The organism is Streptomyces sp. NPDC056169, from assembly GCF_042268445.1.
GTDB lineage: Bacteria > Actinomycetota > Actinomycetes > Streptomycetales > Streptomycetaceae > Streptomyces.
In genome coordinates this window covers 1-47,745 of record NZ_JBHJUO010000035.1, presented here as the reverse complement: position 1 = coordinate 47,745, position 47,745 = coordinate 1, and the positions used below count along the sequence as shown (strand labels likewise).

At 69.4% G+C, this 47,745-nt stretch carries 43 protein-coding genes and 5 pseudogenes; 21 read left to right on the top strand and 27 right to left on the bottom strand.

The features are described from left to right. Positions 1 to 178: 178 nt before the first annotated feature. Positions 179 to 805: a hypothetical protein gene (locus ACFC0G_RS38045; protein ID WP_376413174.1), complete on the top strand. Its 627-nt coding sequence runs from the start codon at positions 179 to 181 to the stop codon at positions 803 to 805. A 64-nt stretch (positions 806 to 869) separates the two neighbouring features. On the opposite strand, the gene ACFC0G_RS38040 is transcribed toward ACFC0G_RS38045, so the two are convergent. Beyond that, positions 870 to 1,277, bottom strand: a complete 408-nt coding sequence (locus ACFC0G_RS38040) for a hypothetical protein (RefSeq protein ID WP_376413171.1) — start codon at positions 1,275 to 1,277, stop codon at positions 870 to 872. A gap of 262 nt (positions 1,278 to 1,539) precedes the next feature. Between ACFC0G_RS38040 and ACFC0G_RS38035 the strand changes: the two are divergent. The 3 genes and pseudogenes from ACFC0G_RS38035 to ACFC0G_RS38025 form a co-directional block, all read left to right on the top strand. Then, positions 1,540 to 1,941, top strand: a pseudogene (locus ACFC0G_RS38035) (transposase); the annotation flags it as partial. Between the two features lie 481 nt (positions 1,942 to 2,422). Further along, on the top strand, positions 2,423 to 2,605 hold the full coding sequence (locus ACFC0G_RS38030; RefSeq protein WP_376413168.1) for a hypothetical protein: 183 nt from the start codon (positions 2,423 to 2,425) through the stop codon (positions 2,603 to 2,605). Between the two features lie 111 nt (positions 2,606 to 2,716). Continuing rightward, on the top strand, positions 2,717 to 3,262 hold the full coding sequence (locus ACFC0G_RS38025; protein WP_376413165.1) for an MOSC domain-containing protein: 546 nt from the start codon (positions 2,717 to 2,719) through the stop codon (positions 3,260 to 3,262). 229 nt (positions 3,263 to 3,491) lie between these two features. Here ACFC0G_RS38025 and ACFC0G_RS38020 read toward each other — a convergent pair whose 3' ends face one another. Together ACFC0G_RS38020 and ACFC0G_RS38015 are read right to left on the bottom strand one after the other, a co-directional pair. After that, the gene (locus tag ACFC0G_RS38020; RefSeq protein ID WP_376413162.1) at positions 3,492 to 3,740 is read right to left on the bottom strand and encodes a hypothetical protein; all 249 of its coding nucleotides are present in this window, start codon (positions 3,738 to 3,740) and stop codon (positions 3,492 to 3,494) included. Between the two features lie 477 nt (positions 3,741 to 4,217). Next, complete coding sequence (locus ACFC0G_RS38015; RefSeq protein WP_376413159.1) at positions 4,218 to 4,565, bottom strand: hypothetical protein; 348 nt, start codon at positions 4,563 to 4,565, stop codon at positions 4,218 to 4,220. 229 nt (positions 4,566 to 4,794) lie between these two features. On the opposite strand from ACFC0G_RS38015, the pseudogene ACFC0G_RS38010 reads away from it, so the two are divergent. Further along, a pseudogene (locus ACFC0G_RS38010) lies at positions 4,795 to 4,926 on the top strand (hypothetical protein); the annotation flags it as partial. Between the two features lie 74 nt (positions 4,927 to 5,000). Continuing rightward, positions 5,001 to 5,465 (top strand): hypothetical protein, encoded by a 465-nt coding sequence (locus ACFC0G_RS38005; RefSeq protein WP_376413155.1) that lies wholly within the window; start codon positions 5,001 to 5,003, stop codon positions 5,463 to 5,465. 231 nt (positions 5,466 to 5,696) lie between these two features. Here the strand turns inward: ACFC0G_RS38005 and ACFC0G_RS38000 are convergent, their stop codons facing one another. The 4 genes from ACFC0G_RS38000 to ACFC0G_RS37985 all read right to left on the bottom strand — a co-directional run bounded on the left by ACFC0G_RS38000 (position 5,697) and on the right by ACFC0G_RS37985 (position 7,689). Next, complete coding sequence (locus ACFC0G_RS38000) at positions 5,697 to 6,485, bottom strand: HEAT repeat domain-containing protein (RefSeq protein ID WP_376413152.1); 789 nt, start codon at positions 6,483 to 6,485, stop codon at positions 5,697 to 5,699. A gap of 69 nt (positions 6,486 to 6,554) precedes the next feature. After that, positions 6,555 to 6,896 (bottom strand): hypothetical protein, encoded by a 342-nt coding sequence (locus tag ACFC0G_RS37995; protein ID WP_376413150.1) that lies wholly within the window; start codon positions 6,894 to 6,896, stop codon positions 6,555 to 6,557. Positions 6,897 to 6,953: 57 nt separating this feature from the next. Beyond that, the gene (locus ACFC0G_RS37990) at positions 6,954 to 7,343 is read right to left on the bottom strand and encodes a hypothetical protein (protein ID WP_376413148.1); all 390 of its coding nucleotides are present in this window, start codon (positions 7,341 to 7,343) and stop codon (positions 6,954 to 6,956) included. A 94-nt stretch (positions 7,344 to 7,437) separates the two neighbouring features. Then, positions 7,438 to 7,689, bottom strand: coding sequence for a hypothetical protein (locus tag ACFC0G_RS37985; protein WP_376413145.1), 252 nt, complete (start codon positions 7,687 to 7,689; stop codon positions 7,438 to 7,440). A 326-nt stretch (positions 7,690 to 8,015) separates the two neighbouring features. Between ACFC0G_RS37985 and ACFC0G_RS37980 the strand changes: the two genes are divergently transcribed. Both ACFC0G_RS37980 and ACFC0G_RS37975 read left to right on the top strand, forming a co-directional pair. Further along, positions 8,016 to 8,564 (top strand): hypothetical protein, encoded by a 549-nt coding sequence (locus ACFC0G_RS37980; RefSeq protein WP_376413142.1) that lies wholly within the window; start codon positions 8,016 to 8,018, stop codon positions 8,562 to 8,564. A gap of 96 nt (positions 8,565 to 8,660) precedes the next feature. Continuing rightward, the gene (locus ACFC0G_RS37975) at positions 8,661 to 11,516 is read left to right on the top strand and encodes a M48 family metallopeptidase (protein WP_376413139.1); all 2,856 of its coding nucleotides are present in this window, start codon (positions 8,661 to 8,663) and stop codon (positions 11,514 to 11,516) included. On the opposite strand, the pseudogene ACFC0G_RS37970 reads toward ACFC0G_RS37975, so the two are convergent. Next, a pseudogene (locus ACFC0G_RS37970) lies at positions 11,497 to 11,841 on the bottom strand (ATP-binding protein); the annotation flags it as partial. The gene ACFC0G_RS37975 and the pseudogene ACFC0G_RS37970 overlap by 20 nt on opposite strands. 225 nt (positions 11,842 to 12,066) lie before the next feature. Here ACFC0G_RS37970 and ACFC0G_RS37965 point away from each other — a divergent pair. Continuing rightward, complete coding sequence (locus ACFC0G_RS37965; protein ID WP_376413136.1) at positions 12,067 to 12,546, top strand: HIT family protein; 480 nt, start codon at positions 12,067 to 12,069, stop codon at positions 12,544 to 12,546. 27 nt (positions 12,547 to 12,573) lie between these two features. On the opposite strand, the gene ACFC0G_RS37960 is transcribed toward ACFC0G_RS37965, so the two are convergent. Further along, the gene (locus tag ACFC0G_RS37960) at positions 12,574 to 12,792 is read right to left on the bottom strand and encodes a hypothetical protein (RefSeq protein WP_376413133.1); all 219 of its coding nucleotides are present in this window, start codon (positions 12,790 to 12,792) and stop codon (positions 12,574 to 12,576) included. 147 nt (positions 12,793 to 12,939) lie between these two features. Here ACFC0G_RS37960 and ACFC0G_RS37955 point away from each other — a divergent pair. The 3 genes and pseudogenes from ACFC0G_RS37955 to ACFC0G_RS37945 all read left to right on the top strand — a co-directional run. After that, a pseudogene (locus ACFC0G_RS37955) lies at positions 12,940 to 13,419 on the top strand (RNA polymerase sigma factor); the annotation flags it as partial. A 175-nt stretch (positions 13,420 to 13,594) separates the two neighbouring features. Beyond that, positions 13,595 to 14,575, top strand: coding sequence for a CU044_5270 family protein (locus ACFC0G_RS37950; protein WP_376413130.1), 981 nt, complete (start codon positions 13,595 to 13,597; stop codon positions 14,573 to 14,575). 129 nt (positions 14,576 to 14,704) lie between these two features. Beyond that, positions 14,705 to 15,415, top strand: a complete 711-nt coding sequence (locus ACFC0G_RS37945) for a peptidase inhibitor family I36 protein (RefSeq protein WP_376413128.1) — start codon at positions 14,705 to 14,707, stop codon at positions 15,413 to 15,415. Between the two features lie 517 nt (positions 15,416 to 15,932). Here ACFC0G_RS37945 and ACFC0G_RS37940 read toward each other — a convergent pair. Beyond that, positions 15,933 to 17,219 carry an alpha/beta hydrolase family protein gene (locus tag ACFC0G_RS37940; RefSeq protein WP_376413125.1) on the bottom strand — a complete coding sequence of 429 codons (1,287 nt, stop codon included), beginning with the start codon at positions 17,217 to 17,219 and terminating at the stop codon, positions 15,933 to 15,935. A gap of 262 nt (positions 17,220 to 17,481) precedes the next feature. Between ACFC0G_RS37940 and ACFC0G_RS37935 the strand changes: the two genes are divergently transcribed. After that, positions 17,482 to 18,672 carry a sensor histidine kinase gene (locus ACFC0G_RS37935; protein WP_376413123.1) on the top strand — a complete coding sequence of 397 codons (1,191 nt, stop codon included), beginning with the start codon at positions 17,482 to 17,484 and terminating at the stop codon, positions 18,670 to 18,672. Then, positions 18,669 to 19,340, top strand: coding sequence for a response regulator (locus ACFC0G_RS37930; protein ID WP_376413120.1), 672 nt, complete (start codon positions 18,669 to 18,671; stop codon positions 19,338 to 19,340). The genes ACFC0G_RS37935 and ACFC0G_RS37930 overlap by 4 nt, the downstream gene beginning before the upstream one ends. Before the next feature lie 193 nt (positions 19,341 to 19,533). Here the strand turns inward: ACFC0G_RS37930 and ACFC0G_RS37925 are convergent, their stop codons facing one another. Genes ACFC0G_RS37925 through ACFC0G_RS37915 form a run of 3 tightly spaced genes read right to left on the bottom strand, consistent with a single transcriptional unit; the run spans position 19,534 to position 24,854 of the window. After that, a complete protein-coding gene (locus ACFC0G_RS37925; protein WP_376413117.1) occupies positions 19,534 to 19,899 on the bottom strand; it encodes a hypothetical protein in 366 nt (121 codons plus the stop codon). 54 nt (positions 19,900 to 19,953) lie between these two features. After that, positions 19,954 to 23,301, bottom strand: a complete 3,348-nt coding sequence (locus ACFC0G_RS37920; protein WP_376413114.1) for a S8 family serine peptidase — start codon at positions 23,299 to 23,301, stop codon at positions 19,954 to 19,956. Beyond that, positions 23,286 to 24,854, bottom strand: a complete 1,569-nt coding sequence (locus ACFC0G_RS37915; protein WP_376413111.1) for an IS4 family transposase — start codon at positions 24,852 to 24,854, stop codon at positions 23,286 to 23,288. The genes ACFC0G_RS37920 and ACFC0G_RS37915 overlap by 16 nt, the downstream gene beginning before the upstream one ends. A gap of 274 nt (positions 24,855 to 25,128) precedes the next feature. Here ACFC0G_RS37915 and ACFC0G_RS37910 point away from each other — a divergent pair, with 274 nt between their 5' ends. Further along, complete coding sequence (locus ACFC0G_RS37910; protein ID WP_376413108.1) at positions 25,129 to 26,280, top strand: ISAs1 family transposase; 1,152 nt, start codon at positions 25,129 to 25,131, stop codon at positions 26,278 to 26,280. 149 nt (positions 26,281 to 26,429) lie between these two features. Further along, entirely contained in the window at positions 26,430 to 28,190 is a 1,761-nt protein-coding gene (locus ACFC0G_RS37905) for a DUF4157 domain-containing protein (protein ID WP_376413106.1), read from the top strand. A 121-nt stretch (positions 28,191 to 28,311) separates the two neighbouring features. Here ACFC0G_RS37905 and ACFC0G_RS37900 read toward each other — a convergent pair whose 3' ends face one another. Next, a complete protein-coding gene (locus ACFC0G_RS37900) occupies positions 28,312 to 28,770 on the bottom strand; it encodes an RICIN domain-containing protein (protein ID WP_376413103.1) in 459 nt (152 codons plus the stop codon). A 1,832-nt stretch (positions 28,771 to 30,602) separates the two neighbouring features. On the opposite strand from ACFC0G_RS37900, the gene ACFC0G_RS37895 reads away from it, so the two are divergent. Continuing rightward, positions 30,603 to 30,860, top strand: a complete 258-nt coding sequence (locus ACFC0G_RS37895) for a hypothetical protein (protein ID WP_376413100.1) — start codon at positions 30,603 to 30,605, stop codon at positions 30,858 to 30,860. Positions 30,861 to 31,050: 190 nt separating this feature from the next. On the opposite strand, the gene ACFC0G_RS37890 is transcribed toward ACFC0G_RS37895, so the two are convergent. Continuing rightward, positions 31,051 to 32,139: a pentapeptide repeat-containing protein gene (locus ACFC0G_RS37890; protein ID WP_376413177.1), complete on the bottom strand. Its 1,089-nt coding sequence runs from the start codon at positions 32,137 to 32,139 to the stop codon at positions 31,051 to 31,053. Positions 32,140 to 32,935: 796 nt separating this feature from the next. Between ACFC0G_RS37890 and ACFC0G_RS37885 the strand changes: the two genes are divergently transcribed. Continuing rightward, positions 32,936 to 33,256: a hypothetical protein gene (locus ACFC0G_RS37885; protein ID WP_376413097.1), complete on the top strand. Its 321-nt coding sequence runs from the start codon at positions 32,936 to 32,938 to the stop codon at positions 33,254 to 33,256. Between the two features lie 135 nt (positions 33,257 to 33,391). On the opposite strand, the gene ACFC0G_RS37880 is transcribed toward ACFC0G_RS37885, so the two are convergent. Beyond that, on the bottom strand, positions 33,392 to 33,832 hold the full coding sequence (locus tag ACFC0G_RS37880) for a MarR family winged helix-turn-helix transcriptional regulator (RefSeq protein ID WP_376413094.1): 441 nt from the start codon (positions 33,830 to 33,832) through the stop codon (positions 33,392 to 33,394). Between the two features lie 134 nt (positions 33,833 to 33,966). Between ACFC0G_RS37880 and ACFC0G_RS37875 the strand changes: the two genes are divergently transcribed. Beyond that, entirely contained in the window at positions 33,967 to 35,460 is a 1,494-nt protein-coding gene (locus ACFC0G_RS37875) for an MFS transporter (protein ID WP_376413091.1), read from the top strand. A 223-nt stretch (positions 35,461 to 35,683) separates the two neighbouring features. On the opposite strand, the gene ACFC0G_RS37870 is transcribed toward ACFC0G_RS37875, so the two are convergent. The 6 genes from ACFC0G_RS37870 to ACFC0G_RS37845 all read right to left on the bottom strand — a co-directional run bounded on the left by ACFC0G_RS37870 (position 35,684) and on the right by ACFC0G_RS37845 (position 40,413). After that, positions 35,684 to 36,247 (bottom strand): SDR family NAD(P)-dependent oxidoreductase, encoded by a 564-nt coding sequence (locus ACFC0G_RS37870; RefSeq protein WP_376413089.1) that lies wholly within the window; start codon positions 36,245 to 36,247, stop codon positions 35,684 to 35,686. A gap of 48 nt (positions 36,248 to 36,295) precedes the next feature. Then, positions 36,296 to 36,733 carry a hypothetical protein gene (locus tag ACFC0G_RS37865; protein ID WP_376413085.1) on the bottom strand — a complete coding sequence of 146 codons (438 nt, stop codon included), beginning with the start codon at positions 36,731 to 36,733 and terminating at the stop codon, positions 36,296 to 36,298. Beyond that, a complete protein-coding gene (locus tag ACFC0G_RS37860; protein WP_376413082.1) occupies positions 36,730 to 37,254 on the bottom strand; it encodes an RNA polymerase sigma factor in 525 nt (174 codons plus the stop codon). Before ACFC0G_RS37860 ends, ACFC0G_RS37865 begins: the two co-directional genes overlap by 4 nt. Continuing rightward, entirely contained in the window at positions 37,241 to 37,678 is a 438-nt protein-coding gene (locus tag ACFC0G_RS37855) for a DUF3995 domain-containing protein (RefSeq protein ID WP_376413079.1), read from the bottom strand. The genes ACFC0G_RS37860 and ACFC0G_RS37855 overlap by 14 nt, the downstream gene beginning before the upstream one ends. Before the next feature lie 399 nt (positions 37,679 to 38,077). Beyond that, positions 38,078 to 38,722: a GAP family protein gene (locus ACFC0G_RS37850; RefSeq protein WP_376413076.1), complete on the bottom strand. Its 645-nt coding sequence runs from the start codon at positions 38,720 to 38,722 to the stop codon at positions 38,078 to 38,080. 170 nt (positions 38,723 to 38,892) lie between these two features. After that, positions 38,893 to 40,413 carry an MFS transporter gene (locus tag ACFC0G_RS37845; protein WP_376413073.1) on the bottom strand — a complete coding sequence of 507 codons (1,521 nt, stop codon included), beginning with the start codon at positions 40,411 to 40,413 and terminating at the stop codon, positions 38,893 to 38,895. A gap of 125 nt (positions 40,414 to 40,538) precedes the next feature. On the opposite strand from ACFC0G_RS37845, the gene ACFC0G_RS37840 reads away from it, so the two are divergent. Continuing rightward, positions 40,539 to 41,060, top strand: coding sequence for a MarR family winged helix-turn-helix transcriptional regulator (locus ACFC0G_RS37840; protein ID WP_376413070.1), 522 nt, complete (start codon positions 40,539 to 40,541; stop codon positions 41,058 to 41,060). A 752-nt stretch (positions 41,061 to 41,812) separates the two neighbouring features. On the opposite strand, the gene ACFC0G_RS37835 is transcribed toward ACFC0G_RS37840, so the two are convergent. Together ACFC0G_RS37835 and ACFC0G_RS37830 are read right to left on the bottom strand one after the other, a co-directional pair. After that, positions 41,813 to 42,181: a hypothetical protein gene (locus ACFC0G_RS37835; protein ID WP_376413068.1), complete on the bottom strand. Its 369-nt coding sequence runs from the start codon at positions 42,179 to 42,181 to the stop codon at positions 41,813 to 41,815. 282 nt (positions 42,182 to 42,463) lie between these two features. Then, entirely contained in the window at positions 42,464 to 42,826 is a 363-nt protein-coding gene (locus ACFC0G_RS37830; RefSeq protein WP_376413065.1) for a winged helix-turn-helix transcriptional regulator, read from the bottom strand. Between the two features lie 55 nt (positions 42,827 to 42,881). Between ACFC0G_RS37830 and ACFC0G_RS37825 the strand changes: the two genes are divergently transcribed. Further along, positions 42,882 to 44,111, top strand: coding sequence for an MFS transporter (locus ACFC0G_RS37825; protein ID WP_376413062.1), 1,230 nt, complete (start codon positions 42,882 to 42,884; stop codon positions 44,109 to 44,111). Positions 44,112 to 44,256: 145 nt separating this feature from the next. On the opposite strand, the gene ACFC0G_RS37820 is transcribed toward ACFC0G_RS37825, so the two are convergent. The 3 genes and pseudogenes from ACFC0G_RS37820 to ACFC0G_RS37810 form a co-directional block, all read right to left on the bottom strand. Further along, positions 44,257 to 45,516 (bottom strand): hypothetical protein, encoded by a 1,260-nt coding sequence (locus ACFC0G_RS37820; RefSeq protein ID WP_376413059.1) that lies wholly within the window; start codon positions 45,514 to 45,516, stop codon positions 44,257 to 44,259. 100 nt (positions 45,517 to 45,616) lie between these two features. Further along, positions 45,617 to 45,829, bottom strand: a pseudogene (locus ACFC0G_RS37815) (transposase); the annotation flags it as partial. A gap of 845 nt (positions 45,830 to 46,674) precedes the next feature. After that, positions 46,675 to 47,508, bottom strand: a complete 834-nt coding sequence (locus ACFC0G_RS37810; protein WP_376413056.1) for a tat (twin-arginine translocation) pathway signal sequence — start codon at positions 47,506 to 47,508, stop codon at positions 46,675 to 46,677. Between the last annotated feature and the right edge of the window lie 237 nt (positions 47,509 to 47,745).

Sequence of the window (47,745 nt, the reverse complement as noted above, 5' to 3'; positions counted from 1 at the left end):
TACGCTCGCGCGGGTTCGACGACCAAGACCCACCCCGGCCGCAGTCGGCGGGGCAGCACCGCTATGAACAGGAGAGCGCGGTGCAGGACGACTTAGTGGCGGCCACGGCCCGGAGACCGTCTGGCACATCACGACCACACTGGCGGCCTGGGCACGGACGAGACCCGGGGTCGCCCGAGTGCGGCAGGAACAATGGACCGAGGACCGCAACCGCCGGGCCGACGCCGAAGTATTACTGGAGAACGGAACGAACATCCCACTGGAGGCACAGCGCAAGCTGATGACCGACGACGGCTGGCGGCAGCGCCACCTCGACTACGTCCGCCAGGGCGTGGTGGACGTCTGGTTCTGGCGGCCGCGGGTGCACTTCCCGCACATTATGCTCAGCGAGGGCCTGCCGGTGTGGTTCCACTCCCTCTCCAAGCGGGAGGCGGCAACGTCGCTCGGACACCCGCACCGGCAGGTGGGCAAGTGGTGGAAGGCGCCGGACCTGTCGGTGTACGCCCACTGGCACTACGTCCTTGGCCAACCCAACCCCGCCCTACTCGCCTGGGGCCAGCTCGTCGCCTGTACCGAAAGCCGCACACGGCCCAGAGACGAGATCCACGCCACCACAGGGCTGCAGTACGACGCCCTCGTACTGCACCGCCTGCTCCACCAGAGCATCGACGCGATCGCCCAGGTCCTCGGCCACGACGCCGGCAAGATCCGCTACCTCGTCGCACCGCGTCCGCTCGACTCCGGTCACCTTCTCGCTGGGTCCACCGGAGCCGGCGACCTCGGCGGTGAGCGTTCTCCGCGGTGATGCGGCGACGCAGGGTCGCGTCCGCGGCGTTCCTGAGGAGCGGCGAAGTTGCCCGTCGGGGCGCTCACACCGGGCGGGCGATGGCGCTGTCGATGATCGCGCACAGGGCTGAGAGGTCCCCGCGCTGGACGACTGTCCATGGGTCGTTGGCGAGGGTCTGCGGGATGCCCCGGACACAGTGGACCACGGCGAACAGTGCTACCCGCTGCTCCGCCCTGAGGGTAGAGGTCTCGGCCACGTCGTAGACGAGGCCGTCCAGCCGCGTGCGCGCCGACTCCGAGACACCGCCGTGCCCGTATCGGTCGGGATCGTCGCGGTCCTCCGGGTCCAGGCCGGCCAGGGCCTCCTCCACGGCATCGGCCAGCGGACCGCAGATCCAGGCCCCGTCCGGGAGAGGCAGCGCCCGCATCCACTCCCCCGCGCGCAGCCCGACGGCCGCGGCCTCCGTGAGGACCCTCAACCGGAAGTTCAAGCCGATGCTCTACGCCGAGGCCGCCATCCCGTACTTCTGGCGTCTTGAGTTCGCCCCCGCGCCCCGGCTCATCATCAGCGAGCTCGACAACGGCCGGTACGTCTAGATGACCACCGCGCTCGCCGGAGCGACCACCGGCTCGGTACCCCGTTCCCCTTCGACATCGACCCCGCCGGGCCCCGCCGAGCTCGCCCCGCCCGAGACCGCCCTCACCGACGACGAGGTGGACGCTGCGCTCGCGTTGCTGGACACGATGAGCGTCGACTCGATCGACGGTCTCCTGCGGCGCCTGGTCCGGGAAGCCGAAGGCCGCGACGCCGAGCCGAGCGCTTGCGCCCTCGACGCGCAGAGCGTCAAGACCTCAGCCAACGTGCCCGCGGCTGGCCAGGGCATCGACGCAGGCATGAAGATCGCAGGCCGCAAACGTCACATCGGCGTCGACACAGTCGGCCTCCTCGTGTTGGTCACCGCCGCCAGCGTTTCCGACAACGCCGGCGGCATCCATGTGCTGCGGACCTTCGGTTGGCTCATGCACCACCGCCGCCTCGCCTGCGACTACGAGACCCACCCCCACCGCTCCGAAGCCATGATCAAGGTGGCGATGGTCGACCTCATAAGCAGCCGGCTCACTCACGAATCGACCCCGAACTGGCGCGACGCATGACCGCTGGGCACGGCATCATCGCGAGCTCGCCAACACCTGCCGCAACACCACGAATCGCTGATCCACCAGGTCTACACACTCATGCAGAGCCGGAGCCGGTAGACCGGCACGCTCACGCATCACGGCAATCGCCTGCACATTCCGCCCAGCCGAAACGAGGCTGTCCACCTCCGCCTGCTCCTCAACCGAGAGCCGGTCCCACAGCGCATTCCCCATACCCGCATTGAACCTCACGGACCGCACTCAAGAGCGACCGCGATCCGCTTGAACCACCGCCTTGCCAAGCAGCCCTCGCAGGACGAAACGCCCTTAAGGCCTCGTCACCCGTACCTGCAGCGGCGGGGAGACCTGGTGGCAGATCTCGGTTCGAACCACCCCCGAGTCCCGACCCATCGCCCCTGATCTCATACCGTCCCCCGCCCTGCCGGCCTCCGGCCCAGTCCGCGTCGGCGACATCGAGCTGCTCCTCGCCCACGCCGCCATGACGGCCGGCGCCGTCACCGCCACGCGCTACAGCACCCGCAAGCACCCTCCGGCGCTCAAGTACGGGGTGCACGCCGAGTTCAAGGACGAGACGGCCGCGTTCCTCAGGCTGCAGTGGGTGCTCCGGCCCGGTGAGGAGCGCCAGGACCATACCCGGGGCCTGCACCGCGACGAGGTGTAGGGCCGCATCGACCCGAACGAGAGAGCAGCGCGGTCCGCCCGGAGGGTACGCACTAGGATCGGCCTGGCTGCAGACCTGGAGCAGGTGGAGCGAGAGCACGTGGGGTGAGCGATGGCCGGCCGGGTCACGGCGGTGAGCCGCAACGAGACGTACGCGTTCAGCAAGCCCAATCGGGAGTCGATCACGCTGCTCGCCGGGCTCGGGGTCGAGGGGGACGTCCACGCGGGCGAGACGATCCGCCACCAGTTCCGCATGACGTACGAGCCGGACCTTCCCAACCTGCGTCAGGTCCATCTGATGCACGAGGAGCTCTTCGACGAGCTGGCTCTCAAGGGCTTCGACGTCTCCGCGGGCCAGCTCGGCGAGAACATCACCACCCGTGGCGTGGACCTGCTGGGCCTCCCCACTGGGGCGCTGCTCCATCTCGGGGAGCAGGCGGTGATCGAGGTGACGGGGCTGCGCAACCCCTGCGCGAAGATCAACGACTTCCGCGCGGGACTGCTCGGCCAGGTCTTCTCCCTCGACCCGGACACGGGCGAGTTCACCTTCAAGTCCGGCGTCATGGCGGTGGTCCGCCGCGGCGGGCCGGTCCGCCCGCACGATCCCGTACGGGGCGAGCTCCCGCCGCCCCCTCACCACCCCCTGGAGCGCGTCTAGACGGCGTTACCGATGACGACGTGCACAGTCGCGACGCCCCGGCTGACCAGGAGCCCTCGTGCCGTACGTCGTCGCCCCCCCCAATGCGCCCCCAGCGGCCCCCGCGTCACCGGCACCTGGGACAACGAGAACCCGGCCGATCGACGGTTCCGGACATGGTTAGGGCTCAACGACGTGCCAGGCACCACCACGGTGATCAAACGGGATGAAGCCTGCACGGACGTCGGACCTACGACTCCGCGAGGTGCAAGTTCCCGTCGGCGGTGAACCAGGCACGCTCCCCGCCCAACACGTCTTTCATCATCCAGGCGAACCACTCTCGGCCGCCGACGGAGAGATCGAACGAGTCGGCGAGCTCTTCCCCGACCGTTGCAGAGATAGTGCACACCCTTGCCGCCGGTTGACCACTGACCAGCAAGACGGCAGGCGGATCGAACTGGCGTGTTACGCGATGCAACGGCGTGAGCGGCTCACTCATGGGAGCGATTCATCAGCCGACCTTCGACGTCCTTATCCGTCGGAGTACGCATCTCTAGGATGATCAAGCTGTAGGTCTCGGCGATTTTCCGAGAGCCTCGTTGGAAGCCAGTCACATGGACCATGACTCCAGTCCTCGGCAAACAGCCTCGATCCGCACCCGGTCGAACGCACAATGCGTTCGGCCGTGACGATTTCGTGGCTCCTCACCTGACAGGGGCATCTCGCCTACGCTCGCAAGTGCGCGGAGCCACCTCATGGCAGCTCGCGTGCCGGCACCGCCGCCTTCCTTCCACGGCTGCGGCAGGTGCCGACCCACCCCCGCACCGGCCTCTCCGGCCGGCACGGGAGACTTCCTCACTCCTCCCTCAAGAGGCATCTCCCGGCTCGGGGGCGCCCTCGGCGGGGTGACCGGAGGTGACGATGACGAACACGCCCGCCGGATCCTCCATGAGCACCCCTTACGTCACCAGCGTCTTCAAGCGGCCCCGGGTGGTCTCCACCCGGGAGCCGTCGACACGTCCTCCCCGATCACCTCGGCGATGGCCCGGGCACGCATCTTCCTGCCGGACGTCGCCAGCAGGGTGACTGCCCTGCGCCGGGCCTCCTCCATGTCAACGGGCCCCGGCGTGCTGCGGTCCCAGCCCGTGACGACGGCTTCGACATCCTCTTCTTCGACTCCGGCGGCGCCGCCGTCCAGCCCCGCCCCATCAGCCCCGGGATCGACAGGCTCTTCCTCCGGCTCTGGGCAGGGGGCGGGATCCTCCGCGAAGAGCTGTTGCAAGATCGCACGAGCGTCAGCGACGCGCTGCAGGTTCGCCTCCACCGTATCCTGGCGCCGACTGATCTCGGCGGACTCCTTGTCCAGGACCTCCGCCTCGGCGCGCAGAGCGCGCTCCTTCCGGTCGAGGATGCGCGCGACCGTGGTCGGGTGCCGCCCGAGAACGCCGAGGCCACGACCTCACTGCATGGATGACCCGCGCCCTCGGCCAGGTCCGCAACCGGTCCAGGGCTTCGCCACCCTTCTCCAGAACGACTAGGACGCCGTCGTCAACCTCACACTGAACTGGAGCTCCGGCGCCGTCGAAGGTCAGGTCACACGCATCAAGTTGATCAAACGCCGGTCGTATGGCCGAGCGTCCTTCGCGCTCCTGCGAACCCTCGTCCTCGCCCAGCCGCCGCCATGACGCGGGACAGTGCCGTGACCTGGGGGTTACCGGGCTGGATATGACATCCTGCTGTAGTGCTTCTGAGCGATCGAATGAGCAGCGTCGAGCTCTGTCCGTTGCGCTACCAATTCCCCGCCGCCCCCGGAAATCCATACGACGACAACTGGCTGGTCGTCGGCGGAAAGGTGACGACCCCCGAGGGCAGTTGGTCGTTTGATGACCCATGTCTGCTGACCGATGAAGCCCGTGAAGTGACCACCTGGCTGCGCGCGGTGGCGGCGGGGACAGTAGCCGTGGCCGGCCGGGATGCCGAAGGGGAACTGTCCCCGGACACCTGGTTCGTCGAGCCGGTGCTGGCCTTCAGTCTCGCCGATCGAAGCGAGGGCGGGGCTGTGATTCGCGTCCACCTGTCTTTGGAGGCTGAACCCCCATGGCAGCGGGGTGACGAGAGCACGGGCATTTACCAGTACGCCGTGGAGGTACGGGTGGACACGGACGCCCTGCTCCACGCGGCCGACCAATGGGATCTTGCTCTCGCGTCCTTCCCGCCCCGCTGATCGGCAGCGACAGCGGGCATCACGAAATATCCGCCACAGCCTTGAAATCGGCCAGGGCTGCTCGTCGCCTCACGCGCTCTGTCTTTCCACTGAGTGAGGAATTGGAGCCAGCGCTTCACAGGTGGGGAGCAGGGCCGCCCGTTTGTCGAGCGTGCGTATCGCGCCGAACAGCCCTGGCCGCCTTTCACGTTCCTGAGTACCACTCCGCTCGCGGCGCAGTGCTGCGGGGCTTCAGGCTGTGCGGTGCACGCCGACGAAGGACTTCAGGGCTTCCTGCGAGCACGGAAGGCCGAGTTCACGCAACCGGTCGGCGGACGAGCGGATGACCCAGGCATGCTGATGGCCGGCGAGATCGTCCAGCAGTTGCTGCTGCGCCACTGTCAGGTCGGTGTAGCGGGGTGCGGGGTGCGGAGCGGGGAAGAGTTGCTCGATGGCTTTGCGGGTGCGGGATCCGGAGCGGTCCCGGGCGATGCGGGGCAGGCATGCGTCGAGCGCCTCGCGCGCGGCGGCCGGCTCTGAGGTGGGCGGGAGCGCGTGGAGGGTGCGCTCGATGTGGCCGTGAAGGTCGCCTTCGAAGTAGTCGGTCACGTGCTCGAACGTGTTGTGGGCTGCGGCGGTGAGTTCCGTGACGGCCCTGCCGAGCAGGTCGGGGCCGACGGGCGCTTCGTCGAGGCCGGCGAGGCGGACGAGGGCGGTGGCCGCGGCCCACCGCATCAGCGGGTCTGCGGCATCCAGGTACGAGGTGATGTCCTCGACCGTGGAAGGGGGGCCGACGAGGCCGGCGGCGAGCAGCGCGGTGGCTGCGGTGACCGGGTCCTTCTCGTGTGCGGCAAGGGTCATGAGGCGGGGCAGGGAGGTGGCGGAGATTTCGGGAAACCAGGCCAGGAGGTAGGCGATCTGGGTCCGCAGACGGGCGTCATCGTCGTCGAGCAGGACAAGAAGGCCGGGGAGTTCGGCGAGGACCGCGTCGTATGACTGAAGCGCCGACCACCGGGAGTCGGGCGAGTTGCCGGCCGCCACCCAGTCCCGCACCTCCTGCAGTTGCGCGCGCTTGTCGGCATCGGTCTCGACGGCCAGCTGGTCCTCGTACTACGGCAAAAGTTCCGCCGGCCCGCACTCCGCTGCGGCCGCACGCCATTCGGCCACGTTGATACCGGTGGTCACGTCGTACTCGTCGTGCCAATCCACAGCCAGGCGGGTGAGCAGCAGCATCGTGTCCTGGCGGGCGGCCGCCGGCCCCGCAACGGCGATCCTCGCGAGAAACGGCACGGCGACCGGAGAGGCCGAATACCGCGAGCCCTGATGAAAAATGCTGCCGAACAGGCTGATGAACGCCTGCTCCCGCGCCTCATCGTCACTCCCGCACAGGGCGCGTATATGCCCTGGAACGTCATCAGCGGAGGGTGTGGGGTGGGCGGTGGCCGAAGCCACCGCGAGACGGTCAGGCGGCGGGCTGCCAGCCGTGGTTGTCGAGGTGGCAGCGGGCGGTCAGGCGTCAGGGCCGATTTCGGGGTGCGTGAACCGCACGGGCTTGCCCAGCGACCGGGCGTAGGCGATTTCGGCTCGGGTGCTGTCTCCGATGTAGTCGCCGACTACGAGCACCTCATCAGCGAGCCGGATCTTCGCCCGGTGCAGATCGTCGAGTCGAACCTTCAGAGCCTCGGCCTCGGCAGGATCGGACCAAAAGTCGTGCGGCGACTTCATGTCACAGCCCGGTTTGACGACAATCTTTCCGGCTTTGGTCTCCCGCAGATCGGCCTCGTTCATCTCGGTCATGAAGCGGGTGGAGCCGCAGATCACGACGATACGCGGGAGGCTCAACAGCTTCTTCGCGTCGGCGAGCTTCTCCTCGGGGGTGAGCAGATGCGGGTATGACACTGGTTCCTCCAGGTGGTGTGGTCCAAGGGGTGCCTGCGGGGACGAGAACGAGGGTGCCCAAGATCGTTTTGTGACATCTAGGCCACTGTGCGGTTCAGCGGCTGCCCTGAAATCCGGGTCCGAGACCACGCCGCCTGGACCGAGGACGGCGCGCAGGGCGCGGCTCCGACCCCCGCTCTGTCCCGGCCGGCGCCGGATCGGGTTCGACGGGCAGGCCGAAGCGGCGGCGGGCCGTGGACGTCGCGGCCGTCACCGCGGCCAGCACCTCGGCGACCTCCGGGTCGACCTGGGCGAGCGCGGCGGCCAAGGTGTCGATGGCGACCAGGGCGTCATCGATGGCCGCCATGCTTCAGCCGGAACCGGCTGCAGCGTCCGCGAGCTCGCACGCCGCCTCCGCCAGTTGATCCGCCTGCTTCTCGACACCAGGCCCGCCCGGTCCACCAGCCCCATGTCGACCACAACACCACGAACGGCCTCGGGGACACTCCCTTCTGGCCTGGCTGAGGTCCCAGGGGCCCCGGCACCGGCCCTGTCCAAGCCCCAGGCGCGGCGTCCTGATTGCAACGCTTCTCGTTCCTGAAAGTTCTGTGGCGCCGTCACTTCCCGTGCCACAGTGAATCGTGTGAGACCGGTCCCGTGCGGGCCGGGAAGCGCTGGACGTCTGGGGGACGAGTGGAATCTGGAACCGACAGGCCCGGCGACGGTCAGTTGTACCTGGTGCGGGATCTGGTGCGCTCGGTAGTGGCGTCCGTCGCGCCGGAGGAACTGCCGCTTGTGGAGGGGCTTCGCCGCTTCGACGACGCCACGGTGACACGGCGACTAGGCCGCAAGGGCGGGCGTCGCGAGCCGCTGGGGTTCGGAATCGGAGAGGTCGCCGCGCTGGTAACACCCGTCGTATGGCTGGTGCTCGACGGAGTGGCGCAGCACATGGTGGCCACGACGGTGACCCATACCTCCCAACGGGTGACGGGTGTGATGCGGCGGCTGTTGCGACGCCCGGCCTCGGTAGCAGCGGTCTCGGCACTGACGCGGGATCAGCTGGTCCAGGTTCGGGCACTCATCCTGGCCGCGGCCCAGCAGCGTGGGCTCCCGGCTGAGCGGGCGGACGAGATCGCCGATGCGGTGGTGGCTCGGCTGGCCCTGTCCGACGAGTCGGATGCGCCCGCTCCGCCGGCGCCAGAGCCTCCGGCCGATCCGGGCTCGGCCACCGGGCAGGACTAGGTGTCTGCCGGGCTTGGACCCGAAGAGCGGCTTCGGATCAACGAGAAGGTCCTGGGCGCGGGAACGGGCCCCCGGTTCGTCGCTCTGTTGCTTCTGATGCTGACCGCCAGCGGGGCCATGATCCTGGAAGTATTCAGAGTCCTGGCCGACGGGGACGTGACCGGATGCACCCTCGCTGCAGGTGTGGACCCCGCTGACGGCAGTTTCTGGAACACGTCACTCAGCATCACTGGTCAGGGCATAGCGTTTCGGTCCTGCATGTCCACCTGGGCACCCGCGCCGCCGTGGTGGCAGCTGGCCTGCTGGCCCCTGCTGTTGATGGTCATGGCCTGGCTGCTTTTCGCCGTGCTGCCGCGGTGGAAGGCCCGCCGCAGCCGTGTCGTCCCGCTGGATTCAGTCGACCCAGGCGGTGCACTCCTCGCCCAACTCCGCGAGCTGTGCGCCGCGACGGATGTGGCTTCACCGCCCCGGGTGGTGATCGACCCCACGGCCACCTCCGTCAGCGCAGTGGTGTTCGGCCGCACCCGCCGTCCCGTCGTCTGTCTTCACGGCGGCCTGCTCGCCGTCCGCCGCAGCGATCCAAAACGGTTCCAGGCTGTGCTGCTGCACGAGCTCGCCCACATCGCCAACCGTGACATCACCTTGACCTACCTCACGGTAGCCCTGTGGCGGGTCTTCCTCGCGCTGGTACTGCTGCCGTATGTGCTCTGCTTAGGCTATGTGATGTATGGGGTCGTTGCGAACGGCGACATGCCGCGACTGGACCGGTCGGCGGCGTTGGCCGTCGTCATGGTCGTGCTGCTGTATCTCACCCGCTCCGACACCCTGCGCAGCCGGGAGATCTACGCCGACCTGACGGCAGCGCGCTGGGGCGCGGACCCGCACGGCTGGTCCGTCACCGCCACGCCGCACCGGAGTGCGGCGCGCGGCACTCTCGACTCGTTCCTCGAACTGTGGCGCACACACCCGCGTTGGGGCCTGCGTCAGGGAGCACTCGCTGACCCCGCGCCGCTGTTCCGTATCGCCGTCCTGCCTCTCTTCCTCCTCGGCACCGTGCCAGTCATGGCCGTACCCCAGGTGATCCGGCAGATCGCGCTGTATCACGTCAATTTCACCAACAACCTGATGGTGATCCTGGTCGTCATTCCTGGTGCGCTGGTAGCCGGTGTGATCGTGGTCGCCCTGTGGCGGGCGGTTGCGTATGCCCTGCTGACCGGTTCCCGAGTGCCTTCCGGGGGGTGGGCCGGGGGGTGGCTGGGGGCCGGGATGTCGGTCGGCCTGATCCTGAGCGGCTGGGGCGCGGGCTGGTCCTGGCTGCCGGAGCGACCGCTGGTCCTGCTCGTACCTGTGGCGGCGGGAGCAGCCTTCGGTTGGTGGGTCACGGAGTGCGCACGTCTGTGGATCGGAACCTCGCGCGGCCGGACTCTGCGCCCCGCGCTCGGCCTGTGTGCGGCTGTCTCCTCCCTCGCCATGATGGCGTGGCTCACGTGGTGGATGCTCGTCGGGGTCACAAGCCTGAACAGAGACAGTCCGAACGCCCGTATGGTTGCCCGCGACATCTTGCAATGGCTTCCCTCCGCAGATCCGACCGGGGACCTGAGCAGAGTTCCCGGCATCGCCGTGGTGTTCCCTCAGTTGAGCAGCATTGCGGAAACACCGATGTGCGCCCTCGTCATCACCTTCCTGTGGGTCCTGCCACTGCTCGCCTGGGCGAAGGGACCAGTAGCGGACAGTCCCGGTTGGGAGCCGACCCGGGCAGCTCTGAGGGAAGATCCTGTGGCCTCTTTGCGTAAAGTCCTACGACCCGGGTTGACGGGTGGGGCACTGGCGTGCCTGGCCGTCGTGGCCATCCAGACGTACGTCCACACCGGACAACCAGTACCGGAGGCGCGGGGCGGCCTCTACGCCCTGCGGTACACAGCACTCCTGCTGCTGGCACTATGCCTGCCGGCAACCATGGCCGCCGCCGTGGCGAGCACCGCAGACCGACGCCACCGCCTGCTAGGTGGCCTGATAGCCGGTCAGGTAGCAGCTCTGATGGGGCTCACCGCCATGGCCCTGCTCGTGTCCATTGACGGCTGCGTCACCCCCCTCAACGTCCTGTCGGACAGCTGCGCCTGGCGGCCGGCCTGGTGGCGGCCGTTGTTCCCGTTCACGTTCATTCTGAACAACGCTCTGGTCCTCTGCGCACTCACCGCCGTCATCACGGGTCTGGCCGCCGGCCTTCTCCGCCCTCGACGGCCACCGAACGCGCGCGTCACCAGTCATGTGGATGCGCGGACCCGAGGAACGCGCACTCAATTCCTCGCGGTGAGTCTGCTGTGCGCCGCGGCAGTCGCGGCCACCGCGACGGACGGAGCTGTCCGGAGGTACCAGCTCGGCCTCAGGACCAACGACGTCACATACCAACGCAGCCTGGTGCAGAACTGGGGGCTCCCGGGTCCGCCGCTGGCAGAAGCCACCCGCCTCAGGCAGATCCGGGCCTGGTATCGCCTCCGCGGCGACAAGCTCATCGACGCAGCGATCTGGTACGACCAGCAACTCACCGCCGCCCTCCGTGCGGCGAAGGACGACGAGGACCGGTGGGGCACGTTGTACCAGCTACTTCCGTCGGTCTGTAGCGACTGGGGGACGGCCGCCTGGTTCGAGACACTATGGTTCCGCGTGCCCGCCGAACCGCACGTACGAGCCGACTGGCATCAGATGGCCACCTGGGCGGACACCGGAAGCCGCCGCTGCACCCAAGCACTGGACGCACGCGACCCCAAGGCCCTGCTGAACGCGCTGAGTAACCTGCGCGCGGCCGCCTTCTGCGCCGAATCCGTCAACGCCGCGATCGACGGAATCCTGCGTGAAGGCAACTATCGGGGCACCTCCCGCCCGGCCGCTACGGGCCCCACGGCCGTCTGCAACCACACCGGCCAGGAGCGGGCTCCTGGAAGCTCGTATTGAAGGTGAGGCGGTCGACGATGGCCGCGCAGAGTCGCGGGTCGGTGAAGGTCTTGGTCCGACCGCCGAAGGACTCGTTGGAGGCGATGGCGCCGCTGTTCTTCTCCTCGCGTTCGGTCAGAACCTGGAAGAGGAGTTCGGCGCCGCGGCGGTCGAGTTCCATGTAGCCGAGCTCATCGATGTGGAGAAGATCAACGCGGCCATAGCGGGCGATGGTCTTGTTGAGCTGCTTCTCGTCGGCGGCCTCGACCAGCTCGTTGACGAGCTTCGTGGCGAGGGTGTAGCGGACCCGGTGGTCCTTCATCGCGGCCTCGGTTCCCAAGGCGACGGCCGCACCATCCCCAGCGACCTGTGGCAGTACCTGTGATTCCTTGAGGCCTGGTGGGTCAGTCAGGCTCGCTGAACTCCACCAGACGCACAGTGGCGTCACGAGGTATCCGCCACACTTGAAGACAGCCTGGGCCGCTCCTCGCCCCATGCTTGGTCTTTGAACTGTGTGAGGGGGATGGGGAGTGAGGAGCGGTCCTTGATCACCAGAATGTAGGTTTTGGCCATGCCTAATGACTGGCGGATGGATCGGATCGGGGCTGCGCTGAGAGGCGAGAACCCAACCGTGTTGCGACGGTTGACGTCGGGGTTCGCGGTGATCGGGGATGTTCAGTTCCTGCCGGGCTACTCGGTTCTACTCGTGGACGAACCGGATGTGCAGCGGCTGTCGGACCTGCCGAGGGCGAAGCGGCTGTCGTTCCTGTCTGACATGGACCAGCTTGGTGAAGCGGTCGAGCGTGCCTGCCGGCGGCTGGACCCGGCATTCCGCCGGGTCAACCTGGAGATCCTGGGGAACACGGACCCGTTCTTGCATGCGCATGTCTGGCCGCGGTTCGAGTGGGAGCCGGCCGAGGTGGCGGGGAAGCCTGTGTGGCTCTATCCGCGTGAACGGTGGAGTGACGAGCAGTTCAGGCTCGGTCCGCGGCACGGCGTACTGCGGGAAGCGATCTGCAGTGAGCTGGACCGACTGCGATCGGGGACCTGACTGCCGCGGGCCCGGTGATGGTGAGGGTCAGCCGCTGCTCGCTGGAGGCATCTGAGCGGCGCGGCGCTCGCGTGCGGCGGCGCCGTCGCGGAACTCGGCGAACTCGCCGGCCTGGTTGTTGTCGTAGGCGGCGAACACCTTGTACGCGCCCAGGCGGCGTACGTCGGCGGCGGGGACCCAGGTGGCGTAGGCTCCGCGGCCACCGCACCAGCCGGAGCAACTCTGCGGCCCCGACCAACAACCCATCGGCGTCGAGCTACAGCTGACGCACCGCTCGTGATCACCTGACGTCGGATAGCCCTCTGCGGATATCCGACGTGATCACCCGTCCGGCTACCGTTCCGCCCATGCCTTCCTTGTCTCTGGCGGAGGAGAAGTGGAACCGACGGAGATGTGCGGACACTTCTTGCTGTGGAGCTCCCCTTGAATGAACGTGTCCGGTCCGGTGATCGGGCGGCGTTCGCAGAGATCTTTGACAAGCATGCGCGCGTCGTCTATGCCCATGCCGTCCGGACGACGGGCGACTGGGCCCTCGCCGAAGACGTCATGTCACTCACTTTCTTGGAGGCCTGGCGGTTACGCGACAAGCTGCGCGAGGACGTCAGAAGCGTCCGGGCATGGCTGTTGGGCATCGCGACCAACGTCATGCGCAACACCGCCCGATCGGCCCGCCGGCATCGTGAAGCGATGTCCCGTCTGTCTCTCTCGGAGACGTCGCCCGACTTCTCGGACGAGGTGGTCAGGCAGATGGCCGACGCTCAGCGGTTGGCCGCCGCAGCCCGTGCGCTGCAACGGCTGAAGCGGACCGAGCGCGAGGTCTTCGCCTTGGTCGTCTGGTCCGATCTGGGATACGCGGCGGCCGCTGAGGCGCTGGGAATTCCGGTGGGCACCGTGCGCTCCCGCCTCTCACGCGCGAGAGAGAAGCTGCGCCGGCTTGTTGACGAGGAGTTGGCGGAGATCCGCGTGTTGTGGAACCGCAGACCGGCAGCGGACACATACCGGATAGCGAGGTGGCAGAAGGCCGCGCTTCCCACAGGAGGGGTACACGATGAATTCGGAGCAGCGCGAACAGGCAGAGCGCGAGCAGGCGAGCCATGTGCTGCCGCCGGCTGCCTACTCGGACCCGGCGCCTGGACGGACGGAAGCCCGCCGTCGGCATCTCATGAGCGAGATCGACCGACAGACGCGAGCCCGTTCCTCTCGGCGGCCGAGGCGACGCATGGTTCTGGTGTTGAGCGCGGCGATGGCCGCCGGCGCGACCGTCGTCGTTCTCAGCCTCGGCTCCGGAACCACTCCGCACAACGCGCCGCCGGCCTCGGCAGCATCGGTCCAGGTGCTGGAGAGGGCCGCCCTGGCTGCCCATGCGACGTCGCAGACGAAGGTGCTCGACGGGCAGTATGTGTACGTCAAGACGGTCGGCCACACGTCGGTACTGTCCGAGACCAAGGCCGGGCAGATGGAACTCCTGCGCCAGGACGAGGGCATGGAGCAGTGGACGTCGGTGGACGGCAGCGAGCCCACTCTGCAGCGCAAGGCCGGCAAGGACAGCCTGCTGCCAGATGCTCCTGCCAACCTGAACTCGCCGACGTACAACTTCCTGGCTGCCCTGCCGACCGATCCCCACGCCCTGTTGAAGCTCATCCGTGACGACGCCGAGAGAAACCATGGAGCCGGTTCGGACTCCACGACCGGCCCGGACCAGGAGGCCTTCGTCACGATCGGCGATCTGCTGCGCAACGGGGTGACTCCCCCCGCAACCGCTGCTGCGCTCTACCGCGCTGCCGCCCTCATCCCCGGAGTCGATGTCGCCCCCGCGGCCGTGGACGCCGCCGGGCGCAGCGGGGTTGCCGTCGCCCGAGTGCACGACGGCGAACGCACTGAGTGGATCTTCGACACGAGCACGGCCCGTCTTCTCGGCGAGCGCACGGTCCTCGTCAAGGACAGCGCCTGGGGCAAGACCGGCACCGTCGTCACCTCCGTCGCCCTCGTCAGCAGCGGCATCGTCACCGAGGTCGGACAGGTTCCGTAAGGACCTTCGCGTAGGGATACAGGGTTGGCAGAGACCGGACAAGATCGAACATTAGGACGATCGCGATCGAGAACTCGCCATCCCCGATCACGGTCACCTCCTTTACCCAGAGTTTGCTGTGGGATTCCTGTGAATCAGTCGCACAACCCACCACAGGAGACACAGCATGCGCCTTGGACGCATCCTCGTCCCGGGTGCCACCGCCTTCTGCGCCTTGATGCCAAGCGCGGCAACCGCAACCGCGGCACCGGAGCCCTCCACCTCGCCCGAGGTCGGATTTGCCACGCAGGCCAAGGAGACCCAGCTGCAGGAGCAGTTAGCCAAGACAAACCGGTTATCGCCACCTACAAGGGAAAGAAGATCGACCTGGCCAACGGCTGGCAGGGGGCCCAGGCCTGTTCCGAGACACCTAGCGGTGAGGTCTTCTGCTACGACACGGCCGAGGAGGCGGACCGGGCACTCGCCGCCATCGCCCCGACCGTCGCGAAGGGCGGCAGAAGCGCTGGAGCGTCGGCGAAGGAGAGCGGACAGCTCGGTCCCACCGCGTCCGGCGACTGCAGCTACGGGTGGGTGTGCCCGTGGGAGAACTCCGACTACACCGGGCGCCGGCTTCAGTGGTCTGCCAAGGGCACCAAGCAGCTCGCGGACTGGAGCTTCCGGGACCAGGCCAGTGCCGGCTGCGTCAAACGCGACATGGGCGGTGCGCTCGTCTACGACGCCCGCACGGGGATGACCGACCCGTACATGTCCATGGGCAACCTCGCCTGCTACAACTTCACCAAAGCCGACTACTGGACCGGCGGGACCTGGAACGACAAAGCCGACTACATAGAGATGTGACCGACGGGAAGAACCTCGCGCTGGCGTCGTCCTATCCGCCGGCGTCCTGAGCAGGCACATGCAGGACACCGGCGACAGCGTGCGGTCGAGCCCGAGACGCAAGCGCGTGATACTCGGCGGTGAGCACCATGAGGCGGCCCGCTCGACAGGTACCCGTATGTCGACCGTGTCGGCACCCGGCGCCCGTAGCCGGGCGCTGGGTGCCGACCCCGGGCAACTGACCCTCGATCATCGCCCGGCCCTGGGCCCCGGTTCAGCAGGTGGGTCCTGGACCACCACGTAGGTGTGGGCGTCACTGTGCTCGGTCTCATCACTACGGGTACAGGGCTCCTGTTGAGGTTCCAGCTGGAGCTGGTGATCGAGCTCGCGGAGCAGTGCGCGCCGACGTTCACCATCCGGTCCACGCCATCGACCTGGACCGCAGCAGACTCTCGTGGGCACTCAGGTTCGTGGCCGTGTACGGTTTTCCGTCTGTGTCAGCAGGCCGAGCACGGCGCGGGCCGCCGGGCGAGCCGGTTCAGCGCAGCACCTCCAGCTCCGGCCAGTCGTCGCCGGGCCGGTCGAGGAAGCCGGTGGGCCGCCCCGTCAGGTACCGCCCGAAGAAGGCGGCGACGGCGGTGCGCTGGGCGGCCAGGGAGCGCCGGGGGTCGACGGTGCCGATGAGTCCGGCCGCGTCGGGGACCGGGATGCGGCGGACGAGCTGGGGCAGGAGGACCTGAAGGTCGGTGTACGAGCCGTGGGCGGCGTTCCGCAGCCGCAGGGCGTGCCGGGGGCCGGTGGACGCCGCCCAGCAGGAGGCCCAGCTCGGTTCGGTGCGCAGGGTCTTCGTACCGGAGGCCATCAGCAGGAAGGGCTTGGCGAGGCCGCTGTCGGCGACGGGTCCGAGGAGGGCGCCGTCGAGGTTGGCCGCCGCGCGGACGCGGGGCTCGTCGTGGGCGAGCTGGGCGGCGACGGAGCCGCCGAGGGACTGCCCGAGCACGCCGGTCCTGGCGGGGTCGGCGGCTTCGGCGAGCCCGTCCGGGAGCGGGTCGGTGCCGGTGTCGGGGCGGTGCCCGCGGGCGAGCCGGTCGAGTGCGCCGAGGACGAAGCGGGCGTCGGCGAGGCGGGCCCGGGAGTGCCCGGCGAGGAGGGCGGCGATGACCTCCGCGGTGAGGTCGTCGGGGAGCGGGAGGGCGCGTTCGACCCGGCCGCCGGGGAACTCGACCTGTTCGGCCTCGTACGTGGAGTCGAGGGCGACGACGAGGTTGCCGCGGCTTGCCAGCTCCTCAACGAGGGTGGTGCCGAGGGCGCGCGAGCCGCCGTCGCCGGAGGAGAACAGCACCACGGGCAGCCGGCCGGCGCGGCGGGCGACGGGCGCGCCGGTGCGGGCGTGGGTCCTGATCCCCCGCCAGTCGGCGACGCCGGCGGGGACGCCGAGGGCTGGTGCGGATTGCGCGTCCCAGTCGGCCGCCGCGGCCTGGGGCAGCCAGGGGGCCGTCGGGTGCCCGGCGCCGGGTTCCGCCGGGTACCAGAGGCCGGCCATGAGCTCCCGGTAGGGCTTGGCGGGGAGGAGGGGGTCGGGGCGACTGTCGTCGACCAGGTGCAGCGCGACGGTGCCGACGGGCCAGGGCCCGGTGGGCGCGGGCAGGCGCAGCGGGACGGGGGTGCCGGGGGCGGGCGTGGGGCCGTGTCCCCCGGCCGGGGCGGCGGGGCGGCTTCCCGGGGCGGGGGCCGCCGTGCGGTGTCCGGGGGCGGGGGCGGCGGCCACGGTGGCGAGCGCGGCGGCGCCGAGCGTGCCGAGCAGGGCGCGGCGGGTCGGGGGCATGGGCGGGCTCCTCGGGCGGTACGGCTGCGGGGTCGTTACCAGGGTTCCGCCGCCGGGGGGTGCGGAGCGCCCTGCCGGGGGACGATCCCGCGGGTGGGCGCGGGTCGCCCCAGGGAGCGTCGGCTCCTCCGCGCGGAGGAGCCCCCGGTGTTCCGGGGTCTCCCCCGGTGTCCGCCGGTGGGCGGACGCCTCAGCGGGCGCGGGGCCCTACCGTGGGGCTCCGGCGAGGACGCCGGACGACGCGGACGCGAGGACGGACACGATGGCCGAGACCGGCGCTGTACGGACGGGCCCGCCGGGCGCCCTCGCCTGGCTGCCGGGGCGGGTGCCGCCCTTGGTGGCGGACGCGGCGCTCGCGGCGGCCCTGTTCCTGGTGACGCTCGGGCCGGGGCGGGTGGCGGACGGTACGGGCTTCGCGCTGCAGACCGCTCTGGTGCTGCCCTTGGTGTGGCGGCGGCGGGCGCCCCGGGCCGCGTTCGCGGTGATCGCCGCCGCGGCGTTCGCGCAGTGGCTGCTGGGTGTCCAGCTGCCGGCCGACGCGGCGTTGCTGGTCGCCCTTGGGACGGTGACCGCGCGGGCGCCGTACCGGTCGGTGTGGGCGGCGGCACTGGTGGCGGTGGCCGGGGCGGTGCTGGCGGCGGCGCGCTGGGCGCCCGAGGGCCGGTTCCTCGCCTCGGCCGCCGCGATGACGGCGGCGGTCGCCGCGAGCGCGCTGCTCGGGGCGAACGCCCGGATCCGGCGGGCCGCGCGGGCGGAGCGGCTGGCGCGGCTGGAACGGGACCGCGACGAGCTGGAGCGTCGGGCGGTGGAGGAGGAACGCGCCTGGATCGCGCGGGAGTTGCACGACAGCGTGACGCACGGCCTGTCGGTGGTGGTGGCACTGGCGGACGCTCTCGGGCACGCCCGGCCAGCCGACGCCTCCGCCGTGACGGCCCGGATCGCGGAGACCGGGCGGCAGGCGCTGACCGACATGCGGCGGGCGCTGGGCCTGCTCCAGGACGCCGGTCCCGTCACCGGTCCCGACGCGAGGCCCGGGGCCGACCGGCGGTCGCCGCCGGGGATCGGGCAGCTCGGGGCGCTGTGCGAGCGGATGGAGGCGGCGGGCCTCGTGACCCGGCTGCGGGTGGACGGCGAGGCCACCGGCGTGCCGGCCGCGGCGCAGCTGACGGTGCACCGGCTCGTCCAGGAGTCGCTGACCAACGCGCTGCGCCACGCGCCGGAGGGGTCGCGCGCCGAGGTGCGGGTGTCCTGCGCGCCGGGGGCGGTCACGGTCGAGGTGACCGACGACGGGCGGGCCGGAGGGACCGGGCGGCCGGGAACCGCCGGGTCGGGGCGGGGTCTCGCGGGGATGAGGGAGCGCGCCGCGGCCTTCGGCGGGGTGCTGGAGGCGGGCCCTCGGCCGGACGGCGGCTGGCGGGTCTTCGTACGGCTGGATCCCGGGAGCTCGCCGTGAGCGTCCGGGTGCTGCTGGTGGACGACGAGGAGCTGCTGCGGCTGGCGTTCGGCATGATCCTGCGCGCCGAGCCGGACATGGAGCCGGTCGGGGAGGTGGCCGACGGGGCGGCGGCGGTGGAGCTGGCGCGGCGGCTGCGGCCGGACGTGGTGCTGATGGACGTGCGGATGCCGGGCACCGACGGCATCGAGGCGACCCGGCGGCTGCTGCGCGAGGTGCCCGGGACGCGGGTGCTGGTGCTCACGACCTTCGACCTGGACACGTACGCCTTCGAGGCGCTGCGTGCCGGGGCCTCCGGCTTCCTGCTGAAGAACAGCCGGCCGGAGGAGCTGCTGGGGGCGATCCGCGACGTGGCTCGGGGGGACGCCGTGGTCTCCCCCCGGGTGACCCGGCGGCTGCTGGACCGCTTCGCGCACCGGCTCCCCGCCGCCGGGGACGACAGCGGCGGGGGCGACGCGGAGCGGCTGCGCGTGCTGACCGCGCGCGAGCGGGAGGTCCTGCTGGGGGCCGCCCGCGGCCTGACCAACACGGAACTCGCCGCCGCCCTCGGTCTCGCGGAGCCCACGGTGAAGAAGCATCTCGGCCGGGTCATGGCCAAGCTGGGGCTGCGGGACCGGGTGCAGGCGGTGATCTTCGCGTACGAGTGCGGGCTGGTCGGGCCGGGGTAGGCGTGGGCGGCCGTCGGGCGGGGGCCGGCGGCTCAGGCGAACCTGACGGCGGTCCAGGCGGTGGCGACCGTGGCGTACTCGGCGCTGGTGGTGCCGTAGAGGTCCTTGACCGCTTTCAGGGTCGCGGTGCGGGTCAATACAGCTGGGCCGTTTCTCTCGGATCATCGTCCTGACCATCGGACAGAGCGCGGACTCACGCCGGGGCTACCAGCAGGTCGCCGACGGCGACGGTCGGCTGGCCCAGGCCGCACGCCTGGCCGGGGACTTCCCCACCACCCTCGCCGCCGCGCGGACCCTGGGCTGGGAAGGGCGTCACCAGCGGGCCCTCGGAGACGTGTGGTGGCTCCAGGGAGAGCTGGCACGCGCGGCCGACGCCCACCTGGCCGGGCGCCTCGAAGCCGAACAGCACGCAAAATCCGGCGAGGCCGCCCACAACCAAGCCCTGCGCACCCTCGCCGTCGCCTTCCTCGACCCCCACCAGGCCGACGACGAACTCGACCTCGCCGAACAGCTCCTCGCGCACGGCGCGGGCGCGGGACGCGCGAAGGCCCGGCGCCACCAGGGGAATGGGTGACGCCGGGCCGGCTCGGTGGTGTTGCTTATGTGCCGAGATTCACTTGCCGAGGAAGGCGTTGTGGACGGTGACCGTCGACCGGTTGTCCTGCTTGTCGGTGACTACGGCCTTCAGGGAGAGCGCCTTGCCCTTCTCAGGCGCGCGCACGGTGACCTTGCCCGCGACGACCGGGACGGACCGCCAGTTCTGGCCGTCGCGCGAGACCTGGACCCTCAGGGTCTTGAGGTTGGCTCCGGCTGCCGCGCCCTGTACGACGACGGGGAAGGTCTGGAGGACGCCCGCTGGAGCGGTGGAGTCCAGCGCGAGCTTCGGCTGGAAGCGGACCGTGGAGACGGGCAGTTCCGCCGGGGCGCCAGCGCTGCGGGCTGAGGTGAACGTCCACGAGGCGTCGATGCGCGTGCCGGTGTGGTTGTACTTCGGGTCGCGGTTGACCGTGGTCGCCACCGTGTACGTCGCGGACTCCGCCGGCAGCGTGAAGCTCTCCCGGTCGACGGCGCCGTCCTTCTGCGCATACAGCACACCGTTGCGGTGGACTGTGGTGGTCGCGCTGGTGTAGCGGGCGTTCCCGTAGTGGCCCGCTCCGTCGCTGACCATCGTGAACGCGCCGAAGATGTCGTCGTCGGAGCGGACGATCCCCTCGCCGGGCTCCATCCGGGGTCCGACCACACCGACGTTGACGTTCCTGGTGTACGTGTTCCCCGGCTTCAGTTGGGGCTCGGTGCCGAGGGAGTACGCCACGTCGATGGGCCGGCCGCCGTCGGCGTCCGCCTCGCCCAGAACGAGCGCGGTGACGCTCCAGCCGATCCCGTCGTCGGTGCTGAGGTACAGCTTCTGGGTGCCCGGTGCCGGGTGGGCGGGGTAGAAGTCGACGAAGCCGCCCGCGTCCGGCAGTGAGCCCTCTGCCGAGAGAGCTCCGGCGACGCCGGGTGCGGACGCCCCGAAACCTACCTTGATCAGGGCGAGATCCTTGGCCGTGTAGACCTTCTCGTATCCGTTGGGCAGTTCCTTGACCGCGCCGCCCGCGAGGGTCTGGTAGACGCTCGTGCCCCGCTCCCAGCGGGCCGACCACTGCTGGGTGAGGGTGACGTCCGCTCCCACCGAGCCCTGCCGTGACATACGGACGTTGTCGAAGCTCCGCGCGTCGAAGCCCTGGGAGTACCCGGCCTCGGCCGTCGAGACCGTGTAGAACATCCCCACGCGCGTCTGCCGGGCGGCCTCGTCCGGCACCTTGACCGTCACCGGCCTGGTGGTCCGGGCGTCGAGGGTGACGGTGGTGGGTCCGGTCACCGTGAGCCGGGGGTTGTGGATCAGGTCGAGGCCCTTGCGCGGGTCGGCGGGGTCGACCTGCATGTCGGCCTGGAGGTTGTAGGTGCCGCGGGGCAGGCGGACCGTCGCGGAACCCGCGGACAGGTCCGGGAGGAACTGCTGTTCCGAGGCGAGGCCCTGGTAGCCGTACAGGTCTGCGCCCCAGACGGCGCCGGGCGCGTCGGGCCGTCCCACCGTCTCGAAGGTGACGTCGTAGGACTCGACCTCACGGTCCACCGTGGCCGGGGTGCGCACGCTCTGGCCCGCCCCGGACGCGACGACCGTGGCCGCGTACGAGCCGTCGATCGCACCGCCGATACGGGTGTCGGCCGTCAGGTCCACCGAGGCGGCGCCGCCCGCCGGGACCGTGATCCGCTGTGCCCCGAGGGTGAAGAACCCGGCGGGCGCAGGCTGCCCGTCGCCGCCGGTGGGCGCCTCGAGCGACAGGTCGAGCGTCACATCGGCGGTGCCGCCGTTGCGGTAGGTGACCTGTTTGGTGACCGGCGCGTCGTCGTCGTGGGGCCACTGCGGGCGGCCCAGGTGGAGCGGTCCGCCTTCGGAGAGGACCGTCTGGTCGATCGCCCGGTCGACGGAGAGGCGGCCCGCGCCCTGCTCGAAGACCGATTGCGCGCCACCCTTGGCAGAGCCGGTCAGGGCCGCCTTGAGCTGCGCCCCCGTCCAGGTGGGGTTCTTCTGCTTGAGGATCGCCGCGGCGCCCGCGACGTGCGGGGTCGCCATCGACGTACCGTCCAGGCCGACGTAGCCCGGGGGGTTCTGGTCCGGGGTGCCGGTCGCGGCGGCGGCCGTGATCCCCACGCCGGGAGCGCTGATGTCGGGCTTGACCGCGTGGTCTTCCTTGCGGGGACCGTGCGCGGAGAAGGGGGCGAGCCGGTCGTCGTCGTCGACGGCACCGACGGTCAGGGCCGCTTCGGCGGTGCCCGGCGAGTTGACCGTGCCGGGGCGGGGATCCCAGAGGTTGCCCGCGGCGACGGCGAACAGGACGCCCTTCTCCGCCGAGACCTTGTTGATGTGGGCTTCCAGTGGGTCGATCCCGGGCCGGTCGGCGCTGCCGAGGCTCATGTTGATGATGTCGGCGCCCTGGGCCACGGCCCAGTCGATCCCGGCGATGGACTCGGAGTCGCTGCCGTAGCCGTGGTCGTCGAGGACCTTGGCGCTGAGCAGCCGCGCCCCGGGAGCCACGCCCTTGAAGCGGCTGTCCTTCGCTCCCGTACCGGCCGCGGTGGAGGCGACGTGCGTGCCGTGCCCGACGCGGTCCACGGTGTCCGCGGAGCGGCTGAAGTTGCGTGCCGCCGCGACCCGTCCGGCCAGGTCCGGGTGGGTGTCGTCGATACCGGTGTCCAGGACCGCGATCTTCACGCCGGTGCCGTCGAGCGAGCGGCTCCAGGCCGCGGGGGCTCCTATCTGACCGGTGGAGCGGTCGAGCGAAGCCTTCCGCACGCCGTCCAGCCAGACCTTCGCGATGCCGGAGGTCCTCGCCGCCGAGCCGTCGGCCTGGGGGCGGGTCAGGGCCTCCCATAGCGCCTCGGTGCTGTCGGTGGCGCTGGTGACGGCATCGGCGCCGAGAGAGGGCAAGGTCCGGTTGACGGTGGTGCCCTCGGAAGCCCGCACCTCGCTGCGGGCGGACTGGGCCGCCGCTCCCCGGTAGCCGACGATCACCTTGAGCCCGCCCCGGTAGGCCTTGCGGCTCTCCGGCTCGGCGAGTCCGGTGACGTCGAACAGCCGCTGGTCGAGCGTGCCGTCGGCGACAAGCCGCCGGGCGTCGCGCGGCATCACGTAGGTGCGGCCTTCGTGGACCTGGGTGAAGAAGGGGATGTCCTCCCGGCCCTTGGCCCGCTCGATGCCCGCGACCCGGCCCTTGGCGTCCACGAGGACCCGGTCGCCGGTGATCAGGACGACGGTGTGCACGTTCTTGCCCGGCCCGGCGTTCTTGCCGCCGGCCTGTGACGCTGTGGTGAGGCCGCCGTCCTGTGCCGACACCGGGCTGGTCATACCCGCTGTCAGAGCCACGGCGGCAGCGGCGGCGACCGTGACCGCGTACGCCTTGTTTACTGGTGTGCGCAAAACTCCCCCTGCTCAGGAGCGAATCGGGCGGGCGGGGGCCTGGCCCGAACGGAGGCGTATTCAGACATGCGTACGCCCCGGATTCCTGAAGTATGTCGAGGGCGTTCCGGGGCACTCAATGATCGTTCTGTGACGGAACGTTGACCATATGAAGACGCGAAAGACGCGCCGGAAGGGGTGGGCGGGTTCCTTCTTCCGCCGCGAACAGCCGGATAGACAGCACATCTTGAGACACTTCGGGCGATCTTGGCTCCGGGTGCGGAGGAGCCTGAAGAGCTGGCGAGGTGCTTAGCGGGTGGTTCGTGAGGTGTCCAGGGACCGGGCGTGTGGAAGGACGCCAGGTCGGCGTTGATGACGGTGTGGCGAGCGGTACGGAGTGTGACGGTCAGTGAAATCCGGTCCGGGTCGAGGCCGACCGCCGTGGCCGTCTGCGCCGCAGTGCGCCGAGCGGCCTGGAACACGATGAACAGTCCGAGCAGCTCTTGGAAGACGTCGCGCGGGTGATGGGAGCGCAGGACAGTTCCCGAGCCGAGCGCGGTGACCTTCAGCCCGTAAAAGGCGGTCTCGACCTCCCGCCGCTCGTGATACAAAGCAGCCAACTCGCTTGCCGGGTAACGGCAGTGGTCCAGAAGTGTGGTCACCAGACGCAAACGGCCGGTGCGCGAGGTTCCCGTGGCCTGGTCGGTCACGGTGATGTCGGCTTCGATGACCCGCACGGCAACACCATGGACCTGGGGAGCCACCCCGCGACGTCGGTCGCGGTCAACCCAGCGCACCAGCTGGTTGCGCCCGGTGGGCGTGGAGACCATGGAGATCCAGCTTCCGTCCTCGAGCACGTGGACGGCGGGCAGGATGCGGCCGGTGTTGATCCGCCACAACAGATGCGCCCCCGTGCCGGCTGCCTGCCGCATCAGCTCCAGGCCGTCGGAACCACGATCAGCCAAGTGCAGCATGCCCGGTCGTAGTGCCCCGCAGAGTTGCTGGGCCTGGCTCTTCTCACTGTCGGAGACAGGCCCTGTCACCACATCCACCAGCGCCCGAGTTCCGCATTCGACCAGGGCGGTAAGCCGGACCAGCGGATACGTCGAGGCACGACGTGCCCGGTAGTAGCCGAAGAACGCGGCATTGGCCGGGCTGTCGGCCACCTCGAGGGTGGTCCCGTCCCAGGCCACCGTTCGCAGCCCGCGCCACCACGCGCCGAGGGTTTCCGCTGAGGCCGTGCAGCCCTTGAGTTGGTCGAACAGCAGGGCGAGCGGCTCAGGCCCTATCCGGCGGCGGGCCTGGCGCAACGCGGCGGCGGAGCGATCGCAGACCTCCCCTGCCAGCCCCGCGACCAGCGAGGCCCACACACCGCGGTATCCCTCGCGAGGAAAGAGCGCCATGGCCAGCACGAAGTACACCACCACCCGCGACGGTAGCTTGCGGACCCGCCTCTCCACCCGAAACGTCGCCCTCAACACCTCGTCGACCACGGCCGGCGTGATGATCTGCGTCAGCTCGCCGAGATGCCCGGCCGCGAACGCGCCTCGGCCGGAATCAGCGCGGATCGGCACGCCAGATTGGGTGGGCAACACAGCTCCCGCAGGTACGGCATCTTGGTCAGCTCCCGTCCTACGCCAAGACCCGCCGCCCTACATCAACTTCCCCCAAGGTCTTGACAGCCCGCTCACCGCCCTATCTTCCCGGCATTGGTTTCAAAGTCCCGGTCGGCGCATGAGTCCGCTGTTCACGGCGGTGTGAGGGTTCGGGTCGGCCCGTCACGAACGCAACGAAGCTCCGGTTGAACGGGGTGACCTTCCCAAGTCGCCTCGTACCACCGGAGCTTCGATGTGCCGTCAGTCTGCCACCGACTGCCTGATCAAGTCGCCCGCGCTGGACGGCGTGGCGGGATTGCCGCTGGTGGAGCGGCTGCAACTGCTACCCGACCCGCGGCGACGCCGTGGGGTGCGTCACCCGTTCGTGGCGGTGCTGCTGGTCGCTGCCTCGGCGGTGGCCGGCGGCGCCCGTTCGTACGCGGCCATCGGCCAGTGGTCGGCGAACGCCCCGCAGCACGCCCTGGCCCGCCTCGGCACCCGGATCGTGGGCGTACCGGGCGTGCGGGTCGCGCCGAGTGCCGCCACGATCCGACGGGTCATCGGCCTGGTCTGCCCCGGCGGCCTGGCCGATCTGACCGGTGCTGATCCCGCAGGGTCGGACTCGATCGCCCTGGACGGCAAGACCGCCCGCGGCTCTCGGCACGGCACCTCACCCGCCGCCCACCTCCTGGCCGCGATGACCGGCGAGGGGCGGACCGTCACCCAACTCCGCGTCCCCGGCAAGACCAACGAGATCACCTGCTTCGCCGCCCTGCTGGAGCGCCACGACCTGGCCGGGGTCACCGTCACGGCCGACGCCCTGCATACCCAGCGCAATCACGTGCGGTTTCCGGTCGAGGAGAAGAAGGCCCACTACCTGCTGGTGGTCAAGGCCAACCAGCCCGAACTACATCGCCGGCTGCGAGCGTTGCCATGGAAGGACGTCACCGCGCGCCGTTACGACCGCGAGATCGGCCACGGCCGCAGGGAGACCTGCGTGACCAGGGCACTCACCGTCACCAGCCTCGGCCTGGACTATCCCCACGCCATCCAGGCCGCACGCATCCTGCGACACCGCACCGATCTCAAGACCGGCACCGTCAGTCGCCAGACCGTCTACGCGATCACCGACCTGACCTCGCAGGAAGCCTCGCCCGAGCGGCTGGGCCGACTCGCCAGGTTGCAGTGGACCATCGAGAACCGGCTCCACGTCGTCCGAGACACCACCTTCGCCGAGGACGCCTCCAAGATCCGCACAGGCCACGGCCCGGAGAACATGGCAACCCTGCGGAACCTGGCGATCAACGCCCTCCGCACCGCAGGGCACCGCAACATCGCCGCCGGCCTCCTCCACGTGTCCTACGAGCCCTTCACCCGCCCACTCGACCTCCTGGGCATCGCCTGACCAGCGCACTCACAAGATCACCGGACTTTGCGACACCCCTGGCGTCGATCTTCTGTGCCTCCATGGTCGCGAGGTCTGCCCTTTCGCACCTGGCATCTGGTGGCGAGGGTGAGTAGGAAGTTCTCGTCGTCTACTCCAGGGGAGTGATCATGGATTTCGCCAAGGAAGAGAAGAAGAAGGCCGGACCTGATTCCTCAGTCAAGCAACGGTCGGCGACTTCTGGCGGCTCTGCGGTTCAAAGGCTCCTCGCACTGCAGAGCAGCGCGGGGAACACCGCCGTAGTGCAGCTGCTCCGCCAGGCTGGGCATCCATGGACTCCGGGCCAGCATCAGCATGGTCCCGCATGCGGGCATCAGGGACGCGGATCCGAGGTCCAGCGGTCCGCGCAGGTCGAAGCTGTCCAACGGAGTCCCCGGGGCGGGGAGCCCGCGGAAGGCCATGAGGCCCTGGCGGACAGCAGCCCGGTCGGACAGAGTGCCTTGCTCGACGCTGCCATGGCGTCGCCGAGCCGTTCGCTTCCCGACTCCCTGCTCGCGGAGGCGGTGCCGTTCTTCCAGAACCCCCATCTCCCCACCGTGCAGCTCCACGACAACCCGGTGGCTCAGCGGGCCACTGCGGCTCTGGGAGCCCAGGCCATGACGGTCGGCACCCACATCTTCGCTCCCCCGAGGGCCGTCGCCGACAAGACGGTCATGGGTCACGAGCTGAGCCATGTGAACGAAAACCTCAAGGGGACGCTTGAGACCGGTATTCGCAACGCTGCCGGAGTGACGATCACCGACCCCAACCAGGGTTCTGAGCGCACTGCGCATCGGGATGGCGTCTCCTTCGGCGCCGGTGGCGCTACCGCTCCGTCCGTCACCGCCCAGCGCACGCCCACGCCCACGCCCACGCCGGATGCCGTCTCCGCGGCCGGGCACGGGCATGCGCCGATGGCGGACGGAGCCGTGCAGCGCATGGAGGGCGGGGACCGGGCGGACCTGGACGACATTGTGGGACGGGCCGACCGACTGGCTCGCGGCGCGCGGCCGTTCCGCCGGATCCCAGCGCCACCCCCATCGAATGACGTCGCATACTCGTCGTCCGAATCCGAATCCGAATCCGAATCCGAATCTCCGGGAATGGCCGCGGCAGGCTCAGCTCATGAGCAGCTTCCCTACCTGCCGAGGCACCAAAGCCTGAATGAGCTGCACGACCTGCTCACGAACGAGCTGAGCGGGGGCGGTCCCAACAAAAAACTGGAGGTGACGTTCAAGGTGGACCAGGGCAGTGCCGAACTCCAGCGGGCCGGCGGGCACGCCTGGATCGAGATCAAGGGGACAGGGGGGAGATCCACCTCGTTCGGGTTCTACCCGATGGATAACCGTTACCGAACATTGTTCGGCAGTGTGAAGGGCGGCGTTCTTTGCCCTGAGTCGTACGCTCGTCCGGCGACTCATAGGGAGAGCAAGACGGTCCCCTTGAAGGACGTCGTCGCGGGATACCACCTCGTCCACGCCAGGGCTCAGGCCGACTACAGCTTCGCCCTTCACAACTGCTCGACCTTTGCGGGTGACGTGTGGAAGGCCATGACCGGCAAGGCCATCCCCACCGAGTGGTTCTCTACGCACGGCGCGATCAGCACGGTTGTCGCGAACCCTCGCGCATTTGGTCAAGGCTTGGAAGGTCACCAGGCGGCTCGCCACGAGAAGAGGGTGGCGAAGAATCTGACGCTCCTTGGAGACTCTGAGAACCAGGCGCCTTCTTCGGGGGCGACAGTCGGAATCGGGCCGCGTGTGCTTCCCGGCGCAGGGGGCGCGATGCGCGCTGCGGTTCCGATGACCGGTGACGTGGATGAGATAGCCGAGCAGTTGGCCCGTAGCAGGTACTTCCAGAACGATTCGTCCGAGTCTTCCGACGAGGTGGACTGACAGTCTCGGCAGGGAGTGCGGACGCGCACCGTTCCGTCATCCCGACCTCACCGGTGGTTCCAGGGCGAAACCCGTGCCCGGGTCCTCATCCGAGGGCACGGGCGTTTCCTCCGCCGGGTGTCTACTTCCAGTAGTGGTCGCGGTAGGTGCCGCAGGTGTACTGGATGACGGGCGCCGTGGAGTTGGTGCTGCCGTTCAGGACCGCGAGGCACGTGCCGCTGTTCCAGTTCACGAACTGGTTGGCCTGCTTGGCGCTGTCGTAGCGGAGCGCCCAGTACTGGTCCACGTACAGGCCGCAGGGGTACTGCGTGGCCGGGACGAAGTCGCCGGTGCCGGCGGCGTCGGCGGACAGGCACATGCCGCTGTTCTTGTTCCGGACGGAGTACCAGCGCTCGCCGCGCCCGTCGCCCTCGTACCGGACCTCCCAGTAGTGGTCGGCCCAGCTTCCGCACCCGTACTGGTTGAGCTGCGTGGCGGGGTTCTGGCTGCCGCCGGGCACGGCGAGACAGAGGCCGGAGTTGTAGTTCCGGATCCAGCCGTACGCGTTGATCCCGAGCGGTACGACGGACTTGGGGTCCACTCCGGGCCGGGGCACCGGCTTGTCGCCGGTAGCGGCAGCGGCACGGGCGGCGGCACGGGCGTCGACGGGGGTCGGCGCCTTGTCCTCGGCGGGCTCGGACTGTTCATCGTGTTCCAGGCCGCTCGGCGCACTGCGGCGCAGACGGCCACGGCGGTCGGCCTCGGCCCGGACCGGATTTCACTGACCGTCACACTCCGTACCGCTCGCCACACCGTCATCAACGCCGACCTGGCGTCTCACGCAGAGGTCGGCGCGACACCACGCATCACCGCTGCCACCCTCAACCCCCGAGCCGTGGGCCCCAAACAGCGGCGCCCACGGATCCTTCCCCGCCGCGTGAAACGCAGCCAGTCCAAGTTCGCCTACAACGAGACCAGGAACCATAAGGCGTTACAGAGAGCAACAACAACGATCACTGTCGCCCCCTGCCCCCACCCTTGACAGCCTGCTCACGGCCCTATCTTCCCGGCATTGATTTTGAATCGGCTCTGGCCGCAGTTTCGTAAAGCCACCTCGCCCGCCCCGCCTTGGCTACAGTGGATGCCGTCTTGGATCATCGATGCGCCTATCCGAGTGCCTTCCGGATCTCCCGCGAGCCAGCGACGCACGGTGGGGGTAGGTCTTTTCGCACGAGGTGACCTTGGGATCCATGAGGAGATCAGCCATGTACGCAGTAGTCCGACGGTATGAAGGGGTGACTGATCCTGCTGAGGCGGGGCGCCGAGTGAAAGAGGGGTTCGTACCTCTCCTACGCCAAGTGCCTGGATTCGTGGCCTACTACTGGGTTGACGCGGCAGATGGAGTGATGCTCTCCACCAGCGTCTTTGAAGACCAAGCCGGAGCCGAAGAGTCGGTCAAGAGGGCCGCTGACTTCGTACGGGACAACCTCTCGTCGCTGCTACCTGAACCTCCCCAAGTCACGGCCGGCCAGGTTGTGGCTGCTGGGTAGCGGCCTCCGGAGTGGTTCTGGATCCACGCGCCCTCCATGCCGGTGACCAGGCAATTCACGGAACTCCGGCCAGAGCCAGATTCGGGGAGCCCCATCAGTGACCCCCGCAGCCCCGCTCCTGCCGTGCGCGGCCGTCGGCCCAGCCCCGTGTCACCCCGCGGGGCCGGGCCGCGCCCGCCTACCGGCTCATGTGAACGCGGGCAGGACGGGACGGCCCCGGAGTCCTGGCTCAGGCAGCAGCCTCAAGGTCACGGTCAGGACTCCGTGACCTTGCTCTTCAACACGCGGTGTCGGCTGGAAGGCAGCAAAAGAGCTGCCAGAGGTGCGTCGTGCAGGAAAGGATCAACAGCATGGATCCTGCTGTGACGGCCGCACTTATTGCTGCTCCTGTAGCTGCGATCGCGGCCGGTGCCGCCTTCGCCGCCGGAATCGCGCAAGGCAGGGGATCCCGGCGAGGGCCAGTGGATGCAGTGCGTCAGGAGCATCAACGCGATGCCTACGCGTCATTCTTAGCTGCCCTGCACGCATACGAACGCGGCATCGACCCGGGTCGATGAGGAGCGGGCCGAGGCCGAACTCAGGGGCGCTGCGACGTCGTGGACGCCGACGGACCTCCACAGGCGGACGTTGAAGCTTGCCGGGGAGGTCTCCATCGAGGAGATCTTGTCGGCGCAGGCCGCTGTGGAACTGCAGGGACCTGAACCCGTTGTCGAGGCAAGCGCTATCGCCGTCGGCCTCGTGAGCGACACCCACTTCACCGCAGCCGTGGCCTATGGCAGCCCTGATGCCGCAATCAGCGACTTCCTGGGCCGTTACGCCAAGATCCACCCGGCACGCAGGCAATTCACTCTGGCGGCGCGGGCGGCAGAAAGCCCACCTGGCCGTGACCGCAGAGCACGCCTTTGTCTCGACCGTCGACGGCACCATGTCGAAACTCCAGCTCGGAGCCCCAGGCACCAACCTCGAGATCATCGCTGAGCTGACGACGATCGTGTGTGATGTCGCCGGGCGCCGGCTCGAGGTCTTGCTGCGAGCCGGGGAACAACAGCTTCTCCAATCGGTACCGGCCAGACTCTCGGACGGCGGCGAGGAACGCTCCACAACCAGGAACAGCGACCAGCGGATCGCCTCGGGCGAGTAGACGAGACGCACCACAGAACTTGAACCAGCGCCCGTTCTCGTGAACAAAGCCAGCGCGTACAAGCTTGGGAGACATGCCAGCTCCGGATCTGCCTGGCGGTCCCTGCCCCTGGGCGATCAGGTCGCCGCTGAGGAGGAGTGGTGCCGTCAGGCGGATCGCGGTCGCCGCTGTCTTGACCGGCGCGTCTTGGTCAGGGAGCGGACCGCAGCTGCGGCGCCTGCCACGTCATCCCCGGGGGCTGGAGTAGGGGCGAGGGCTCGGGGCCTGGGTCATCGGTGTCGACGACTCCGGCGGCCGCGTGGTCGAAGTCGGCGGGCCAGCGGGTGTGCTCGCTGGCCACGGCGCCGGTCAGGCGTGCTTCGACAAGGTTGGCGGTGCTCAAGTCGGTGCCGCGCAAGTCGGCCATGCGGAGATCGGCGCGTCGGAAGACCGCGCCATGGGCGACGGCCTTGCGCAGGTTCGCCTCGCGCAGGTCGGTCTCAGTGAAGTCGGCGTCTCGCAAGTCGGTCTCGACCAGCTTCGCGCCCCGTAGGTCGGCCAGAATGCAGCGAGCCCGGCGGAGAATCGCCGTCGTGAGGTCGGCGTGCCGCAGGTTGACCGAGACCAGGGACGCCTGGGTGAGATTGGCGTGGTACAGGCCCGCGGCCTCCAGGCAAGCACGGTCGAAGTTGACCTCGGGGAACCAGAGTCCGTCGCAGTCGGCCCGGCGCAAGTCGGTGATGCTGAGATTGACCCAGGACTGCTCCCGGTGTTGGCACAGCACGCCGAGTGCGGTCAGCGCCACCTGAGCGTCGGCGGCGCGAGTCTCCAGGGGTGCGATGTCGTTGATGGGCACGCCTGCCGCCGGTGATTCCGGCCCGGCGGGTGGCCAGGGCAGGTGCGTACGCAGATACGCGGCCTGGATGGAGATGATGGCCTCCCGGTCGCGGGCGGACTGCTCCGCGATTCGCCACAGCGCGTGCAACCCACCGATCCGCACATCCAGCTTGTCGCTCCCGAGCTGGTCGACGGCCCGGCTGAACCGGTCGGTGACGTAGCCCTCCTGGGTGGCGCGCAAACCGTCCTGACTCACCCGCAGTTGCCGCCAGGTGGCAAACGCCCCGAAGAGCACGACCACGCCGCCGACCACCTGCAAAAGCGTCGTACGGACATCGTTCACCGCCTTCAGTCGATCCTGTGCCGCGACGCTCGACCCGGCGAGATCGTGGTCCACCACTACACCTGGCAGTAGGACGAACACTGCGCCCAGAACGACCAGCCCCGCCGCCCCGGCCAGCAGAGCCACGGCTGCGCGACGCCTGCCCAGCCCGTCGCGCCGTGCCCGCCGCCCACGGTCCGGTTCCCCCATCTCCATGGGCACAGGAGCTTAGGCTCCACTTAGTAAACGATCAAGAGTGCTGTGGCACTGGCCCGTGGCATGAGAACGGCCTTATGGGTTGAGTGAGTTGTGAGGTGCACGTGGCCCGTGCGGCCTGTTCCGATCCTGCCCTGTCCGGGTCCCGCGCGCACACTTCGGCGAGTTACTCAAAGAACTCGCGCCCGGTGGCAGGCCGCGCGGGAGTCGGCGCTCCACGAGCGGTGTGGCGGAGGCGGGCGGCCGGCGCCGGGCCCGAGCAGCGCCTGGTCTTCGTCGACCGGCTCCTGGTCACGCTGGTCCACTAGCGACTTGGGATCCCGCACGCCGCTCTGGCCAAGTCGTACGCAGTGGACCGCTCCACCGCCTCCGGAGCGATCCGGGCCTGGCCTCGGGCACTGCCGACGAGGACCGCCAGGTCACCCAGGATCGCGAACACGACGCGTCTGTCATGGCCTGGCCGGCGACCGTACCCGCGCACAGCGTGTTGCCGTCGGCGAGGAGCGCGGCAAGCAGCATGGGCGGGATGCGGTCGTTGTGCGCGAGGCTCACTCGCACCACGACGTGGGGGTGGCGGGCGAGTTCCGCTGCGAGGTCGGCCGGCAGTTCGGAGGATTCGGCTGCCCGCTCGGCCACGGCCGGGGTCGCGGGCAAGGGTGGCAAGGACGTCGGGTGGCAGGCCGGTGACGTAGGAGGCCAGCTCGCCACGGACTTCTGGGTCGTGGTGCTCGGCGAGTTCTCGCACCACTACTTCCGGCGCGATCCCGGCCTGGGCAGCGGCCGGCAGGAAGGAGGAGTCATGGCGTGGCACCTCGGCCCAGGGAACCATGCCACGCGCGATCAGCGAGGGGACGTCGACGTCTTCGTAGGCCAGGAGGATGCGTGCCTGGACCTCGGACAGGTCATCGCGATAGGTCAGTACGTGACGGACGTCTTCGTCGCCCGTCTTCGCGAGCGTCTCGAACAGGTTCTCCGGGAGGGCCGGATTGGCCGCGATCCCCTCCATGACGACCTGCACCAGATCTCCCTCACACTGCCCTGAACGTCCCCGTCACCCTCGTGTTGCGGGGGTGGAACGCCGAGACCGACGGGTGATGCAACGTCTCCGGGATTCAAACCCGGGTTTCCAGCTCCGGCGAACCGGCGACCGGCGACCGGCGACAGCCAGGCTCTCCGCTCAGCCGGTCTTCTCCATGCCCGGGCGCAGGCGCTCCAGCAGGGCATACAGGGTCGCGCTCTCGTCCGCGCCGAGCGTGTCGAGCGCGCCATGCGTCGCCTGCATCTCCTCACGCACGCGCCGGATGACCTCCCGGCCCTCGTCCGTCGCCACGACGTTCTTGACCCGGCGGTCGGCCGGGGCGGGCTCGCGGCGCACCAGGCCACGAGCCTCGAGGCGGTCGACGATCCCGGTGACGTTCGAGGCATCGCACACCAGCAGGGTGGCGAGCGCGCGCATCGGCAGCGGTCCATCGAGCTGGGCGAGGAGCTTGGCCTGCGTGGACGTCAGCCCGTGGTGGGCCGCGGCGGCCGCGAAGTCGCGCCACTGAGCGGTGCCGATGGCGGCGAGGAGCTCAAGCAGCTTGAGCTTGGTGGGCGTCTCGGGGGTCGTCGCGCTCATGGTTCGAGCGTACTCAAGGTCCTTGACATTATCAATTGTTTACTTGACCTCCTCAACTATCGAGGTCTAACTTCGACGCATTACTTGATGACATCAAACATCTACATCCTGAAGCACTGAGAAGGCCCCCACTCATGAGCCCCGTGACTCCTCCGTCCACCGCCGACCCCCGGCGCGAGACGCTCGTCATCTTCGCGCTGAGCCTCGCCGCCATGGTCGTGTCGATGATGCAGACCCTGCCGGTCCCGATCCTCGGCCTCATCCGCGCCGACCTCGGCACCTCGACCGCCAACGTGAGCTGGGTCACCACCGCGACCTTGCTGTCCGCCGCCGTCTTCACCCCGCTGCTGGGCCGCTTCGGCGACCAGCACGGCAAGAAGCCCACGCTGGTGGCCGTCCTCGGTGTCATGGTCGTCGGCTCCGTCGTCGCCGCCCTGGCGACCTCGCTCCCGCTGCTGATCCTGGGCCGCGTCCTCCAGGGCGCCGCCACGGCGATCTTCCCGCTCGCCCTGTCCGTCCTGCGCGAGGAGGTCCGCCCGCAGAAGCTGCCCGGCGCGATGTCGCTCGTGAGCGGGACCCTCGCCTTCGGCAGCGGACTCGCACTCGTCGCCACCGGCCTGCTGACCTCCGGGTCCGGTGCCGACTACCGCAGCGCCTTCTGGATGGCGACCGGCTTCGCCGCGCTCGCCCTGCTCGCTGTCGTCCTCCTGGTCCCCGCCACCCGCCACAAGACCGGCGGACGCACCGACTTCCTCGGCGCGCTGACCCTCGGCATCACCCTGCTGCTGCTCCTGCTCCCCATCTCGCAGGGCCACGAGTGGGGCTGGACCTCCGCCCGCACGCTGGGCACCCTCGCCGGCGCCGCCGTCATGACCGCCGTCTGGGTCGTCACCGAGCTCAAGGTCCGCGAGCCACTCGTCGACATGCGCATGTTCATCCACCGGCCGGTGCTCATGGCCAACCTGGCCGGCATCCTCGTCGGCTTCGGCATGTTCGCGAACTTCCTCGGCGTCTCGTACCTCGTCCAGATGCCCGAGGCCCTCACCGGCTACGGCTTCGACGCCTCCATCCTGCGCGCCTCCGTACAGTTCCTGCTGCCCGGCGCAATCGTCTCCCTGCTCGCCTCCCCCATCGGCGGTCAGCTCGTCCGCCACCGCGGCGCGCGCACAGCGCTCATCCTCGCCGCCGGACTCGGCGCCGCGGGATTCGGCTGGCTCGCCCTGGACCACGGCCACACCGCCTCGGTGATCGGTGCCGGTGTGGTCGTCGGTGCGGCCGTCAGCTTCGGTTACGCGGCCATGCCCGCCGTCATCATGGCGAGCGTCCCGCATCACCAGAGCGGCATCGCCAACGGCATCAACTCCATCTCCCGTTCCACCGGCAGTGCGATCGGGAGCGCCGTCGTCACCACGATCCTCGCCTCCAAGACCATCGAGCACCTGCCCGCCGGCGTCCCCGCTCTGCCCGCCGAGTCCGGCTTCACCCTCACCTTCTGGCTCGGCGCGGCGGCCTTCGCCCTCGTCGCGGTCATCGGGCGGCTCGGCCTGAAAAGCCGCCAGGAGCCTCGTATCGCTCCGGCGGCGAACACTCCCTCCGCCGCCAAGATCGCCGAACCGACCGCCCGATGAGCAGACGCGGCCCGGACCACGACCCGATTCCGGCGGCAAACCGGTGAAAACCGGCACCGCGCCTGCTCGCGCAGGTGGAGGACCATGGACAGCATCGACTCGTCGGTGACGCCCGCGCCACCGATCGTCTTGCCACGCTTGCGGGCGGACTCGTGGCCCTCCAGGGTGCGGTCGCGGATTAGCCCTGCAGACCGTCCCCTGCTGAGTAGCCCCTTGTCCGGCTTCAGGTTGCAGTCAGCCGCCGTACACGTGCCGGTGGCGGCCTTCGTCTCGGCTTGGGTGCAGGGGTGGTTTGCTCAGGCATCGGTGTCGTTGTAGGCCAGGTTGCCGCCCAGTTCGAGGGAGGCTTCGGCTTGGACAGCAGTTCCTGGGCCTTGGCCTTCACGCCGTCGATGGCGTCGGCGCCGGCGACGAAGCGCTGCAGCGGCTTTGCCTGGCCGGCGATGGTCAGCAGGGCGCGGGCGAGTTTGACGGGGTCGCCGGTCAGCTGTCCGTTCATGCTCTTCCAGGCTTCGATGGTCGCGGTGGTGCGCTCGGCGTAGTCGTCGATGGTCGGCTCGGGCCAGGTGGTGGAGGCGTCCACAAGCAGCTCGGTGCGGAAGAAGCCGGGTTCCACGATCGTGGTGTGGAATTTGTAAGGCTCGACGTCGTAGCGCAGGGATTCCATCCAGCCCTCGACGCCGAACTTGGAGGCGGCGTAGGCGACGCAGAACTCCTGTCCGATGATGCCGGCGGAGGAGGACAGGGTGATGATGTGACCGGCGCTCAGGGAGACCGCGGAGGCCATTGGGCTCCGCGGCAGGCCAGTCACAGTGAAGGCACTTCGTTAGGAGTTCTAAGTCACGTGCTCCCCGAGCCGCACCATGGCTCGTTCCAGCTCCCCGCGCGTCCCGATCGGGACGAGGGCAGGGCGCCCAGGGACGCGTACGCCTCCCGTGAGGGCGACCCTCGTCCGCCCGTCGCCCATCGCGTCGGCCGCCATCCCGACCACCAGGAACCGGCTCTGCAGCCAGCCCCAGCCGGGGCGCAGGACGCCGTGGAAGTGGGCGCGCAGACCGTACCGGCTGCGGGCCAGCGCCTCGACGCGGTCGCCGTCGACGCGGAGGACCCGCACGGACCGCATGTCGGGCTGGAACTCCCCGAAGCCCCCTTCGAGATCGCCCATCACGCCCCACACCTCGTCGAACGCCGCGGGCAGCACCCGTTCGACGACGTGCGCCCCCCGGATCGCGGCCCCCAGGACGCGCAGCCGCCCCACATTGCTCTGTGTCATCCGTTCCACGCCTTTCGGAAACTCTGCCGGGCCCGGTGCAGCCGCGACTTCGCGGTGCCGGCCGGAACACCGAGTACGGCCGCCGCGGACTCCTCGTCCATTCCTTCGACATCGCGCAATACGAGGACGGCGCGATGCTGCGGGGACAGCCGCGAGAGCACGTCGTCGATGTCGGCGGCCAGCTGCGGATCACCCCGCTGCGGTACGTCGGCCAGCTCGGCCGGCCGCACCCGGGCCGCCTGCTTGGCGACGCGGACCGCCTCGCGTACGGAGATGCCCCGCACCCACCCGTACAGCGCCTCCGGGTCCCGCAGCGACCGCAGCGACGTGAACACGGCGACCAGTGCTTCCTGTGTGGCGTCCGGGCCGTCGTCCAGCGCGATCGAGCGGCAGATCCGGGCGATGTACGGGGTGAGGTGATCGAGCAGGTCGTGCAGGGCCAGCGTGTCGCCCCGCCGGGCGGCCCGGGCGAGCGCGACGCCCCGGTCGACACCCGTGTCGGCGTGGTCAGCGGGCGGCACGCAGCGCCGCCCATCCGAAGACCAGGCACAGGGGCGTGTACAGCAACGCGTTCAGCCACGGGAACGCCGCACCGGACCCGTCGCGGCCGATCACGATCCACACCAGTCCGACCGTCGCGCGCAGCAGCATCCCGGCGGCGACCGCGGCCGTGACCAGACGTGTCGCCCTGCCGCCGCGATCACGCACCCGGGCGAACACGGCCAGGGCGGCGAGGCCCTCCAGCGCGGCAAGCGGCAGCACGACGGACGGTCCGAACGAGACGGCACTGCCGAGGACCGCGAGCGAGAGCCCCCGCTCGTCGTGGGCCGGCCACGTCAGGCCGGTGGCCCAATAGACGTGCACCACAGCGAGGACGGCGAGCAGCGCCGAAACGGCGCGCGCGCCGGTGGCCGTGCGAGGCCGCTGAATTTCAATGACCGCCATGGGTCCCCCTCCGAAACGAGCCCGGCGTCGAGCGCCGACACCTCAAGGAGGAGCCGAAGCACCCAAAGGTTCCCTGTGAGCCGCCTCACACCGCATCCGAGGGTCACCACCGCACCCGGCGGCGAACTACCACCACATCACCTACGACAAGCACGCCGGCGGCAACTCCAACACCTCCGCCGGCTACTCCTTCGAAGCATGCCTGCGCGGCGTTGACGTCCGCGAAGGAGACGCACCCCTGGCCCGCGGCGCCCGCCGACGGGCGCGGTCCTGGGATTCCGTTACGCGTCTGCGGGGGGGCGGGCGGGACGCCGGCGGATCAGCCTGGGGGTGCGCCTGGGCAGGGGGTGCAGGCGTTGGACTCGGATTTGCTGATGATCGCCACTGGCGCCGCCTGCGTCAGGCGACCAGTTCGTAGATACTCCGGGCCGTCAGCCAGAGGCCGGCGAGCAGAGCAAGGGCGACGATCAGCTGCTCCTGGTGGTCTCCCAGCCAGGTCCGTAGGGCATTCAACCGCGCGTTCGCGGCCTTGGGTGCCCAGAGCGTGTACGTCGCCATGACGATGAGGCTGAGTGTGGCCAGGAGGCAGTAGCCGGCCAGTGCGAACCAGTCGGCTGCGGTGGAGAGGTTCGCGTCGACCGCGGTCGCGGCGCCGGCGCCGACCAGTCCCCAGGGCTGCAGCACCCACGCCAGACCGGCTGCCGCGAACGGAGAGGCGTTGTCGATCCGGGCCGTCCAGCGTGGCGGGCCGTGCGGGCGGGGCGGCCGGCGGTGCCGGTACACCCCGTACACCACGAGCGCCAGACCGATGGCGAGTTTCACGGCGATCGCGGCGGTCGAAGGCACGCTGTGACGGGCCGGGGGTTGCCCGCCGGTCAGCACCACCACGACGGCGATCACCGCAACCAGGTTGGCCAGCCACGACAACAGGAACGCCAGACCCTGACGAACGCCGCGCCGCGAGGAGAGCAGCAGGATGAAAGCGCTGTTGTGCAGAGGCCCCAAGGTGATGGCCGTACCGATCACCACCAGGTCGAGGACCATCGGACCAGTCGCTCCTGGATGTCAGGGCCGCCTGCCCCTCGTGGCCGAGGGACCGGCCGGCAGAAGGAGGCGGCGTTGCTACGTTACGCATCCCGACTCTGCTGTGCGGTGTCCCGGCCGGTCAAGCAGGCCACGCCCATGAAACCCTGCCGGTCCGTCGGGAAACCGCATCACCGGCTCACGTCTTCCTGGGCTTCAACAAGGGCAGCGCTGGGGCTGGGGTTGTCGGCAGTCGCCTCGGGGGTGCCGTGTTGCTCTCCTTCGGGGCGGCCCTTCTTGGGCAGCAGGAAGGTGATCGCGAGGAAGACCACCAGCAGGCATGCCTGGACGATCAGCGCGCGGTGGAAGCCGCCGATGAAGTCACCGGTCTTGGCCTGGGCGAAGAACACCGAGCCGAAGACCGCGACGCCGATGGAGCCGCCGACCGCCTGGACCGCCGACAGGACACCGGAGGCGGAACCGATCTCGTCGTCGTCGACCGCGGCCAGGATGAAGCTGAACAGGGCGGCGATCACCATGCCGGCGCCGATGCCCGCCACTGTCACGCCGGGAACGATGTCCCAGATCGAGAACGAGGCGGCGTCGAGGCCGTCGAGCTCGAACCACAGCACGGCCGCGCCGGCCAGCTGGACCAGCGGTCCGATCTGGAGCACCTTGCGGCCGATCTTGTCGGCGAGGAACGCGCCACTGACCGCGCCGCCGATCGCGGTTCCCACTGCGAGGGGCAGGTTGCCCAGTCCCGCGTCACCGGCGGTGAAGTGCCGGCCGATCTGGAGGAACAGGGTCAGGACGAGCTGGGTGCCGATCAGTCCGCCGAAGAACAGGGCGATGCCGCCGAGGCCGACGGTGAAGGCCGGCTTGCGGAGCAGGCCCGGGGTCACCAGCGGCTCGCGGCCCGCGGCGGCTGTACGGCGCTGCTGGAGGGCGAAGAGAGCGAACCCGATCACGGAGGCGGCCATGGAGAGCCACGTCCACAGCGGCCAGCCCTCCTCCTGCCCCTGGTTGAGCGGCAGCACCAGCAGGGCGCAGGAAGCCGCGACCAGGGCGGCGCCGGTCATGTCGACCCGTACCGTGCGGTCGCCCGCCTTCTTGGGCACGAACTTCGCGGCGACGATCAATGCCGCGATTCCGATGGGCAGGTTGATCAGGAACACCGACCGCCAGCCCAGGTCGAAGAAGTCGCCCTCGATGAGGAAGCCGCCCAGGACCGGGCCGATGATGCCGCCCAGGCCGAGAACGGGTCCGAAGATCGCGAAGACCTTGGTGAGTTCGGGGGCGGAGAAGTTCTCCCGCAGCAGGCCCAGGCCCTGGGGCAGCAGCATCGCTCCGGCGGTGCCCTGCAGCAGGCGGAAGGCGATCAGCGACTCGATGTTCGGCGCGATCGCGCACAGCAGGGAGGTCGCGGTGAAGGCCGCCAGGCCGATCAGGAACATTCTGCGCCGGCCGTAGCGGTCGCCGAGTCGGCCGCCGAGCACGAGCCCGGCGCCCAGGGTGAGGGCGTAGCCGCCGATCACCCATTGCAGTCCGACGGAACCGGCACCGAGCGATCTCTCCAGGTCCGGTCCGGCGACGTTGACGATCGAGGCGTCCAGGAGATCCATGATCTCCGCGACGATCATCACCGCCAGGATCAGCCATCGCCATCGGTAGGGCTCGGTCGTCTTGTCAGGGGTGGGGGACGGGTCACGCACGCCAGATACCTCCATGGTGAAGTAATTCCACCGTGAAGGTAAAGTGATGGCGGTAGGTTGTCAAAGCGGAGTGAGCCTGCGGACCGTGCGGACCGCGCGGCAGGAGAGAAGGGTGGAGGGTCGGCATGGAGGAAGCCGTGCGCGACGGCGTCGCGGAGCAGCGTGAGCGGCTGATGGAATCACTGAGGATCTACGGCGGCCACTACGCCGAGCTCAGCCGGCGCTTCGCCGCCTGGCTGGGCCTGCACTCCACCGACGCGACCGCGGTCCTGGAGATCGCCGCCGCCGAGGAGCGCGGCACCCCCCTGTCCCCGGCACGGCTGAGCGAACGGATCTCCCTCTCCACCGGCGCCACCACCGCACTCCTGAACCGCCTCGAATCGGCGGGGCACATCACCCGCGCCCGCGAGCACTCCGACCGACGCATCGTCACTCTGCGCAGCGGAGCACACATCCAGGAACGTGCGGACGAGTTCTTCGGCCCGCTCGCCCACCGCCTCGACGCCGCGATGTCGCACCACCCGCCCCGACTCCTGGAACAGTTCGAAGCGTTCATGGCCGAACTGAACACCACCATGAACAGCCACCTGACCGACCAGGACACGTGCCCCCCGCCCGCCCGCACCCCTGATCACCGGGCTCCCTGACCGGCTTGCTCCCAGCCGCCCAGCTCGCTTCCCCCACCCGCTCATACTCGCCTCCCACATCGCGCACTGCGCACCTATGGGAAGACGCCTTCAAGTTCGAGAGGGACCGACCAGGGCTATTCGTGGGCACCACTGCTCCCTGGCTGCCGTGGCTCACGCGACCAACCCGTGGGAACTGGTCATTCTGTGCCCGTCCTGCAGCCGCGGAAACCGGCTGGGCCGCATGGCTGCAGCCGCGCAGGCGCTTCGCGAGTTAGCCGGTCCAACCGCCGCGCCGGCGATGGGCGTGGCGTAGAGCAGCGCGCGGTGTTCGGCGTACCGCTTCCGTTTCATGGCCTGGATGGTGCCCTCGTCGGGTCGGAGACGACCCGACGAGGGCACCCCGAGCACACGAGGGACCCGCACCCATCGGTGCGGGCCTGGTTTTGGCAGGTAAAACGCCGCCTCCGACCGGTTCACTCGTCCGAGGGCGAGTTGAGGCCGACCACTTCCACGGGGCGGTTGCGTCACCTGGACCGGGGCCTGGCGGCACTTTCGTTGCGGGCGCGGCGGATCGCCGCGGCCTAGACGGCGGAGGCGGTTTCGCGTTCCTGGGCGAACGCGGCACGGGCGTCGGCGGGGATCAGGGAGGGGCCGCCGGTGGTGGCGCGGTGGCCCGGGTCTGCACCCGCTGGCCCCGGCCGCAGAGTCCTGCTCGGCGGCCGGGGTCAGTGCGGGGGGGGCTGGCGGTCTGGGCGTACCAGGCGGACTGGTCATGTGGGGAGGCCGGCGAGCGGATGCTCGTTCAGTTCGTCTACGGGTTGATCAGGTGGTCGCCTGAGCAACCGACCGCGACCAGGCCGCTGGGTGGTCGGTGTCGCCGAGGAGGGGAAGACGCGGCGCGGAAGGCTCGATAGCTGCCTGTGGCGTTGTCGGCCTTTGAGGAGCGAGTTGTCCGGGTCGGCCTGCGTGGCGGCCATGGCCGTCAGAGCTCCGGGGAAGTGGGCGCCTTCGCCGGTGTCGATCAACTGCTCGTCGCGCAGCCAGTCCAGCAGCCGGACCGCGGTGTTCATCGGCATCCGTGTCCCCCGGGCGAGGGCACGGGTGTCGACGCCTTCGGCGGCGTGGATGAGCAGAAGCATGTCGCGTGCCCATTGCGTGGTCTGCCCTCGCGCCGGGACCACGGCGGGGGTGGTGCTGTGGCGTGCCGTGTCGGTGAGGACAGCTGGACGCAGGGCGCTGGCCGACCACCACGGCGCGCCCGCGGGAGCCGAGAGCGTGCTCGACATGGGACGCACGGGGGTTCCACGCTCAGGTCGGGCACTGACGAAGTGCGGGCCAGAGCCTTGAACTTCCCCCGGTGGCAGTCTTGTTGAGGCCGAACCTGCTCGTTCAGAGGTACCGCACGTATCGGCGAACGAGGGTTACCGCTGCGCGTCTGCTTGGGCGCGGGCGCGTTCGATGTCGGGGACGTGGCTCTCGGCCCATTCCCGGACCGCACGCAGGGGTGTCAGCAGTGACCGCCCGAGGCCGGTGAGGGCGTACTCGACATGCGGGGGGCTCGCGGGAATCTCCGTGCGAGAGATCAGACCGTCGTACTCCATCGCGCGAAGGGTCTCGGTGAGCGCCTTCGGTGTGATCCCCCGGATGTGCGCCTTGAGTTCGGTGAATCGCATCGGCCTGTTGTCCAGCGCGTTGACGATGAACACCGTCCAGCGCGCCCCGATCCGGTGCAGAACGGTGCGACTGGGGCAGGTCGCGGCCATGACGTTGTAGGCGTTACCCATGCACGACTCCCGGTAGCGTTGTAGATACCGGTATAGATTCTATACCGTCCGGGTCGTGACCATTCCCGAATGCTCGATCCGTCCCTCGATAGTTCGGCACGGCCGTTTCGTCGCAGCGATCGTCATCGACTCGATCGGCACCGGTGTCTTCGTCCCCGTGTCGATGCTGTACTTCCTGGCCACGACGTCGCTGACGCTGGTGCAGGTGGGCGCGGCACTGACGACGGCCGGGCTGCTGGCGCTCCCTGCGGGCCCTCTCGTCGGAGGACTGGTCGACCGGTACGGCGCCAAGCCGGTACTGCAGGCGGCAAACCTGGCCCAGGCGCTCGGCTTCGCCGGGTATCTCGTCGTGGGGCAGACATGGCAGATCGTCATCTGCGCCTGGTTGAACAGTGCCGGACGGGCGGTGTTCTTCAGCTGCTACGGCGTGACCGTCACGGCGCTGGCCGCGCCTGGCCAACGCGAGCGATGGTTCGGTCTTCTGGGTTCAGTACGCAACCTCGGCTACGCAGTCGGCGGGCTGCTCTCCGCCGTCGCGGTCAGCTTCGGCACCCACGGCGTCTGGGCCGCGATCGTGATCGTCAATGCCTTGTCCTATGTCACCGCCTTCGTTCTGATGCGGGCGGTGCCGAACATCCGTGCCGCCAAGGCGGGCCAGGACGCTGCCGGAGGCTGGGGGCACGTGCTCAGGGACCGGCGGTACTTGTCACTGGTCGCGCATCAACTGTGCTTCGCGATCTCCTTGTTCGCCCTCAACATCGCGATACCCGTCTACGCCGTGGACGTGCTGGGACTGCCTGGCTGGACTGCCGGCGCGATCTTCACGCTCAACACCCTGATGGTCGGCTTCGGCCAGGGCCTCGTCATCGGGTGGCTCAGCGGGCGAATCCGCAGCCGCGTCCTCGTCGCCGGACACGCCTGCTTCGCGGCCGGCTACCTCCTGTTCCTTGCCGCCGACCACGTGGCTGCGCTCGCCCTCGCGGTCGGCATCGTATTGCTCGGCGCATGCAGCTACACCTTCGGCGAAGTCCTCTGCGGCCCCATCACCTCGACTGTCGCCGCGGAGAGCGCCCCAGACGCTCTCCGCGGCCGGTACTTGGCCCTCAACCAGCTCGCCGTGACAGTCGCCGGAGCGATCGCTCCGGCCGCCCTCTCCGGGTTGCTTTCCAGCGGGGCAACCGCGACCTGGCTGACCCTGGTCGGCGTCAGCGCCCTCGGAGCCACACTCGCCACGACGATCGGCAGAGTGGTTCCAGCGGCGCGGAGCCGCATCGGAGGTGCTTAGGCCGTGCCCTACGTGGTGAGGCGGGCGAGGCGCTTGCAGCAACAGAGAGCGGCGACGAGCCCAAGGAAGGCCAGGTAGTCGTGGCGGTCCCGGGTTGCGGCCGGCCACATCGGCGCACCGGCCGCAGATCGACCGCAGTCCCAGCTCACCCGGTCGCGGGGTACACGTTCATGTCGATGCCCACCGCGGCGTACTCGTTGATCATGTACGGGCTCTCGCTGTCGTAGAGGCCGCGGTCCTTGCCCGTGCGGGCGTCGAGGATGACGCCTTCGGCGTCGGCGGTGGCGTAGACGGCACCGTGGAAGGCGTTCAGCACCTCGGGCTTCTTCCGTGAGGGGTCGTCCTCGGAGATGGTCCAGAGCACCTTGCGGCTCTGGGCGTCGATGCCCTGTGCGATCTCCTTGGTGTCGCAGACGACCACGGACCGCTGGTCGTGGAAGCAGTGGATGAAGCTGCCGTTCGGTGCGCTGGAGACGCGCTCGCCCGTACGGCTGTCGCGCAGCGTTCCCGCGACGAAGAAGCCGCCTCCCACCTGCTCGACCTCCACGCCGGCGCGGCCCTCCTGCTTCCAGCGCGGGGAGCCGTCCGTGAGCGCCAGGCCCGCGAGGGCGAGGTCCTCCTGCGGGGAGTGCCAGCCGTCGATCGACTGGAAGGTCGCCTCCTTACTGAGCTGGGCGCCGATGACGACGCCGCCGTCCAGCGCGGCGCCCGCGAAGCCGTCCTTCTGCCAGGTCACCTGGTGGCTCTTCAGGTCGACCGCGTAGGTGGTGGCGCTCTGGCCGCCGTCACTGCCGGCATCGTCCGGGCTGGTGAGGACCCTGACGGCCGCGGTTCCGCCCTCGGCGCCGATCACCGCCGGCTCCAGGTCACTGACGGTCGCCCCCTTCGGCGCGGGCAGCCGGACCGTCCAGGACACCTTGCCGCTGTCCGCGTCGACGGAACGCAGGTAGACGTCGGTCCGGTCACGCTTGGTGCCGGAGCCCTTCGTGTAGTCGGCGTACGCGAAGAGGACGCCCGTGTGTCCGTCCTGCTGGGCGAGGACCGGGGGGATGGTCTGGTCGTCGCTCGGCACGCCCTCCTTGCCGGTGTACCAGTCCTTGCGGCCGAGGGGGGACGACCAGAGCTTCTGCCCGGAGTGGGTGTCGTAGGCGTCGAGGGCCTCGGAGGTCCGGTGGTACAGCCTGGGCCCGTGCAGGGCGAACCCCCAGTCCTTGACGTCCTCGTCCACGGGCAGTGCGATCTCCTTGCCGAACTTCGCCGGAGGATCGAACGCCTTCGGCTTCGCCGCGGCGGGAGACTTGGCGCCGGAGGCCGCACCCGGGGCCCTGGCGTCCGCGTCCGTCCCGGACGCGCCGTCGGAACAGCCCGCCAAACCGGTCAGCACAGCCACGAGAGCCAGATGCATGACGTGCCGGTGCGTCACTCGCACAGTGATCTCCTCTTTTGGACAACTCCTCAGCAGCCTAGTGGCGTTGTCCTCGCAGCGCGTTCGCTTAGACCGTGCCCTATGAGGTGAGGCGGACGAGTCGGTTGTAGCAGCACAGGCCTGCGGCGAGGCCGAGAAAGGCCAGGTGGTTGCGTGGATGGCGCTCGTAGCGGTGGTTGAGCCGGCGGTATCCGGTCAGCCAGGACATGGTCCGCTCGATGCCCCATCTGCGGCGTCCGAGCCGTTCTGATGACTCGATGCCTTTGCGGGCGATACGGACTCCGATGCGTTTAGTGGCGGCCGGGGTGGGGGTCGTGTCCAACTCCACGTACCCCGCCCCATATCAAGGCCAACGACGCCTCATCACATAGGACGAGGTCTTAGTGCTCCGCGACCGCACGGGTTCGCCGGGGTGGCGGTCAGGCGGTTGCACGACACTCCTCTGCGCAGGTGCGCGCGAGGGGGCGCCGAGATCGGACGAGCAACAGGAATAGGCCCCCTCACCGCCTGAACGGGACTCCCTTCAGAGAAACCACACCCACCCTTCGGCATTCCACTCCCCCGCATTCCCCAGTTGGTCCACTCGCGAACCAACTGGGGCGAAGAGCAGCGCTGGGGAGCACTCGAGATCGGCATCACGGCTGGTGGCGCTACAACGGGACGATGCGCCGGCCGACGGCGACGTCGACGTGGGGCCGGTGCACGTGCGGCCGACACGGAGAGAACACCTCCGTCATCGCCTGAAGAAGGTCCGGGAGGACGACGTCCCTGACGCCTACGACACCTCCGGCCCGTACCGGGACTGGACGGCCCACATCGACGAGGTGGACGCCAGGGCCGTGACGCTGCCGGAGGATCTGACGAGTCTGCTGACACAGGTCCGCAAGCGGCCGGACAAGCCGATGGATACGAAAGGGGCCTGTGCTTCGGTCTCCTGGAAGCCACCCGCTCGTGGTTACGCAGACCCTTCCGCCGAACGATCGGCGAAGCCGACTGCGGGTGACCTTGATGGACGGCTCGTCAATGGCGTACAGAGAAGTTCGCGCAGTTCACGAACCCGAAATTCGCACTCGGGGTGCTGGTTGAAACGCATGGCGGCGCGAGCCGGCTCGCGTTGACGACTGTGCTGAGAGCTGCCTACCAGCCTCCGCTGAAGAGCCCGGCGAGTGCCTCGGCCGAGTGTGTGGCGGTGCTGGTGTTGGCAAAGGCGACAACGAGCACAACGCCCGATAGGAGGACCGACACCGTGATCCCGAGTTTCATGGCGCGCCGGGACCGGGCGTCGGAGGTGACCCTGTGCTGCCGCCACTGCACGACGGTGATGACCCCCAGGCCGACGGTGACAAGGGCAGCCATCGCGGCCAGGACCGCGTGGTAGAGGGCGAGGTCGCTCACCATGGCGGTGAGGGCGGGCGCGTGCGGGCCGGCGGGGTAGTCGGCGAGCTGCTGCCGGATCTGGGCGAGCGTGGTGGCGAGTTCACCGTCGGCACCACCGTTGGTGAGCAGGGGAAGCAGCGACGCGAACGGTGCTGTCGCACCTTGGACGTTGGCCACCAGCCCGACGAGAGCGAAGGGCCCGAGCAACGTGACGAGGAGCGCCGGAGGCGCGAGGAGGAAGCCGCCGGGACGGTCGACAGCCGCCCGGCGCCACTGTCGCCACAGGACGACGCCGAGGGTCACGGTCGCCACGAAGAGGAGGGCCGACAGACCGGCCTTGACGAGGTGGAAGCGGAACCAGAAGGCGACCGCGTCCTCCAACTGGCGGGGGAAGTCCTGGCTGCCGGACTCCCAGTATCCGACCATGCCGCTACGGAATGACGCGCTGAGGTTGCCGGTGTCGATGCCCTGATGGGCCAGGGAGTCGGGTACGACGAAGAAGGCGGCCAGGAGCACCGTGGTCACTCCGGTCAGGACGCCGATCTGCCGTCGCGGTGTGCCGGTGAGCCGGGGCAGGGAGTCGAAGCTGTTCATCAATGCCCTTGCTGAAGGAGAAGTGGACCTTCCGTGCGGATGGAGGCCGGGGGCCGGGGCCCCGGTGACGAAAGCCAACGCGATGACGGACGGCTGGTCTGTAAGGCCAACCTCCGACTTGAGGGTGGGGTTACCCTCACCTGGCCTAGGGGGTGTCCGCAATGTCAGTTGGGGAGCCATAGCCGCAGGCAGGCGAGGGTGACCAGGGCTTTGTAGTGGCGGGCTCGTTTGTCGTAG

Excerpts from the sequence above, each read along its gene's own strand:
- ACFC0G_RS38030 (WP_376413168.1), top strand. The coding sequence starts at position 2,423 with ATGACGGCCGGCGCCGTCACCGCCACGCGCTACAGCACCCGCAAGCAC.
- ACFC0G_RS38025 (WP_376413165.1), top strand. The coding sequence starts at position 2,717 with ATGGCCGGCCGGGTCACGGCGGTGAGCCGCAACGAGACGTACGCGTTC.
- ACFC0G_RS38020 (WP_376413162.1), bottom strand. The coding sequence starts at position 3,740 with ATGAGTGAGCCGCTCACGCCGTTGCATCGCGTAACACGCCAGTTCGAT.
- ACFC0G_RS38005 (WP_376413155.1), top strand. The coding sequence starts at position 5,001 with ATGAGCAGCGTCGAGCTCTGTCCGTTGCGCTACCAATTCCCCGCCGCC.
- ACFC0G_RS37985 (WP_376413145.1), bottom strand. The coding sequence starts at position 7,689 with ATGGCGGCCATCGATGACGCCCTGGTCGCCATCGACACCTTGGCCGCC.
- ACFC0G_RS37975 (WP_376413139.1), top strand. The coding sequence starts at position 8,661 with ATGCTGACCGCCAGCGGGGCCATGATCCTGGAAGTATTCAGAGTCCTG.
- ACFC0G_RS37965 (WP_376413136.1), top strand. The coding sequence starts at position 12,067 with ATGCCTAATGACTGGCGGATGGATCGGATCGGGGCTGCGCTGAGAGGC.
- ACFC0G_RS37960 (WP_376413133.1), bottom strand. The coding sequence starts at position 12,792 with ATGGGTTGTTGGTCGGGGCCGCAGAGTTGCTCCGGCTGGTGCGGTGGC.
- ACFC0G_RS37950 (WP_376413130.1), top strand. The coding sequence starts at position 13,595 with ATGAATTCGGAGCAGCGCGAACAGGCAGAGCGCGAGCAGGCGAGCCAT.
- ACFC0G_RS37940 (WP_376413125.1), bottom strand. The coding sequence starts at position 17,219 with ATGCCCCCGACCCGCCGCGCCCTGCTCGGCACGCTCGGCGCCGCCGCG.
- ACFC0G_RS37935 (WP_376413123.1), top strand. The coding sequence starts at position 17,482 with ATGGCCGAGACCGGCGCTGTACGGACGGGCCCGCCGGGCGCCCTCGCC.
- ACFC0G_RS37910 (WP_376413108.1), top strand. The coding sequence starts at position 25,129 with ATGTGCCGTCAGTCTGCCACCGACTGCCTGATCAAGTCGCCCGCGCTG.
- ACFC0G_RS37905 (WP_376413106.1), top strand. The coding sequence starts at position 26,430 with ATGGATTTCGCCAAGGAAGAGAAGAAGAAGGCCGGACCTGATTCCTCA.
- ACFC0G_RS37880 (WP_376413094.1), bottom strand. The coding sequence starts at position 33,832 with ATGAGCGCGACGACCCCCGAGACGCCCACCAAGCTCAAGCTGCTTGAG.
- ACFC0G_RS37875 (WP_376413091.1), top strand. The coding sequence starts at position 33,967 with ATGAGCCCCGTGACTCCTCCGTCCACCGCCGACCCCCGGCGCGAGACG.
- ACFC0G_RS37870 (WP_376413089.1), bottom strand. The coding sequence starts at position 36,247 with ATGGCCTCCGCGGTCTCCCTGAGCGCCGGTCACATCATCACCCTGTCC.
- ACFC0G_RS37865 (WP_376413085.1), bottom strand. The coding sequence starts at position 36,733 with ATGACACAGAGCAATGTGGGGCGGCTGCGCGTCCTGGGGGCCGCGATC.
- ACFC0G_RS37855 (WP_376413079.1), bottom strand. The coding sequence starts at position 37,678 with ATGGCGGTCATTGAAATTCAGCGGCCTCGCACGGCCACCGGCGCGCGC.
- ACFC0G_RS37850 (WP_376413076.1), bottom strand. The coding sequence starts at position 38,722 with ATGGTCCTCGACCTGGTGGTGATCGGTACGGCCATCACCTTGGGGCCT.
- ACFC0G_RS37840 (WP_376413070.1), top strand. The coding sequence starts at position 40,539 with ATGGAGGAAGCCGTGCGCGACGGCGTCGCGGAGCAGCGTGAGCGGCTG.
- ACFC0G_RS37835 (WP_376413068.1), bottom strand. The coding sequence starts at position 42,181 with ATGCTTCTGCTCATCCACGCCGCCGAAGGCGTCGACACCCGTGCCCTC.
- ACFC0G_RS37830 (WP_376413065.1), bottom strand. The coding sequence starts at position 42,826 with ATGGGTAACGCCTACAACGTCATGGCCGCGACCTGCCCCAGTCGCACC.
- ACFC0G_RS37820 (WP_376413059.1), bottom strand. The coding sequence starts at position 45,516 with ATGCATCTGGCTCTCGTGGCTGTGCTGACCGGTTTGGCGGGCTGTTCC.
- ACFC0G_RS37810 (WP_376413056.1), bottom strand. The coding sequence starts at position 47,508 with ATGAACAGCTTCGACTCCCTGCCCCGGCTCACCGGCACACCGCGACGG.